Source organism: Streptomyces fildesensis (assembly GCF_016107395.1).
Classification (GTDB): Bacteria; Actinomycetota; Actinomycetes; order Streptomycetales; family Streptomycetaceae; genus Actinacidiphila; species Actinacidiphila fildesensis.
This window is the reverse complement of the sequence record NZ_JAAIKO010000001.1, coordinates 460,453-516,639: the sequence shown is the minus strand read 5'-3', so window position 1 is coordinate 516,639 and position 56,187 is coordinate 460,453. Positions and strand designations below refer to the sequence as shown.

Genomic DNA, 56,187 nt, shown 5'->3' with positions numbered 1-56,187 from the left:
TGGTGACGACCTGCCAGACCAGCGTCGGGGTGGCGGTGGTGGCGTCGACGACCAGCTTGGCCGTGCTGCCGTGCTTGACGCCCTTGAACTTCTTGGCCGCCGTGGCGATGGCCTGCTTGGCGGTGATCTTCGGCGTGACCGACAGGTTCAGCGGCGCCGCCAGGGTCAGCGAGGCGTCGCGCGCGGTTCCGTCCGGAGCCGAGTGGACGACGACGTCGCCGCCCAGGACCGGCAGGCCCTGGTAGGTGCGGTCGAGGTGTACGTGGCGCGAGCCGTCGGCGTCGACGGTCACGTCGCGTGACGTGAACACGTCGTGAGCGCCGGCCTTGACCAACTGCGGGTGGGCCGCGACGGCGGAGTTCGCGTCGCGCAGTGCCTGAGCTTCGCTCGCCTTCGGCGGGATGGGCCGGGGGTTCTTCGCGGCGCTGGCGGGGGTGCCCGCCCCGGCTATCAGGAGCCCGCTGACCGCGAGGGTGAGGGTGCTGGCGAGTACAGATCGTTTCATGGCCAGGGAGCATGGCGGCGCCTGGTGACCCGGGGCAACGAACTCCCAACTCTGTTTAATTGCGGGAGTTACAACAACTCGTTAAAGCCTGGCCCACAAGCTGTGCAACCTCTGTGAACGCTAAATCTTTGGGTAAGACTGTTCACAGCGTGATGCGCGTCACCGGCCGTTTCCCGGCCGGTCGCTAACATGTGCCTCCCCCACACCCGGCACGCAGGACGGATGACCACCCCCTGTGACCTATAGACCGCTGCCTCCAGAAATCGCCGATGCGCTCCGCACCGGCCCCTTCGAAGCCGCCCTCGACGCCGCCGTCCGGGCCAGCGGACTCAGCATGGAACGTATCCGGCACCGGCTCGACACCCGGGGCGTCCAGGTGAGCGTCACCACGCTCAGTTACTGGCGCCGCGGCCGCAGCCGGCCCGAACGCCCCCAGTCCCGGCAGGCCGTTCGCCTGCTGGAAGAGCTGCTCGCCCTCCCCTCCGACTCCCTGGTCTCCCTGCTCGGCCCGCAACGCCCGCGCGGCCGCTGGGTCAACCGCCCGCCCGCCAACCTCGACGCCGCCCGGCTCTGGCAGGAGTACGAGAGCCTGCCGGGACTGCTCGGCGAGATGGGCTCCGCCGACGACGGGCTCGCCCGGCTGGCGGTGCACGACCGCTACGAGATCGACGCGAACGGCTGTGAGGCGACCTGGACGACGACCCTGGTCCTGCGGGCCGAGCAGGAACGGGTGGACCGTTGCATGATCATCACCCGTGGCGACGACCCGGAACGGGAGCTACCCGTCCTCACCGGGGTGCGCAACGCCCGCCCCGGCCGGGTCCGCATCGACAGCTCGGTACCGCTGGTCGTCGCCGAACTGCTGCTGGACCGGGTGCTCGCCAAGGGCGAGACCGAGGTCGTCGAGTACACGTACCGCATGCCGACGGTGGGCGCCCGCACCACCGAGTGCGGGCGCGGCTTTCCGGTGCCCATCCGGCTCTACACGCTCGAAGTGCAGTTCCATCCGGACGCCGTGCCGTTCCGCAGCCACCGCTGCGTCGGCACCACGGCGGGCGGGCCGCTGCCCGCGGTCGAACCGGTCTGGATCAGCGCGTCGGGCCGGGCGCTGTTCTCCGTCGAGGACCCGCAGCCCGGTTTCCAGGCGCTGCGCTGGGAGTGGGAGTAACCGCCGGCGGGAACGGCTGAGGGCCCCGTCCGCCGTGGCGGAGAGGGCCCTCAGTTGCGGGACGTCCTAGAAGCGGCGCGTGATGAGCGCGCGCTTCACTTCCTGGATGGCCTTGGTGACCTCGATGCCGCGGGGGCATGCGTCGGTGCAGTTGAACGTCGTGCGGCAGCGCCAGACGCCGTCCTTGTCGTTCAGGATCTCCAGCCGCTGCTCACCGCCCTCGTCGCGCGAGTCGAAGATGAAGCGGTGCGCGTTGACGATCGCGGCCGGGCCGAAGTACTGGCCGTCGTTCCAGAACACCGGGCAGGACGACGTGCACGCGGCGCACAGGATGCACTTGGTGGTGTCGTCGAAGCGCTCGCGGTCCTCGGCGGACTGCAGGCGCTCGCGCGTCGGCTCGTTGCCCTTGGTGATCAGGAAGGGCATGACGTCGCGGTAGGCCTGGAAGAACGGGTCCATGTCGACGATCAGGTCCTTCAGGACCGTCAGGCCCTTGATGGGCTCGACCGTGATCGGCTTCTCCGGGTTGAGGTCCTTGATCAGCGTCTTGCACGCCAGCCGGTTGCGGCCGTTGATGCGCATGGCGTCGGAACCGCAGATGCCGTGGGCGCAGGAACGCCGGAACGTCAGCGTGCCGTCCAGCTCCCACTTGATCTTGTGGAGGGCGTCCAGGACGCGCTCCTTGGGATCGATCGGGAACTGGTAGTCGACCCATTCGACCGCGTCGGAGACCTCCGGGTTGAACCGGCGGATCCGCATCGTGACCGTGATCAGGTGACCTGCGGCGGCCTCGGCGGCGTCCAGGGCCTCCGAGTGTCCGGAGGACTTGTCGAGCGTCGGGGTGCTCATCAGTACTTACGCTCCATCGGCTGGTAGCGGGTCACCACGACCGGCTTGTAGTCGAGACGGATCGACTCGTTGCCGGCGGAGTCCGTCTCGCGGTACGCCATGGTGTGCCGCTGGAAGTTGACGTCGTCGCGGTTGGGGTAGTCCTCGCGGTAGTGACCGCCGCGGGACTCCTTGCGCGCCAGCGCGGACACGGCCATGACCTCGGCCAGGTCGAGCAGGTTGCCCAGCTCGATGGCTTCCAGCAGGTCGGTGTTGAAGCGCTTGCCCTTGTCCTGGACGGACACGTTCTTGTAGCGCTCGCGCAGGGCGCCGATCGTCTCGACGGCCGTCTTGATCGTCTGCTCCGTACGGAACACCATCACGTTGGTGTCCATGCACTCCTGCAGTTCCTTGCGGATGTCCGCGACCCGCTCGGTGCCGGTGTTGTTGCGCAGGCCCTCGACCTGGGCGACGACCCGGGAGGCCGGGTCCTCCGGCAGCTCGATGTGGTCCGTGGTCGCCGCGTACTCGGCGGCCGCGATGCCGGACCTGCGCCCGAAGACATTGATGTCGAGCAGCGAGTTGGTGCCGAGGCGGTTGGCGCCGTGCACCGAGACGCAGGCGACCTCGCCGGCGGCGTACAGGCCCGGGACGACGGTGGTGTTGTCGCTCAGCACCTCGCCCTGGACGTTGGTGGGGATGCCGCCCATGGCGTAGTGCGCGGTCGGCTGGATCGGGATCGGGTCCGTGTAGGGCTCGATGCCGAGGTACGTCCGCGCGAACTCGGTGATGTCGGGCAGCTTGGCGTCCAGCTGCTCCGGCGGGAGGTGCGTGAGGTCGAGGTAGACGTGGTCGCCCTCGGGACCGCAGCCGCGGCCCTCACGGATCTCGGTGTAGATGGAGCGCGAGACGACGTCGCGGGAGGCGAGGTCCTTCATGACGGGCGCGTACTTCTCCATGAAGCGCTCACCGTCCTTGTTGCGGAGGATGCCGCCCTCGCCGCGGGCGCCCTCGGTGAGGAGGATGCCCATCCGCCAGATGCCCGTCGGGTGGAACTGGAAGAACTCCATGTCCTCCAGCGGCAGCCCGCGCCGGTACGCGACGGCCTGGCCGTCACCGGTCAGGGTGTGCGCGTTGGAGGTCACCTTGAAGAACTTGCCGGTGCCGCCGGAGGCGAAGATGACGGCCTTCGCCTGGAAGATGTGGATCTCGCCGGTGGCCAGCTCGTACGCGACGACGCCGGCGGTCCGCTGGACCCCGTCGACCTCGGCGAGGAGCAGGTCCAGGACGTAGAACTCGTTGAAGAACTCCACACCCTCCTTGACGCAGTTCTGGTACAGCGTCTGGAGGATCATGTGGCCGGTGCGGTCCGACGCGTAGCAGGCGCGGCGCACGGCGGCCTCGCCGTGGCTGCGGGTGTGCCCGCCGAACCGGCGCTGGTCGATCTTGCCCTCGGGCGTCCGGTTGAAGGGCAGGCCCATCCTCTCGAGGTCGAGGACCGCGTCGATGGCCTCCTTCGCCAGGATCTCGGCGGCGTCCTGGTCGACCAGGTAGTCGCCACCCTTGACCGTGTCGAAGGTGTGCCACTCCCAGTTGTCCTCCTCGACGTTCGCGAGGGCGGCGGCCATGCCGCCCTGGGCGGCGCCGGTGTGGGAGCGGGTCGGGTAGAGCTTCGTCAGCACGGCGGTGCGGCTGCGCTTCGTCGACTCGATGGCCGCGCGCATTCCGGCGCCGCCGGCGCCGACGATGACGGTGTCGTACTTGTGGATCTGCATGGGGTTGTTTCCCTGTCCGTCCCTGGCCTAGCGGATGTTCGGGTCGAAGGTGAAGATCACCAGCGTGCCGAGCACGATCGTGAACGCCGTTGCGGTGAACAGCAGCGTCTTCAGCCAGAACCGGGTGTTCGCCTGCTCGGCGTAGTCGTTGATGACGGTGCGCAGACCGTTGCCGCCGTGCAGCATGGCCAGCCACAGCATGACCAGGTCCCAGCCCTGCCAGAACGGCGAGGCCCAGCGGCCGGCCACGAAGGCGAAGCCGACCTTGGTCACGCCGCCGTCGAGGACCAGCTGGATCAGCAGGTGGCCCAGCACCAGGACGACGAGCACGACACCGGACAGGCGCATGAACAGCCAGCCGTACAGCTCGAAGTTGGTGCGGGTGGCACGCGGAGTGCGCTTGGTACGGGCGCGCGGGGCCTCGATGAACGGCGCCGGGTTCTCCGGGCTGAACGAGGCACTGGAGGAGCTGAGCTCCACGGAGTCAGTAGACATTCTCAGCTCCCGAACAGAATGCGTGCGGCGTGCCCGAGAACCGGGTAGATGGCCCCGATCATCAGCACGATCCAGACGCCGAGGACGGACCACAGCATCTGCTTCTGGTACTTCGGGCCCTTGGACCAGAAGTCGACGGCGATGATGCGGAGCCCGTTGAGAGCGTGGAAGAGGATGGCCGCGACGAGGCCGTACTCCAGCAGGCTGACAGGCCAGGTCTTATAGGTCGCGACGACCTTGTCGTAGTCCTCGGGGGAGACCCGCACGAGTGCGGTGTCGAGGACATGGACGAACAGGAAGAAGAAAATGAGGACACCGGTGACTCGATGAGCCACCCATGACCACATGCCTTCCCGGCCGCGGTACAGCGTTCCTGCCGGCACGGAAAACCCTCCGGGAGCGGTTTGGGGCCAGCCGGCTTCGGTGTCGGACGGGCCCGGCCGGGTACGGTCCACCGGCCCTGGCCATCGTAGCGACGCGTTGTCGGCTCCGTATGCCCGGGTAGGCCAGGTGTGATTGATCCCGCACGACTGGGTGAACGTCTGGGGGAACCTACGAATGAACGGGCGACCGGATGTGCGGGCCAAAGGCCGGTGGGCGTACGGGCGGAGACACCTGCGGAGGTGTTGTTCCCCGGAGCTAGCGGTGCAGTTCCGCCGTGGTCTGCGCGTTCGATCGTTCCGAGACCAGCCGGGCGAGCCGCGCCCGGGTGATGCGGCGCAGCTCGTCGGCGGTGACGACCCGTTCCTCGTCCTCGTCGTTCGCGAGCCGGGCGCGGATTCCGGTCAGGACCTGGTTGAGGAGGCTGGCCGGGTCGTCGCCCTTGAGGGCGATGACGAAGACATTGCCGAACTTGTTCTCGTACGCGGCCTGCGCGGCGCTCAGCGCGGTGTGCGCGGCCAGGCCGCCGCGGTGCGGCAGCGGAGTGGCGGCCTCGCAGGCCAGCGCCTCGGAGAGGTCGCCGGGGGTGAGGTCGTACGCCGCCTCGTCGGCCGCCGCGAGTAGGGCGTCAAGATCCGGGTACGGGCGGTGCAGGGCCATCCGCCGGGCCCAGCGGTGGCTTCCGCAGCAGTCGCGCAGGGCGGCTTCCGCCGCGCCGAAGGGGGCCTCGTTGAGCCGGGAGAGCCCGGCGGCGGGGACGGGCCCCTGGGCCGGAGTGTCGGGGAACAGCGCTGAACTCCTGTCGGAAAAGCGGGGAAGCGGTACACGTTAGTGGGGCATGTTCGACTCCGTCCGACGGATGAGTGGATTTCACCCGTACGGGATCGAAATATGTCACGAAGTGGACGACGGAACGGGGATGGTCTGCCATAACGTCCGGTATGGGGAAAATCTGGACAGGGCTGGCGTTGTCGCTCGCCGTACTCACACCGGCCGTCGGCACACCCAACGAGGCACCGGCCACCCGGACACTGCCGGTCATCCCCTCCGTACGGGATTTCCGGCCGGCCGGATCCGGCGTCTTCCACCTCGGTCCGGGGACCCGGGTGCGCGCCGGGCGCGGCAGCGCCGTCGAGGACGAGGCGCGGCTGCTCGCCGGACAGCTGCAGGTCCCCTTCGGGTTCGACGACGACAGGAGCGACGGGGACGGGCCGGCCGGAACGGGAGACATCACGCTGCGGATCGACGGTCCCGGCGCCGGCACCACGAAGAACGCCGCGAACGTGAACGAGTCGTACGTCCTCACCGCACGGAACGGGCAGGTCACCATCGACGCGCCCACCGACGCGGGGGCGTTCTACGGCACCCGCACCCTCCTGCAGACGCTGCGCGCCGGCACCGGGTTGCCCGAAGGCGTCATCAAGGACGCCCCGGACCGGCCGCAGCGCGGCCTGCTCCTCGACATCGCGCGGAAGCCCTTCGCACGCGACTGGATCGAGGACCGGATCCGGCAGCTCGGCGACCTCAAGCTCAACCAGCTGCATCTGCACTTCAGCGATGACCAGGGCTTCCGCATCGAGAGCAGCAGCCACCCGGAGATCGTGTCGCGGGACCATCTCAGCAAGGCGGACCTCAGGGCGATCATCGACCTCGCCGCGCAGCGCCACGTCACCGTCATCCCGGAGATCGACAGCCCCGGGCACCTCGGCGCCGTCATCAGGGCCCACCCGGACCTTCAGCTGGTCAACGCCTCCGGCCGGGCGCTGCCCGGGGCGATCGACATCTCGAAGGCCGCCTCGGCCCGCATGGTCGACGATCTGACCCGTGAGTTCGCGCCACTCTTCCCCGGCCCCTACTGGCACCTGGGCGGCGACGAGTACCAGGCGCTGGTCGTCAGCGACCCGGAGAGCTCGTATCCGCAGCTCGTCCCGCCCGGCGGGACCGTCGCCGAGGCGACGACCCGCTGGCTCAACGACCGCGAGGCGGTGGCGAAGAAGTTCGGCAAGCGGACCAAGGCGTGGAACGACGGATTCCTCTCCACCCCGCGCGCCGTGCCCGACCGCGACCGCGAGGTCGAGTACTGGACGGGGAAGGAACTGGGCGCCCGCGAGCCGGAGGAATACCTCAAAGCCGGCCGCAAGGTCGTCAACCTCAACGACGAGTACCTGTACTACGTGCTCGGCGAGCCGAACGACTTCACCTATCCGACGGGCGAGCGCATCTACAAGGAGTGGACCCCCGCCGTCCTGCGCGGCGCCAGCCCGGTGGCCGCCTCGCTGGCGACGCCCGACCGGGTGCTCGGCGGCAGGTTCGCCGTCTGGTGCGACCAGGCGGACGCGCAGTCGCAGGACGAGGTGGCGCGGGGCATCCGGCTGCCGCTGAACGCGCTGGCGCAGAAGCTCTGGTACCCCGGGACGCCGCCCCTCTCCTGGCCGGCCTTCACAGCTCTGGCCGACAAGGTGGGCTGACGGACGGTCCGGCCACAGGTGGTGCGGTCGGTCCCAGTGTTGTGGTCAGTCCCACCAGAAGGACCACAGCCGCTCCCCGCGCAGCGCCTCGGCGTAGTCGGGGAACGGGAAGGTGCCGTCGTTGAGGTGGGAGGCGCCGGTGAGGACGTGTTCGAGGGCGACATGGGCGGCGTGCTCCGACGTCAGCGGCGGGGACGCGACGGAGAGGAAGACGGAGGAGCCCTCGAAGCCGATGACGCGGGCGCCGAACCGGGTCTCCCAGGTGCGCAGCAGCGCGGAGAACTCCAGGGCCGGCGCGTCGGACTCCCACCCGAGGAGGGCCGGGACATCGGCGCTGCGGCGGGTCGGGACCAGCGCGATGTGCGCGATGAAGCGGGTGGTGAAGTAGTGCAGCATCTGACCCACCGTCTGGCGGGCGACCGCGTCCGGCGGGGGCCCCTGGTGCGCGGGGGAGGTGCGGGCGAGGCCGGGCCAGCGGGTGAACGGCGGGCCCGGGTCGTCGAGGAGCAGGGCGACGTCCTCGGGCCAGACCTCGTCGATCGCGGGATGCGGCGGCCGCAATGAGCGCAAATCCTGGTACGACCCCCAGGAATCAGTCATCGTTGCTTCGACGTCCACGCCGTCGATGTCCTCGGTGCGGTGGCCGCGGCCCGTCGCGCACGGCCAGGCCATGAGGACCGGGCACCAGCCCGTCTCGTCCTGCTGCGCCTGGAAGCGGGCCCAGAGCCGGCCGGGAGCGACGACGGGTTCGTAGGAGAGCCACAACCCGGGGGAGTCACCGGGCAGGAACCGGCCGGGCGGAAGGCCGTCGGGGAGACGGGCCAGGGGCATCGGTGGGCTCCATCGGTGTGGGGGCACGAGCTGGGACGGCCGGGGGCCGCCTCCCCCCACAGGAGCGTCCCCGGCCGCCGTCTATTACAGCGTCGCGGGCGCCGGAAGTGTCACCGCGGCAATGGGGCAGGATGGTGCCGGTGTTCGAGGGGGTGGAGCGAGCGGTGGATCTGGGGACCGCGGTCAGTGCCGCGCAGGAGGGCGACGACGCCGCGTTCCGGGTGCTGTACCGGGCGGTGCAGCCACAACTGCTGCAGTACGTGAGGACCCTGGTCGGACCGGCGGAGGCCGAGGACGTGGCGTCGGAGGCGTGGCTGCAGATCGCCCGCGACCTGCCGGGCTTCACCGGTGACGGCGACGCGGTGCGCGGCTGGGCGGCCCGGATCGCCCGCAACCGGGCACTGGACCACCTGCGGGCGCGCAGCCGGCGGCCGGTCACCGCGGCCGGCGTCGACGCCCTGCTGCACATGCCGGCGCACACGGACACCGCGGGCGAGGCCCTGGACGCGGTGGCCACCGACCGCGCGCTCGCGGCCATCGCGACGCTGCCGCGCGAACAGGCCGAGGCGGTCCTGCTGAGGGTCGTCATGGGGCTGGACTCCAGCAGCGCGGCGCAGGTGCTGGGCAAGCGCGCGGGGTCCGTGCGGATGGCCACCCACCGGGGGCTGCGCCGGCTCGCCGAACTGCTGGACGACGAGAGCCGCACCGCGGGTGTGACGTTTTCGGCGGCGAAGACGCTTTGAGGATATGAGATGACGGAAAACCGGCGATGCGACGGACATCGTGACGACGACTGGCTCGACGAGGACGCCGCGGAGCGGCTCCTGCGCGGCGAGTCCGTCATGTCCGGCGGTGCCGGGGCGGCCCGGCTGGCCCGGCTGCTGGCGGCAGCCGCCGCGCCGGCGGCGGCCGATCCGGAGCGCGAGGAGGCGGCGGTCGCCGCCTTCCTGACGAGCTTCGACGCGGCTCCGAAGGCCGGCCCCCGGGACGGTTCCGGCGCCGGTCCCGAGCAGGGTTCCGGGGATGCCGATTTCCTGTCGGTGGTCCGGCTGGGCCGGCCGGTCACCGCACCGGGCACCGCACTGACGCCGAGAACGGGGCGGCTGGGGGCACCCCCGGCCGAAGGTCGGGGGAAGGTGGCGGGAGCGCCGAAGTCGCTGAAGGCGTCGGTCGGCGCGCTGGTGGTCGCCATGGCCCTGTGCGCCGCGGTGCTCGCCGCGAGCCCCGGCATCCTGCCGCTGCCGTTCGACGCCGACAACGTCGGTTCCGCGCCGGTGCGCAGCGGCGCCCCGAGCTCCGCCATGCCGGACGGCTCCGGCACCGCGGGCCCGGACGGCGGGTCCTCGCCGCTCACCGGCGGGACGGCCGACGCACCGCACGGAGCGTCATCGGATCCGGGGCACGGGGCGACGCCGTCCCCCGGCCGGCCGGCCTCGCCCGCGAACCCGTCCGCGACGCCGCCGCCGTCCGCCCACTCGCTCGCACCGCAGGGGACGCACGGGGAACGCGACCGGCAGAACGTGGAGTTGTGCCGCGCCTACATCAAGGCGGGCGGCCGGCTGGACGGCGCGTCGTCCGACCGGCTCGTGGCGGCGGCGGGCAGCAAACGGGACGTACCGAAATACTGCGCGCGGGTGCTGGCCGCCGCCTACGTGGCCGGATCCGGCGGTGCCGGAAACGCTGACGGCGGCAAGTCCGGTGGCACGAGCGGCGGTCACACCAAGGGCGACGGCCGGAACGACTAGGTTCTGCCGGTTCGCCGGCGACCGTATTCCCGGCTCTCCGGACCGTCTGACCTGCGGGCCCGGAAGCGTCCGGTGACACTTTCCAGCTGGTTGACGCTTTAAGTAATGGGTCGACTGGTCATCGGCCCGGCGGACCCCGGTGCTCCCCGTGCCGGGTGGGTCCGCGCCCAGGGCGCGGCCGGGTGCATTCCCCCTACCCGGCCGCGCCCGCCGGGTGTTCCATGGCGGTGGCCGGAAGTGGCTGGTGGCGGTCCGCGGCGGCCGGTGGCGGGTCCTGGCGGTCGGCCGATAACTCCCGGCCGAATGTCGGTGCCGTGGTGCAGACTCGGTTGGGAGAGCAAAACCGGGGGAGGTACGCCATGTTGGCAGGACTGTACGAGATCGACTGGGCGGCTATGGGGCATGCCTACGGATCGGCGGAGGAGGTCCCCGAACTTCTGCGGGGGCTGGCCTCGGCGGACGCGGGGGAGCGGGAGGCCGCCCTCGACGCGATGTACGGGGCCGTTCATCACCAGGGCGATGTGTACGACTCGACGCTCGCCTGCATCCCCTTTCTCTTCGAGCTGGTGGCGGATCCGGCGGTGCGGGACCGGGGCCGGATCGTCGTCCTGCTGACCAGCATCGGGGGCGGCGACGAGGTCGCGGAGGAGTACCTGGACGAGATCGTGATCGAGGCCGGGGGCCCGGTCGCGGGAGGTTCGTGGAGCGCGCTGGGGGACGGTTCCGGAAACGCTCCCGGCACCGGTTCCGGCGGGTCCGGCGATGCGACGGACGCCCTGGACGACGAGGACATCCTCGGACTGCTGGACGCCGAAGAGGCCGCGGCCTCCGAAGACGCGGAGGCGGCCGCCTGGCGGGCCAACTACGCGATGGCCGTCACCGCCGTACGGGCCCAGGCGGAAGTTTTCACCGAGCTCGTCGCGGACCCCGATCCCGATGTACGGCGCGCGGTCCCGGTGGCGCTCGGCGCGCTGCACGGGGAGACCGCGCGGATACTCGACGTCCTGCGCGACCGGCTGCCGGTGGAGCGGGACACGGAGACCCGGCTGGCCCTCGTCGAGGCCGTCGGCACCCTCGCGCTGCGCCCGGGCGGCCCGGCCGCCGAGGCCGCCGACTGGCTGGCCCGGCTCGCCGGCAACCGCGCCGACGGCCCCGCCGACCGCTCGTCCGACAGCCGGTCGCTCTCCGCGGACCCGGGCCTGCGGCTGGCCGCGCTCGCCCAACTCGCCCGCTGCGCGCCCGAACGGCTGCCGGCGGACATCGTGCCGACCGCCGTCGCCCTGCTCCGCGCGGTGCGCGGCGAGGAGGCGGGCAGCCGGTCTCCCCTGGAGGTGTCCGCCGAGCGCCAGGTGCCCGCCACCTTCGTCGGCCATCTGCGGGAGCTGCGCGAGCGGGCCGAGGCCGGCCGCTCCGCGCCCTGGGCCGCCGACCTGCTCCGTACGCTGCACACCGCGCTCGACGACCGGGTCGCCGACCGCATCGCGCTCGTCATCGACCAGTTGCGCAGCCCGGACTGGGGCCGGCGGATCGACGCCGTGTGGATGAGCGGCGGCCTGGTGCGCGGCTGGCGCGGACCGTACGAGGAGCTGGTCGTCCTGCTCGGGCAGCAGCTCGCCGACCCCGAGGAGCGGCTGCGCGACGGCGCCGCCTCGGTGCTGGAAAACCTGTACGAACTGTCCGCACCCGCAGCCGACGCCCTCGCCGAGGCGGTCGCGGCGGATCCCGGGAGCTGGGTCCAGGAGTGGTCGCAGGGGCGGCCGAGCCTCGGCGGCATGGTCAAGACCCTCGCCCGGCTGGGCGACCCACGGGCGCTGCCCGCGCTGGCCTCGGCCCTGGACCGGCCGGACATACCCCAGGACCTGGGGTTCGCCATCGAGCACCTGGGCGCGGCGGCGGTCCCGCTCGCACCCCTGCTGCGCCGCAGGCTCGCCGAGGTGACGCTGAACGACGAGGAGGCGTACGACCAGGCGGAGCCGCTGCTCAGGGGAGTGGCCGCGATCGCGGCCGCCGAGGCGTTCCCCGAGGTGCTGCGGATTCTGCGCGGGGCGCCGAAGGCCCGCCGGGACTGGCTGCTGTGTTCGGCGATCCGCGCGCTCGCCCGGTTCGGTGACGCCGCCCGCGACGCGCTGCCCGATCTGCGCGCGCTGGTGGCCGATCCCGGCTCCTGTATCGCCCTGGAGGCCGCGTCCGCGCTCTGGGCGATCGAGCGGAACACCGCGGTCCTGCCGGTGCTGCTCGCGCACCTGAACAGCGACAGCCCGCACACCCGGCGCTCGGCGGCCGAGGCGCTCGGCGAGCTAGGCCCCGCGGCGGCCGGTGCGGCGCCGCGGCTGCGGGAGCTGCTCGCGGACCCCGCGGTGTGGATGCGGGTGGACGCGGCGGTCGCGCTGTGGCGGGTCTCCGGCGACGCCGGTCCTGTGCTGCCCGTCCTGCGGTCCGCCTGGGCGGAGAACGTGCACACCCGCACGGTCATCGCCGGCTGCCTCGCCGGGATAGGTCCCGCCGCGGCCGGCGCCGCCCCGCTGCTGCGCGACGAACTGGCGGCCGTCCGTCGGCACAACAACGAGGGCGACCACTACGGCACCCTCGATGTGTGCGCCGACGAGAAACTGCTCCTGGCATGCCGACGGGCCCTGTCCCGGATATCCGGAACAGGGCCCGTCGTGGACAGCGGCCGTTAGGTCCTGTTCTCGGACCTCACGTCAGGCCGGCCCGGGGTCACCAGTAGACGACGACCTTGTCGCCGGCCTTGACCTGGTCGAAGAGGGAGGCGATGGCGGCCTTGTCGCGCACGTTCACACAGCCGTGGGAGGCGCCGGCGTAACCGCGGGCCGCGAAGTCGGACGAGTAGTGCACGGCCTGGCCGCCACTGAAGAACATCGCGTACGGCATGGACGTGTGATAGATCGTCGAGACGTGGTCACGGCTCTTGAAGTCCACCTTGAACTGGCCCTCGCGGGTCGGGGTGTACTGGGAGCCGAAGCGCACGTCCATCGTGGTCTGCACCTTGCCGTTGATCACCCAGGACAGTGACCGGCTGGTCTTGCTGATGCAGAGCACACGGCCGGTCATGCAGCGCGGGTCGAGCTTGGCGCTGGCCGGCTGGGTGGTGGGCGGGTACATCGCCGCGTGCGTCGGCTGCTTGGTCACGCCGCGCAGCTTGGTCCAGGTCTGCGCGGAGACGCTGCCGGTCATCGGCAGGCCGTAACGCTCCTGGAAGTCGTTCACGGCGTTCGCGGTGACCGAGCCGTAGGTGCCGGTGGGCGTACGGCTGAACAGGTTGAGCTGGCCCAGCCGGGCCTGCAGCTCACGGACCTGCGCGCCGGTGGAGCCCTGCTTCATGACGGCGGGCACGACCGGGGGCTTGGACGTGGTCGCGGAAGCGCTGGGGGTGGCGGAGGCCGTGGTCGAGCTCGACGCCGAGGGTGAGGGTGAGTCACTCGGGCTCGCGGAGTCGGTGGGACTCGCGGTGGTCGACGCGGCAGGCGTCGGCTTGGCGCCCGAGGTGGGCTTGTCCTGCGGGCCACAGCCCACCAGAGCCGCTGCCGCCAGAGCGGCCACCACGATCGCTATCGGAGTTCTCTTCGTACGCAAGACAGTCACCCTTTGCCCCCCAGAATCTGCAGTTACCCGGCTAGACACTCAACCCGCCCGTGCAGTTGCACGGATCCGGAGCAAGACTGTTTCGTGACATCGGAGAGACAAGACTGTGAGGAAGCTCCCAGCGCGGGCCCCTCCACGGCTCGCACGCCCGCAACTACAGTCCGTGCCGGAGACAGGATATTACCCACCAGTAACGCGACAGCGATGCGGAGGCGTGAACCATGGCGCGCGAGACGGACACCGCCCGGTCCACCGAGAGTGGACTGCCCATCGAGCCGGTCTACGGGCCTGAGGCACTCGACGGCTGGGATCCCGCGGAGAAGCTCGGCGAGCCGGGGGAGTACCCGTTCACCCGTGGCGTCTACCCGTCGATGTACACCGGCCGGCCCTGGACCATGCGGCAGTACGCCGGATTCGGCACGGCGGTCGAATCCAACGCCCGCTACCAGCAGCTGATCGCCAACGGCACGATGGGCCTGTCCGTCGCCTTCGACCTGCCAACGCAGATGGGCCACGACTCCGACGCCAAGATCTCCAGCGGCGAGGTGGGCAAGGTCGGCGTCGCCATCGACTCCGTCGACGACATGAAGGTGCTCTTCGGGAACATCCCGCTGGACAAGGTGTCCACGTCGATGACGATCAACGCACCCGCCGCGCTTCTGCTGCTGATGTACCAGCTCGTCGGCGAGGAGCAGGGCGTCCCGGCCGACCGGCTGACCGGCACCATCCAGAACGACGTGCTCAAGGAGTACATCGCGCGCGGCACGTACATCTTCCCGCCGAAGCCGTCGCTGCGGCTGATCGCCGACATCTTCAAGTACTGCCGCACCGAGATCCCGAAGTGGAACACGATCTCGATCTCCGGCTACCACATGGCCGAGGCCGGCGCCTCGCCCGCGCAGGAGATCGCCTTCACGCTCGCCGACGGCATCGAGTACGTCCGCACCGCCGTCGCCGCGGGCATGGACGTGGACGACTTCGCGCCCCGCCTGTCGTTCTTCTTCGTCTCGCGCACGACCATCCTCGAAGAGGTCGCGAAGTTCCGCGCCGCCCGCCGGATCTGGGCTCGGGTGATGCGGGACGAGTTCGGCGCGAAGAACCCCAAATCGCAGATGCTGCGCTTCCACACCCAGACCGCAGGCGTGCAGCTCACCGCGCAGCAGCCCGAGGTCAACCTCGTCCGCGTCGCCATCCAGGGCCTCGCCGCGGTGCTCGGCGGCACGCAGTCGCTGCACACCAACTCCTTCGACGAGGCCATCGCGCTGCCCACCGACAAGTCGGCCCGGCTGGCGCTGCGCACCCAGCAGGTGCTCGCCTACGAGACCGATGTGACCGCGACCGTCGACCCGTTCGCGGGCTCCTACGTGGTCGAGACGATGACCGACGAGGTCGAGGCCCTCGCGCTGGACCTGATGCGGAAGGTCGAGGACCTGGGCGGCGCCGTCAACGCGATCGAGCACGGCTTCCAGAAGGGCGAGATCGAGCGCAGCGCGTACCGCATCGCCCTGGAGCAGGACGCGGGCGAACGCGTGGTGGTCGGTATGAACCGCTTCCAGCTCGACGAGGAGGACCCGTACGACCCGCTGCGCGTCGACCCGGCCATCGAGGCCCAGCAGGCCGCGCGGCTGGCGACGCTGCGCGCCACCCGGGACCAGGGCGCCGTCGACACCGCGCTCGCGGCGCTGCAGAAGGCGGCCCAGGGCACGGACAACGTCCTGTACCCGATGAAGGACGCGCTGCGCGCGCGGGCCACGGTCGGGGAGGTCTGCAACGCGCTGCGCGAGGTGTGGGGGACGTACGTCCCGACCGACGCGTTCTGAGCAGGCGGGCCCTGGAGGTCGGAGGCCGCCGGTCAGAGCAGGTGGAGCTGCGTGATCAGCATCGCCACGACGATGCAGAGCGTCCAGCCGACGATGTGCTCGACGATCTTCCGGCCCTCCTGGGGCCCGCCGGTACCGGTACGCGCCGCTGCGATCTCCGCCATTGCCAGTCCTGTCGTCCGCCGATGAGAAGCCCCCCGCAGCTGCCCAGGATGCGGGGGCCTTTCGCCCGCTGTACAGGGGCAAACTCACCTTTATGGCGGATCGTGACCCATTTCACCGCAGGGTCAGCCGGTGAAGCGGGCAAGGTACCCGGCCACATCGGCCGGATCCTCCGTGGCCAGGCCGAGGTAACCGTCGGGGCGGACGACGAACAGCCCGTCGCCGTAGACCGCGTACGCGCTGTTCGCGCCGTGCTCCGGGGCGTCGTCGATCCGGTGCGCGTGCACCAGGCCCGGATCCGCCCCCGGGCCCGCCCACGCCCCCGGGTCCGGCGGCAGCTGGGCGGTCCCCAGGGCGAGCAGGGTGAAGTGCGGGCCGCGGAACAGGTCGAAGAGCCGGCCGCCGCCGGCCAGCGGCGCGTCCGGGGCCCGGTCGCCCGCGCGCGGCCCCGTGTCAGGCAGCGTTCCCCCGGGTAGCGCTGCGGGCCGGAGTTCCCGCGTGAGCGGCCCACCCCGGTAGTTCAGCTCCAGGCCGTGGGTGTCGGTGCCGCGCTGCCGGGCGGCGGTGTCGTCGCCGTCGCGGGTCGCACCGTGCAGCCGGGTGCTGATGCCCAGGACGTCGGCGGCGATCGGCAGCCGCTCCTCCTCGTAGCTGTCGAGGAGCTCGGGTCCCGCACCGTGCCGCAGTACCTGGCCGAGCTTCCAGCCCAGGTTGTACGCGTCCTGGACGCCGGTGTTCAGGCCCTGCCCGCCGGCCGGTGAGTGGATGTGCGCGGCGTCGCCGGCGAGGAACACCCGGCCGACGCGGAAGTGGTCGGCCATGGCCGCGCTGGGGTGGAAGGCGGAAGCCCAGAGCACCTCGTGGACCTGCTCGGCGCCGATCGGCGTCCGGGCCCCGATGAGCTCGCGGATCCCCTCGACGGTGCCGTCCGGCTCGCTGCCGGTGTCCGTGTACTGGGCGAGCAGCTGGAAGTGGTCGGTGCCGGCCAGCGGGCAGAGCATGACGGTGCCGCCCTCCGCCTTGGGCCAGACGTGCCAGTGGTCGCGGTCGATGCCGCCGAGGAGCAGATCGGCGATCAGGATCGGGTGCGGGTCGATGGTCTCGCCGGTCATCCCGACGCCGAGCGCCCGGCGGCCGGTGCCGCGTCCGCCGTCGGCGGCGACCAGGAAGCGGGCCCGGACGGTGCCGGCCGTGCCGTCGGGAAGGGACAGTGCCGCGTCGACCCCGTCGGCGTCCTGGGTGATGCCGGTGAGCGCGGTCCCGAACTCGACGCCGCCGCCGAGTTCCCGCAGTCGCTCGTGGAGGATCTCCTGGGTGCGCCACTGGGTGAGCATCCATACCTCGCCGTACGGGGCCTGCGGCGTCGGCGCGAAGCGCTCCAGCAGGTCCCACTCACCGAGCCGCCGGTCGTCCTGCCAGCCCATCATCAGCGGGTACGGGCCGCCGGACGCGAGGACGGCGTCGATCACGCCGAGGTCGTCGAGGACCTCCAGGGTGCGCGGCTGCAAGCCCTTGCCGCGCGAGCCCGGGAAGAGCCGGTCCGACTGTTCGACGAGGCGGGCGGATATCCCCCGGCGGGCCAGGTCGACCGCGAGCGCCAGACCGGTGGGGCCTGCTCCGGCGATGAGTACGCCCACGTCGTGGGCGCTGTTGGGTGCCATGCGGACAGAGCGTACCGACGGGTTCCAGAAGCCAAGACCCTTTGCTTCATGGGTAGTTGAGAAAACGGTCAAGGTTCGGTCAGCGGACGGGAGCTTTCGGGACCATCGTCAGAAAGCGCTTGAGCCGGGGCGCCAGCGGACGTTCCACGAACCGGTGCAACAGCCACGCCAGCACCAGCATCGACCCGGCGGTGAGCGGCAGCACGGCGTACGACGGCATGTGCAGGCGCTGGTGCAGCTGGAAGATGACGACCCAGCCCAGGTGTTCATGGACCAGATAGAAGGGATAGGTCAGGATTCCCGCCGTCGTCAGCCAGCGCCAGTCGACGCCCGCGACCCGGGGCAGCAGGGTGACCGCCGCCACCGCCGCGAAGCCGAGGGTCACGATGAGGATGATCACCGACTCGGAGCGGTGCTGGAAGACGTGCGCGGCATGCGCGTTCGGGATCAGCCCCTTGACCGCGTAGTGCTGGCCGAACAGCCAGCCGACCCCGACGACACCCCAGGACAGCGGGTCGTTGCCGAAGCGGTGGACCAGATAGATCCCGATGCCGCCGATGAAGAACGGCGCGTACTCCGGCATCAGCACGGTCTTGAGGAACGCCTCGCCCGACGCGTCCGCGAGCACCGCGCCCATCGTCCACAGCCCGCAGAACGCCAGCACCCGGCGGCGGGTGGCGCCCGGCCACACGACGGCCAGCGCGAAGAGCAGATAGAACCGCAGCTCCGCCCACAGGGTCCAGCACACACCGAGCACCCGGTCGGCCCCGACCGGCATCTGCAGCATCGTCATGTTGGTGAGCAGATCGCTCGGCGAGACGGTCTTCCAGACCACACCGGGCAGTGCGAAGACGGCGGTGACCAGCAGGACGGCCGCCCAGTAGGCCGGGTACAGCCGGGTCGCCCGGGAGACCGCGAAGCCCTTGAGGGTGCGCCCCCAGCCGCTCATGCAGATGACGAACCCGCTGATCACGAAGAAGATCTGGACGCCGAGCGGCCCGTAGACGGCCACCTTCGACAGCTCGGGGAAGACCAGCGCGGGCGTCTGCCCCCAGGCCTTCCAGGCATCGCCGCCGCGCCCCGCGTAGTGGTAGAGGCACACCATGAGCGCGGCCACGAGCCGCAGCCCGTCGAGCGCCCGCAGCCGGCCGGGCCGCGGTGCGGCGGCCACCACCGCGTCCGGTGCGGCATCCGGTGCCGGGTCCTGAGCGGTGACCTGCTGGAGCTGGAGACTCATCCGATGGCAGCCTTCTTCAAGGCGCGTGCGCGGCGGGCGACGCGACGGAGCAGGGGATTGCGGGGCAGGAACGCCAGCTGCGCAGGGACCACGCCCGGCAGGGCCAGCGAAGCGAGCCGGCGGCGCTTGAAGTACCGCCAGGTACGGGCGTTCAGCTCCTTCGACAGATAGGAGACGGTCTCCTCGCGCAACTCCGGGTACAGCTCGGCCCGCATGCAGAACCCGACGGCGCGCAGCAGCGGCGTGAGGTCCCCGGCGATCCGTTCGGGGGCCGGCGGGGACCAGGTGCGGACGGCTTCGGCGTCGTCGAGATCGGGCAGCAGGGAGTCGACGATGGTGACCGGGACGCGATTGCTGTTCTGGTACGGCGACAGCCGCTCCAGCAGCATCTCCGTACCGGTCCGCGCCACCGGGATCCCGTAGAACGCCGAGGCGGTGAGCAGCGCCGTCGAGTAGCAGCCGACCACCAGCGCCGGACGGGCCCGCTGGTACAGCACCTCGGCCAGCACGGGGGAGTCCAGCACCGTCAGCTCCACACCGAGCGCGGCCGCCTCCCGCTCCAGCGGCTCCGACCAGTGCGCGGGGGCGATGGGGTGCGGCTTGAAGACGATCCGCCGGTGCCCGAGGGCCGCCGCGCCGCGCAGCATCCGCAGGTGCAGCTCCTCCTCCTCGACGGCCGTGAGGATCCCCAGCGCGGACAGGTACTGGCCGAGCAGCAGCGCCGCGTCCTCGGGGACCGCGGACAGCTCGGCCTCGTCCGGCCCGTCGCTCGCGTCGGCGAGTTCCGCCAGCACCTTGGTGAACTCCGCGGCGGGCACGATCCGCGGTTCGATGCCGTGCTCGGTCAGCAGCAGCGGCCGCAGTCCGGTCACCAGGTCGAGATGGAGCAGCTGGTTGATGCGGGTGGTCACCAGCGGTTCGAGCTTGTCGCGGGTCGGGCCGTACGACATGAGGCCGTCCGCGTAGACCTCGATCGGCGCGGCCGGGAAGAGCCGGACCAGCGCGGCGGCGGGTTTGACCTGGATCGACTCGACGATCAGTTCCACATCGTCGTCACCGAGGTCCCACAGCATCCGCAGATACCGCTCCCACATGGGGACGTCCTCCGGACGCGGCGCCCAGTCGCTGGGGTGCATCGGCGCGATGGTCTCGTTCCACGACAGCACCCGGTAGAACCGGCCGCGCAGCGCCCCGAAGCCGGGGGCCTCGTCGACGGCGGGCGTGGTCTCCGGAACGGCGGAGTTGTTGCTGATCAGCAGCAGCCGCCGGTCCGCGGGGCCGAACAGCCCGGCGTCCAGGGCCGCCGCGATGGTGGCGGCGCCGTACAGCGTCGACGCCACATGGATCTGGGTGCGTGCGCGGGCCATCAGGCGGCCACCGTCCCGGTCGAGGAGGCGAGCCGCCTTCGCAGGCGGCGGAGCGGGACGCTGCGGTCGACACCCATCGAGTCCAGCGCCTCCATGAGGATGTCCTGCGGCATCCGCTTCAGGGCGGCGGCGCTCATCGTCTTCAACTGGCGTGCGACCTGCGGTTCGAAGCGTTCGATGGAGTTGAGGTGGTGGGCGATGATCGCGCAGTAGGTCCGTACCGCCTTCGGCAGGAAGCGGTCCGCGTCCCGGTCGGCGGCGGTCTCCGCGAGCACCTGGTCGAAGGAGCGGATGAAGTCCAGCTGCCGTACGTCGCCGATCTGGGTGAGCGAGGTGGCGATGCCGCGCCGGTAGAAGACCCCGAGCAGGCCCACCACCGCGAAGGACGCCGCCTCCCGGTGCAGCCGCCAGATCCACGGCCGGTCCTCGGCGGTCCGCAGCCCGTCGGGGAAGTGCAGCAGCCCCGCGTCGGCGAGCCGGCGGTGGTAGATCCCGGCCCAGGCGAAGGGATAGTCGACGGAGGTCGGCCGCGCGGTGGGCAGGATCGCCTCCCGCGGGTTCAGCACCACCCCGCGCCGGCCGTGCGGCACATGAGTGATGACGCGGACCCGGTCGGTGCACTGCACATGGTCGGTACGGACGAAGTCGGTACCGAGCTCCTCGATGGCCGCGAGCAGCTGCGACAGATAGCCGGGGGCCAGCCAGTCGTCGCCGTCGAGGAAGGTGAGGAACTCGCCGCGCGCCGCGTCGATTCCGGTGTTGCGGGCGGTGGCCAGGCCGCCATTGGTCTCGCGCGCCACGAGAACGGAGCCGGGAAGGGTGCGTGTCGCCCGCTCCAGGATTTTCGGGGTGTCATCCGTCGAACGGTCGTCGACCAGGATGAATTCGAAATCCGGGCGGGAGTTCGCACGAAGACTTTGGAGCATGTCGGGTGCGAATGCCTGCACGTTGTAAAACGGCACAATGACGGAGAGCTTGACCACCTGCTGAACGTTAGGGGCCGACCGGACTCGGCGGCCGACATTGCGCGGACCCTCAGGTGAACGGCACATGTCGGGACCATGAAGCAGCCGCCCCTTAAGCATGGTTGGGCAATTCGCGGCACGCTGTTTACCGTCCGTTGGCTCAACGTTGGAACGCTGCTCGGAACGGATTCCTAGCGTCTGCGTCGTGCCGAAAAGTTCTTCCGGTCCGTTGCGGATCACCGTTCTCGCCGATTCGGACACCCGTTGGAAATGGGGTGCGCTGACAGCGCGCCGTATTTCGTCCGATGTCCGGCTCGATGCCCGTCTGCTCCGTGGCCGGGCCACTCCGACGAGCCGCCAGCTCGCCGAGATCGGCATACCCGCGGAGTCGATGCGCGAGGTCACCGCCGCCGAGTTCCTGAGCGAGGCCGGCCACGGCCAGGACGCCGAGGGCGGCTGCGACGTGGTCGTACTCGCCTGTGTCGGCGGCACCGTCCAGGCCATGCTGCACGGTCTGGCCCGCGCCTGGGAGGGCAGCACCCGCCGCCCGGTGGTCGTCACCGGATACGTCGGCGTGGTCTACGAGAAGCTCGCCGACGGCCTGCTGCTGCGGGCCGGCGCCGATGTGGTGCTGGCCAACAGCGCGCACGACGCCCAGCGGTTCCGCGACACCTACGCGGGTGTCGGCGCTGACACCGCAGGCATCGTCGAGACCGCGCTGCCGTTCCTGGAGGGCGCGCCCTACCGGCCGTCGGACGAGCGGCCGTTCACCGTCACCTTCGCCGTGCAGCCGTCCGCGCCGGAAGGCCGTACGGACCGCACCTATCTGGCCCGCCGCGCGGTGGAGCACGCCCGGCGGCACCCGGAGCGCGAGGTGCTGGTCAAGCTGCGCAGCAAGCCCGGTGAGCACACCACGCACATCGAGGAGCACCCGTACCAGAAGCTCGTCGCCAAGCTCGGCCCGCCCGACAACCTGCGGCTGGTCTACGGGCACATGGGCGAGGTCCTGGACCGCACGGACCTCCTGGTGACCGTCAGCTCCACCGCGGCCCTGGAGTCCCTGCACCGCTCCGTCCCCACCGCCGTCCTCACCGACCTCGGCATCCGTGAGTCCCTCGGCAACCACCACTTCCTCGGCTCGGGCTGCTTCGCCTCCTGGGACCAGCTCGACGAGGGCCATGTCCCGCAGGCCGACCCCGGCTGGCTCGCCGCCCAGGGCGTGGCCTCGGAAGACCCGTTCGGGGCCCTGCGTGAGCGCGTCACCACCCTTGTCGCTGCCGGCGAACTGCCGCCGCCCGCGCCGTACTACACCCCGCTGACCGCCCCCGGCTATCTGCCGGGCGTGCTGGCCCGGCACGGCCTCGACGCCAAGGGCGAGCCGCTGCCCGGCGCGGTCGCCGAGCGCGAGCCCAGTGCCCTGCGCCGGGCGCTGCGGGACGCCGCGCGCAACTCCGCACGTACCGCCTACCGGCAGGGCGTGCAGCGCGTCGCGCCCGTCATCCGCCGCTGGGGCCAGCTGTGACGAACCGACCGACCGGAGCACCCGTGACCACCCCACTGTCCGCGCCCACTCCCGTTCCCGTTCCCGCGGGCGCCCGCGTCCTCGCCGTCATCCCCGCCCGGGGCGGCTCCAAGGGCGTCCCCGGCAAGAACCTCGCGCCCGTCGGCGGCGTCCCGCTGGTGACCCGGGCGGTGCGCGAATGCCTCGCGGCACGGCTGGTCACCGACGTGGCCGTGTCCACCGACGACCCCGCCATCGCCGAGGCGGCCCGCGCCGCCGGCGCCGAGGTCGTCCTGCGGCCCGCGGCCATCGCGGGCGACACGGCGAGCAGCGAGGCCGCCGTCCTGCACGCGATGGACGCCTACGAGGCGATGCGCGGCGGCGTTCTCGACGTCGTTCTGCTCGTGCAGTGCACCAGCCCCTTCCTCACCCGCGAGGAGGTCGACGGCGTCGCCGCCGCCGTCATCGAGGACGGCGCCGACACCGCGCACACCGTCGCCCCCTTCCACGGCTTCGTCTGGCGTGAGGGCGAGGACGGCGGTCAGGGGGTCAACCACGACAAGGCCACCCGCCCGCGCCGCCAGGACCGCCCCCAGGACCTGTTGGAGACCGGCGCCGCGTACGCCATGCGCGCCCCCGGTTTCCGAGCCGCCGGCCACCGGTTCTTCGGCCGCACCGCACTGGTCCGCACCGAACCGGCCCGCGTCCTGGAGATCGACGAGCCGGACGACCTCGTCCGGGCCCGCGCTCTCGCGCCGCTCCTCGACGCCGGCTCCACCCCCACCCTCGACGACATCGACGCGGTGGTACTCGACTTCGACGGCACCCAGACCGACGACACGGTGCTGGTCGACGCCCAGGGACGGGAGACCGTCGCGGTGCACCGCGGCGACGGGCTCGGCATCGCGGCACTGCGCCGCGCCGGACTCCCCGTACTGATCCTGTCCTCGGAGACCAACCCGGTCGTCGCGGCACGGGCCAGGAAGCTCCAGGTGCCCGTGCTCCACGGCATCGCCCGCAAGGACCTCGCCCTCAAGCAGTGGTGCGAGGAGCAGACGATCGCCCCCGAGCGGGTCCTGTACGTCGGCAACGACGTCAACGACCTGCCCTGCTTCGCGCTCGCCGGCTGGCCCGTCGCCGTGGCCAACGCCCACGACGTCGTACGGGCCTCGGCCCGCTCCATCACCTCCACCCCGGGCGGCCGCGGCGCGATCCGCGAGATCGCCGGGTGGATTCTCGGCCCGAATCTGGCCGCCCCTCCTACCGACCCTCCTTACGCACCCCTCACAGCAGTCCCCTCAGCACCTCTCTCCGCAAAGGATCTCTCCCAGTGACCAGCACCCCCCTGACCCCGAAGAACCTCCGTCCGGTCGGCACCCGCTACATCGGCACCGGACAGCCCGTCTACGTCACCGGCGAGATCGGCATCAACCACAACGGTGACCTGGAGAACGCCTTCGCGCTCATCGACGCCGCGGTCGCGGCCGGCTGCGACGCCGTGAAGTTCCAGAAGCGCACCCCCGAGGTCTGCACCCCGCGCGACCAGTGGGAGATCGAGCGCGACACCCCCTGGGGCCGCATGACGTACATCGACTACCGGCACCGCGTCGAGTTCGACGAGAACGACTACAACGCCATCTCCGACTACTGCCGCAAGCGCGGCATCGACTGGTTCGCGTCCCCGTGGGACGTCGAGTCCGTCGCGTTCCTGGAGAAGTTCGACCTCCCGGCCCACAAGGTCGCCTCCGCCTGCCTCACCGACGACGACCTGCTGCGCGCGCTGCGCGCCACCGGCCGGACGATCATCCTCTCCACCGGGATGTCCACCCCGAAGCAGATCCGGCACGCCGTCGAGGTGCTCGGCAGCGACAACATCGTGATGTGCCACGCCACGTCCACGTACCCGGCGAAGCACGAAGAGCTCAACCTGCGCATGATCAACACCCTGCAGGCCGAGTACCCGAACGTGCCCGTCGGCTACTCCGGCCACGAGGTCGGCCTCCAGACGACGCTGGCCGCCGTCGCCCTCGGCGCGGTCTTCATCGAGCGCCACATCACCCTCGACCGCGCCATGTGGGGCTCCGACCAGGCCGCCTCCGTCGAGTCCCAGGGACTGGAGCGCCTGGTCCGCGACATCCGCATCATCGAGACCTCGCTCGGCGACGGCGTCAAGAAGGTCTACGAGGGCGAGCTCGGCCCGATGAAGAAGCTCCGCCGCGTCCCCGGCGTCGTCGCCGAGGCCGAGGCGTCGGGCTCGGACCGCGCCACCGCCTCCGTCTGACGGACCGCGCCACCCCGGCCCGAGCGGCCGGGCCCCGCGCACGCCCCCATGACCCGAGGCACCGCGCACCACGCGAACCATGAGAACGAGGAGTACGGGATGACCGCGCCCGCAACCGGCCGGGGACCGCTCGCACTGGTCGAGTCCCCTGTCCAGCTCCTCAACGTCCTGGAGTGGTCGCACATACACCCCCCGACCGCGGTCGCCGCACCGCGTCCCGGGGCGGCTCCGGCCGCCCCGGGCGGCGGCCCGGTCACCGGCCCGCTCACCGTCGTGGTGCTCTCGCCCCGCGACCCGATGAGCCGCGGGCAGCTGCGCCGCATGGCGGAGCTCGCCCGGGACGACGGCGTCACCGTCCGCTGGTTCGAGGCCCGCAGCAACCGGCTCGGCCTGCTGCGTACCGCCATGACCCTGGCGCCGCTGCTGCTGCGCGTACGCCACCTCGTCATCGGTGATCCGTTCTCCCGGCTGGTGCAGGTGCTCCTGCCGCTGTGCCGGGCCCGGGAGATCACCGTGGTCGACGACGGCACCGCCACCATGGAGTTCACCGAGATCCTGAGCAGGGGCGGCCGTCTGGTGCGCTGGCACCGCGCGGGCCGCCGGTCGCCCGTCGACGCGGCCTTCGCGGTCTTCGCCTCGGCCGCCCGCCGCCGGCTGACCCCCGGCCGCCGCCGCACCGTCGAACTCTTCAGCGCGATGCCCGCGACACCGCCGGCCGGGATGGCGCTGCGCGCCAACCGGTTCGCGTGGACGCGGTCGCGCTTCGGGCCGCCGCGGATCACCGCCGGCACCGACATCATCGGCACGTCCCTCGTCGAGACCGGGGTCGTCGACCTCGACCGTTACCTCGCCGCGGTCGCCACCCTCGCCGAATCCCACGGCGCCACCCGCTACTTCGCGCACCGCCGCGAGGACACGGCCAAGCTGCACCGGCTCGCCGTCCAGACCGGGCTGGAGATCGTCCGCCCCGACCTGCCGCTGGAACTGGTCGCCCGCCGGGGGCCGATCGGTCACACCGTGCTCAGCTTCCCGTCCACGGTCGTCCACACGCTGCCGCTCGCGCTGGCCGGCACCGGGGTCAAGGTCGTCGTCCGCGACATCGACGACGGCTGGCTCACCCACACCGCCTCACCCCGCGCGCAGGGCTTCCTCTCCGGCATCACCGGCACCGCCAGGGACCTGCACGGCCTGACCTCCGTCACCGCGACCGCTTAGGGGGCTGTGTCCAGGCCCGGATCCCCCCGCGGATCCAGTGGGCCGCGATGCCCGGCCCCTACGCTCCGGGCCACCGGACCCCGGTGTGGCACGGGACACCCCCTGCGCCGGAGCCGTTGCCTCGCGATCGATGGATCGTTGAGCGAGGATGGGATGGGTGGTGAAGGCCCAAGAGGCCGTGATACCCCCCAGAGGGATTGGGTATGCGCCGATCGGGTGATTTCTTCTCCTTCAACAGGAATGAATTTCTCTCGATCAACGCTGGAGGATCTCCCATGGGGCCTACGCTGTCGGAGGTGAACGACTCACCCGCAGTGCCATCCGGCGCGCTGCCCGCGGGGCTGCGCGCCGAACTGATCGCGTTCCGCCGGGACTTGAGCCGCCGCCCAGCAACGGGCCGGCCGGACTCCCACGACGCCGAGGCCGCCGCCGCGGCCGTTCTGGCCCGGCTGGAGCAGGACGGTCTACGGCCGCGGGTACTGCCCGGCGGGACCGGAATCGTCTGTGACATCGGCGCCACCGACCCCGCCCGTCCGCGTCTGGCACTGCACAGCGACATCGACGCGGTGCTGCTCGGCGCCGCTCTGGCGCTCGCCGCCCTGGAACGCGAGGGCAGGCTGCCGCGCCCGGTGCGGCTGATCCTGCAGCCGACGGACGAGGCGACCCCGGGCGGAGCGCTCGGCGCCATCGAGGCGGAGGTGCTGGAGGGCGTCGGCCGGATCCTCGCCGTGCACGGCGACCTGGACACCGACGCCGGACGGATCGGTCTGCGGCAGGGCCCGATCACCGCGGCCGTCGGCCGTCTGGTCCTGAAGCTCGACGGCGCGGGCGGCCACAGCGCCCGCCCGCATCTGACGACCGACCTGGTGATGGCCACCGCCAAGATGGCCACCGAACTGCCGGCCGTGCTGGCCCGCCGGATGGACCCGCGCTCCGGCGTCCGGGTCGTGTGGGACCGCATCGAGGCCGGCCACGCCTGCAACGTGATCCCGCAGCACGCGGAGCTGGAGGGCACCGTCCGCTGCCTGGACCTGGCGGCCTGGAACGACGCGCCCGACCTGGTGCACGAGGTGATCGACCAGGTGGCCGGCATGTACCGGGCGAAGTGCGAGATCCGGTACCAGCGCGTCGTCCCGCCGGTCGTCAACGAGGTGGAGTCGACGGAGCTGCTGCGCGAGGCGATCACGCTGAGCCGCGGCGCGCACGCCGTCGAGGACACCGGTCAGAGCCTCGGCTGCGCGGATTTCGCCTGGTACCTGGAGCACGTGCCGGGAGCGCTCGCCAGGCTCGGTCTGCGACCCGCCGACGGGCCGGCGCGACACGGCGTCCATCCGGGTGAATCCCAGGACGCCGAGGACCCGGTCGTGATCGGCGCCGAGCTGCTCGCAGGGGCTGCGCTGCTGGTCTGACGGTGGGTGGCGTGGTGCTTACGGGTGGTTCACCTGGCCGAAATGCGTCGATCCGATAACAGGTCTTCATTCAGCCTTTACCTGACATCTACGCGCGTTAAGCTCCCGCTTAGCCAGCGCCGGACGGGGCGCTTTCGAATGAAGGGGACCCTCGTGCGCCGGGTTACCAAGATCGTTGCTGCGGGTGTCGCGTCCGCGGCCCTCGCCCTCACCGCCACCGCGTGTGGCAGCAGCAGCTCCGACGACAGCAAGGACAAGGGCGTCGGTATCGCCTACGACGTCGGCGGCCGAGGCGACCACTCCTTCAACGACTCCGCCGCCAAGGGACTGGACAAGGCCAAGGCCGAGTTCAACCTGGGCAGCAAGGAGCTCACCGCCAAGAACACCGACACCGAGGCGGACCGCGAGCAGAAGCTCAACGACCTCGCCGGTGCGGGCTACAACCCGGTCATCGGTGTCGGCTTCGCCTATGCCGACTCGGTGAAGGCCGTCTCGAAGAAGTTCCCGAAGACGACCTTCGCGATCGTCGACTCCGTGGTCGAGGGCGCGAACATCGACAGCATCAACTTCACCGAGGAGCAGAGCTCCTACCTCGCGGGTGTCGCCGCGGCGCTGAAGACCAAGACCAACAAGGTCGGCTTCATCGGCGGCGTGGACACCACGCTGATCAAGAAGTTCGCGGCCGGCTACCAGCAGGGCGTCAAGGACACCAAGCCCGACGTCTCGGTCGACATCGAGTACATCACCCAGGGCGGCGACTTCTCCGGCTTCGCGAAGCCGGCTGAGGGCAAGGCCAAGGCCAAGGGCATGCTCGACCGCGGCATCGACGTGATCTACGCGGCCGCGGGCAGCTCCGGCTCCGGCGCCATCGAGGCCGTCGCGGGCAAGAAGGGCACCTGGGCGATCGGCGTCGACGGCGACCAGTACCAGGACAAGGGCCTGGCGCAGTGGAAGACCGCGATCCTGACCTCCGCCGTCAAGAACGTCGACGGTTCGGTCTACGACGTCATCAAGAGCGTCAAGGACGGCAAGCCGCTGACCGGCACGCACGTCTACAACCTCAAGGCGGGTGGCGTCGGCCTGGCCACCTCCGGTGGCTACATCGATGACATCCAGGCCCAGCTCGACGCCGCGAAGAAGAAGATCACCGACGGCACGCTGACGGTCCGGACGACTCCGACCAGCTGATCACCGACGCGAGGCCCGGCAGGGAACGTCACGCTCCCTGCCGGGCCTCGTGCCTTGTGCGGCCACCGTGCCGTATGTATCCCGCGACAACTGTGGATCTGGCGCCGCTACGCGCGTAGAGTCCGATCCTCGCGATACGTTCACCCCCATCGCTCCGCTCTGCCCCGCGAGGAGAGTGCGTCATCAACGCGTCCAGCAGTCCCCCCGCCGTCGAACTCCGCGGCATCACCAAACGCTTCCCCGGCGTCGTCGCCAACCGCGACATCGACATCACCGTGCTCCGTGGCACCGTCCACGCCCTGGTCGGCGAGAACGGCGCGGGCAAGTCGACCCTCATGAAGATCCTTTACGGGATGCAGCGCCCCGACGAGGGGACCATCACCCTCGACGGCGAGAAGGCGGACCTGCACACCCCGGCCGACGCCATCCGGCTCGGCATCGGGATGGTGCACCAGCACTTCATGCTGGCCGACAACCTCACCGTGCTGGAGAACATCGTTCTCGGGGCCGAGCAGTTGCACGGCATCGGCGGCAAGGCCCGCGCCAAGATCAAGGAGCTCTCCGACGCCTACGGCCTCGGCGTCCGCCCCGACCTCCTCGTCGAGGACCTCGGGGTGGCCGACCGGCAGCGCGTGGAGATCCTCAAGGTCCTCTACCGCGGCGCCCGCACCCTGATCCTGGACGAGCCGACCGCGGTCCTCGTGCCGCAGGAGGTCGAGGCGCTCTTCGCCAACCTCCGCGAGCTCAAGTCCGAGGGCCTGACGATCATCTTCATCTCGCACAAGCTGGGCGAGGTGCTCTCGGTCGCCGACGCGATCACGGTCATCCGCCGCGGTACGACGGTCGGCGACGCCGACCCGAAGTCGGTCACCGTCAAGCAGCTCGCCGAGCTCATGGTCGGCAGTGAACTGCCGTCGCCGGAGACCCGCGAGTCCACGGTGACCAGCGAGGTCCTGCTGGACGTCAAGGGGCTGAAGCTGGCCGCCGTCGACGCCGAGGGCATCGAGCGCACCGTGCTCGGCGACGTCAGCCTGACGATCCACAAGGGCGAAGTGCTCGGCATCGCCGGGGTCGAGGGCAACGGCCAGGCCGAACTGGTCGAGGCCATCATGGGGATGCGGACCCCCGACGCCGGGGTGATCACCCTGGACGGCGCCGACATCTCCACCGCCCCCACCCGCAAGCGGCGCGAGGACGGCATCGGGTACATCCCCGAGGACCGCCACCGGCACGGCCTGCTCCTCGAAGGCACGCTGTGGGAGAACCGCATCCTCGGCCACGTCACCGAGAAGCCCAACAGCCGCGGCGCGCTGCTGGACCTGACCGCGGCCCGCCGCGACACCGAACGGATCGTCAAGGAGTACGACGTCCGTACGCCCGGCATCGAGGTCACCGCGGCCTCCCTCTCCGGCGGCAACCAGCAGAAGCTGATCGTCGGCCGCGAGATGAGCCACCTGCCCAAGCTGCTGATCGCCGCGCACCCGACCCGCGGTGTGGACGTCGGCGCGCAGGCGCAGATCTGGGACCAGATCCGGCAGGCCCGCCGCGAGGGCCTCGCCGTGCTGCTGATCTCCGCCGACCTGGACGAACTGATCGGCCTGTCCGACACCCTGCGGGTGATGTACCGCGGCCACCTGGTCGCGGACGCCGACCCCGCCACGATCACTCCTGAGGAGCTGGGTTCCGCCATGACCGGCGCCGCTTCCGGCCACCTCGAGCACACGGACGCCGAAGGAGAGGACCGATGAAGAAGTTCGACAAGGATCGGCTGATCCTCGGCCTGGCCGCTCCCGTACTGGCGATCGTCGCCGCCTTCGTCCTCACCGCGCTCGTGCTCCTGGCCACCGGCAAGGAACCGTTCCACGCGTTCAACGTGATGTTCGACAAGGGCCTGACAAGCGACAGCCAGGTCTTCATCCTCAACAAGGCGACGCCGTACTACCTCGCCGGCATCGCGGTGGCCATCGGCTTCCGGATGAACCTGTTCAACATCGGCGTCGACGGCCAGTACCGCCTCGCGGCCTTCTTCGCGGCCGTCGTCGGCGGCGCGGTGAACCTGCCCTCCGTCATCCAGATCCCGCTGATCATCCTCACCGCGATGCTCGTCGGCGCGATGTGGGCGGGCATCGCGGGTGTGCTCAAGGTGACCCGAGGCGTCAGCGAGGTCATCACCACGATCATGCTGAACGCCATCGCCACCGCGGTGATCGGCTACTTCATGATCCCCGGCCGGCTCGCCCAGCTGCACGCGGACACCAACTCGGTCTCCACCAAGGAAATCCCCTCCTCGGGGCACTTCTTCGGGTTCGACATGGGCACGGACGGCACGATCTGGGGCTTCATCGTCATCGCCGTCCTCGTCGGCGTCCTCTACTGGTTCGGCCTCTCCCGCACCCGCTTCGGCTTCGACCTGCGGACGGTCGGTCGCTCGGAGTCCGCGGCCGGCGCCAGCGGGGTCAACGTCAAGCGCATGATCATCACCAGCATGCTGCTCTCGGGCGCCATCGCCGGGCTGGTCGGCATGCCGGTGCTGCTCAACGACGCGCACCAGTTCAGCACCGAGTTCCCGGCCGGTATCGGCTTCACGGGCATCGCCGTGGCGCTGCTCGGCCGGAACCACCCGATCGGTATCGCGCTGGCCGCGCTGCTGTGGGGCTGGTTGGAAATCGCGTCCAGCAAGCTGGAGTTCGAGGACTACGACAAGGAAATCGTCGGCGTCATGCAGGGCATCATCGTGCTCTGCGTCGTCATCGCCTACGAGGTCGTCCGCCGCTACGGCATCAAACGCCAGCAACAGAAGGTCGGCGAAGAACTCGCCGCCCAGGCCCGCACCAAGCAGGAGGCGGCAGCGTGAGCGCCACGGCTACCCCCGGCAAGACCGCCAAGAGCCCCGCGGCGAAGATCCGCGCCAAGCTCACGTTCTCCCGTGTGCTGCTGATCATCGCGGGCGCGCTGATCCTCATCTCCGCCGTACGCGCCATCACCGGCGCCAACGACATGACGTCCTCCGGGCAGATCTCCGGCGCCCTGACCATGGCCGTGCCGATCGGCCTCGCCGGACTCGGCGGCCTGTGGTCGGAGCGGGCCGGCGTCGTCAACATCGGCCTCGAGGGCATGATGATGCTCGGCATGTTCTTCGGGGCGTGGGCGGGCTGGCAGACCAACCCGTGGCTCGCCGTCCTCGCCGGCATCCTCGGTGGCGCGCTCGGCGGTCTCATCCACGCCGTCGTGACGGTGACCTTCGGCGTCGACCACATCGTCTCCGGTGTGGCGATCAACATCCTGGCGCTGGGCACCACCCAGTACCTGGCCAAGATCTGGTTCAGCATGGGCAAGGCCGCGGCCGCGGGTGGCAGTCCCAAGCAGTCGCCGCCGATGGACGACATCAAGTCGTTCACCGTCCCCGGCCTCTCCGACTGGATGCACACCCTCGAAGGCCACCACTGGTTCCTGATCTCGGACATCGCCGGGATCATCGGCGGCCTCGTCACGGACCTGTCGTCGCTCACCCTCCTGGCCGCGGCGCTCTTCGTGGCCACGTTCTTCGTCCTGTGGCGGACCGCGTTCGGTCTGCGGCTGCGCTCCTGCGGTGAGAACCCGATCGCCGCCGAGTCGCTGGGCGTCAACGTCTACAAGTACAAGTACCTGGCGGTCATCGCCTCCGGCGGTCTCGCCGGCCTCGGCGGCGCGTTCCTCGCCATCGTCCCCTCGCACATCTACAACGAGGGCCAGACCGGCGGCCGCGGCTACATCGGCCTCGCCGCCATGATCTTCGGTAACTGGCGGCCCGGCGGGCTCGCCATGGGCGCGGGCCTGTTCGGCTACTCCGACAGCCTCCAGCTCCGCAACGGCGGCGAGACCGTGCACGCCCTGCTGCTCGCCCTCGCGGTCGGCCTGGCCGCGCTGGCCGCCTGGCGGCTCTACCAGAAGAAGTACCTGCCGGCCGTGGTGGGCGGCGCCGTCGCCGCGCTGCTGGTCGTCTGGTACTCCCTGACCGACACGGTCCCGGACCAGCTCGTCGGGGCCACGCCGTACATCGTCACCCTGCTGGTGCTCGCGCTCGCCTCGCAGCGACTGCGGATGCCGGCGGCCGACGGCCAGCCGTACCGGAAGGGCCAGGGCAAGTGACGCATCCTCCTGCCGAGGGCTTCGACGAGCCTGCGGGTGCCGGTGCCGGTGCCGGTGCGGGTGCCGAGGCCGGTGCTGGTGCCGAGGCCGGTGTTGGTGCTGGTGCCGAGGCCGGCTCCGGGGCCGTCGACTCCGTCGACTGGGAGGGCTTGCGGAAGCAGGCCCAGGACATCATGTCCCGGGCCTACGCCCCGTACTCGCACTTCCCGGTCGGCGCCGCCGCCCTCGTCGACGACGGCCGTGTCGTCGTCGGCTGCAACGTCGAGAACGCCTCCTACGGAGTCGCGCTCTGCGCCGAATGCGGACTCGTCTCCGCGCTGCACGCCTCCGGCGGCGGCCGGCTCACCGCCTTCACCTGCGTGGACCTGCGCGGCAACCTCCTCATGCCGTGCGGCCGGTGCCGCCAGCTGCTGTGGGAGAACGGCGGCCCCGGCCTCCTCGTCGACACGCCGCGCGGCGTCGTCCCGATGAGCGAAGTCCTGCCGGACGCCTTCGGCTCCGAAGACCTGAACCGCTAAGGAAACCCCTGTCATGGACGTCATTTCCGTCATCCGCACCAAGCGCGACCGCGGCCGCCTCAGCGACGAGCAGATCGACTGGGTCATCGACGCGTACACGCGCGGTGTCGTGGCCGACGAGCAGATGTCCGCGCTCGCCATGGCGATCCTCCTCAACGGCATGGACCGTGCCGAGATCGCCCGCTGGACCGCCGCGATGATCAACTCCGGTGAGCGGATGGACTTCTCCTCCCTCCCGCGCCCCACCTCCGACAAGCACTCCACCGGTGGCGTCGGCGACAAGATCACGCTGCCGCTGGCCCCGCTCGTGGCCGCCTGCGGCGCGGCCGTGCCGCAGCTGTCCGGCCGCGGCCTCGGCCACACCGGCGGCACCCTCGACAAGCTGGAGTCCATCCCGGGCTGGCGCGCGTCGCTGACCAACGCCGAGATGCTCGACGTGCTGCGCGGCACCGGCGCCGTCATCTGCGCCGCGGGCGACGGCCTCGCCCCCGCCGACAAGAAGCTCTACGCGCTGCGCGACGTCACCGGCACCGTCGAGGCGATCCCGCTCATCGCCTCCTCGATCATGTCGAAGAAGATCGCCGAGGGCACGGGGTCGCTCGTGCTCGACGTGAAGGTCGGCACCGGCGCCTTCATGAAGACGATCGAGGACGCGCGCGAGCTGGCGTCGACGATGGTCGGCCTCGGTACGGACCACGGCGTGCGCACGGTCGCGCTGCTGACGGACATGTCCACGCCGCTCGGCCTCACGGCCGGTAACGCGCTGGAGGTGCGGGAGTCTGTCGAGGTGTTGGCGGGCGGTGGGCCTTCCGACGTCGTCGAGCTCACGCTGGCGCTGGCGCGCGAGATGCTCGACGCGGCCGGTCTGCCCGACGCCGACCCGGCGAAGGCCCTCGCGGACGGCTCCGCGATGGACGTCTGGCGCCGCATGATCGCCGCCCAGGGCGGCGACCCCGACGCCACGTTGCCGGTGGCGCGGGAACAGCACGTCGTGCACGCCTCGACGAGCGGCGTCCTCGAAGTCCTCGACGCGTACGCCGTCGGCATCGCGGCGTGGCGCCTCGGCGCCGGGCGCGCGCGCAAGGAGGACGTGGTCCAGCTCGGCGCGGGCGTCGAGCTCCACGCCAAGCCGGGCGACTCCGTCGTGGCGGGCCAGCCCCTCATGACGCTGCACACGGACACGCCGGAGAAGTTCGCGTACGCGCTGGACGCGCTGGACGGTGGGGTGCTGGTGGGGGCGCCGGGCGCGGCGTTCGAGCCCAAGCCGATTGTGCTGGACCGGATCGCGTAACGCTGCGGGTGCGCGGGCGGGCCGGGGGCCGGTGACTCCGGGGGTGGGGTTCGAAATCGACTATTTACGGGCCTGGCGGCCCACAAATAGCTCGGCAGCATTTCGAACCCCACCCCCTCCGCCCCCGTCCCCCTCCGTCCGTACTCAGGCGTCGGGGAACTCGCCGTACCCGACTGCGGCCGCGAATGACCGCCATGCGTCGGCGGTGAAGACCAGGGCGGGCCCGTGCGGGTCCTTGGAGTCGCGGACGGCCATCGAGCCGTCTGCCAGGCGGGCGCCCTCGACGCATGCGCCGCCCTGGTTGTCGCTGTAGCTGGATGTGAACCAGGCAGCGTTGTTGAGGGCGCGGGCGCTGGTGGGCATCGGCATCTCTGCTCCTTAAGCTGCGGGGAACTCGCCGTTTTGGGTCGCGGACGCGAACGACTGCCATGCGTCGGCGGTGAAGATCAGGGCGGGGCCGTGCGGGTCCTTGGAGTCGCGGACGGCCATCGATCCGTCGGCGAGGCGGGCGCCCTCGACGCATGCGCCGCCGTGATCGTTGCTGTAGCTCGACTTGAACCAGTTGGTGTGCTTGAGGACGTCAGCCGTGGTGGTCATCGGTATCAGTGCTCCTTGATCGCTTCTTTGATCATGTTCAAGGACTCCTGCGGTCCCGGAGCGAGGGCCCGGAGTTCGGAGATCGAGTCCCCGTAGCGCTCCACGGCACTATCGCCTCTCTTGACCCAGGCGTCCGTCAGGTTCTCCAGGTAGACCATCGGCTTGAGCGCGAGCTTTTCCGGAAACTGGATGACGAAGAACGATCCGTTCATCCCCGAGTGGGCGCCGACGCGGAAGGGCACAACCTGCACGTTCACATTGTGCCGGGATTCAACTACGTTGATGACGTGGTTGAGTTGATCGCGCATGACGGTCGGGCTGCCGACTTTCCGTAGCAGCACCGCCTCGTCGATGATCGCGGTGAACTTCAGGGGCGAGTCTCCGCGACTGAGGATCGCCTGTCGGGTGGTGCGGACCGACACCACGCGGTCGATGTCCTCGGCTGGGCGTTCCCGGTGGGCGCGTTGGTGGATGGCGCGCACGTACGCCTCGGTCTGCAGCAGGCCGGGGACGAATTGGGACTCGTAGTTCTGGAGCGAGGTTGCAGTGGCCTCAAGGTCCAGGAATGCCTTGATCCCAGGGCCGATGACCGGGCGGTACTCAGGCATCAGCCACCAGTCGCGTTTGGTCTTGGTGACAGCCGCGTATCCCTGCAACCGAGCCCGGGTCTCCGTATCCGCTCCGTAGATCTCGCACAGAGCCATGACATCAGGGGTCTCGACGGACGAATTCTCCCCGGTTTCCAGCCGGGTGAGCTTCGACGGGCTCCAGATCAGCTTCTTGACCACTTGGGCACCCTTGAGGCCGGCGGCCAGCCGCAGTTGGCGCAGTTCGCTGCCTAACTGGAGGCGGCAGAGAGCGGGCGTTGCCGCCTCCACGTCTGTGATCATCTGCTTCTCCTCCGCGCAGTGTTCCAGTGTGTGGGGGAAGGTTCCGCGCGTGCAAGGAACCTTCTGCGCCACAGCGGGAGATGTCGTCGTGGGGTGTGAAATCCCTGGTGGGACAAGGAAGTTCACGCGAAAAGTTGACGGCAGAATTCCGCTGGAGCGCTATCACCGTAGCGCCGGGAGTGCCACGCTTGCATGCGGTTGCTCACATAGAGCACGCACGACTTCGCCGAGAGTAACGGCCCCGGGACGACGGAGGCACGACGATGCAACAGGTACCGCCCAGGGGCGGAGTTCGCGATGGGGCCTCCGTGGTGACAACGCGGTGGCCGTCCTCACCCCGCTCGGTCGGCCAGGCCCGGCACCTGCTGGAGGAGACGCTCAACGACTGGGGATTGGCAGGCCTCGTCGAACCGGCTGTGCTCGTCATCTCCGAGCTGATGACGAATGCGGTGGTGCACGGACGGGTGCCGGGGCGACGGGTCGAGACGCGGGTCATTCGGCTGGCCGGCGGCGTGCGCATCGAGGTGCATGACGCGAACGGGAAGCGGCCGGAGATGCGGCAGCCGTCCGAGGACGACGAATGGGGGCGCGGCCTCGCGCTGGTGCAGGAGCTCACCCGCGGATGCTGGGGCGTGAACACCCGCCAGGGCGTCGGCAAACTCGTCTGGGCCCAGGTGGCAGCCGACCCCAGCCGCCGCTGATGAGGCCCTGGCCTGCGGTTTCCTCGTTTGGGTGAACGGGATCGGTGGACGTCCACCGATCCCGTTCGGCATGCTGGGATCGGTGACGTACCGAACGAGGAGCACACCATGAGCGCACTCAACGTCGAGCCGGAGTCGCACAGCGGCTACGGCTGGGACGACCTCGTCCGTATCTGGGAAGAGACGGACGTACCCGAGGGCTGCACGGTGGAGATCATCGAGGGAACGTCACCGTGGCACCACCGCACGCCAATGACCACAACAGCATTGCCCATCGGATCCAACGCCACCTGTACAAGGTGATCCCTGAGGAGTGGGGGATCTTCCAGACGCTGGGGGTCGCGATCCCCCTCCGCAAGGGTCTCTACATCCCCGACCTGGTGGTCGCACCCGAAGCGGCACTGGCAACACCGGGGAATTTCATCTCTGCGAGCGAAGCCCACCTGGTCGTCGAGATCACCTCTCCGGGCAACGCCGGGCAGGACCGGATCAGCAAACCCGCCGCCTACGCGTGCGCCGGGGTGCGGCTGTATCTGCTGATCGACTCCTGGGCACCTGGCGGTCCGACCGTCACCCTGTTCAGCGAGCCGGAGGGTGATGTCTACCGGTCTCACCACGCCGTGAAGTTCGGCGATCCGATCGAGCTGCCCGCGCCGTTCGCGATCACGCTGGACACGGGATCGTTCCCGGTCGGCTAAGTGCCGGGCTCAGCCGGCGCCGGGGCTTGGACGTGAGGGGGGCGGGGCTGGAGGTGCAGGGGTCCGAAATGCTGCCGAGCTATTTGTGGGCGGCCACGCCCGTAAATAGTCGATTTCGGACCCCTGCACCGGAAGGCCCGGCCCCCGACCCACCACCGGCCCGAGCAGTAAGCACAGCGCGCCGCGTGGCGTAGAGGGTGATCCCCGCCACCCCAACCAGCGCCGAAAGGCTGAGGGCCACCGTCCCCTCCCACCCCGCCGCGTTGAAAGCGGAAGCGCCCACGGTGCCGCCCACGCTGTTCCCTATGTAGTACGCCGTCAGGTACAGCGCCGACGCCTGCGCCCGACCCGTCGTCGCCGTCCGGCTCACGGAAGACGACGCCACGGCGTGGCCGGTGAAGAAGCCACCGGTGATCAGTACGAGGCCGGCCAGCACCAGAACCAGCGACGTCGACAGAGTCAGCAGCAGGCCGGCCGCCGCCAGACTCACCGCGACGTAGAGCGACCCCCGGCGGCCGACCCGGCCAAGAAGCGCACCGGATCCCGCCGAGGCCGCCGTTCCCACCAGGTACACGAGGAAGATCAGGCCGACCGCGGTCTGCGAGAGCCCGAACGGCTCAGCCATCAGCCGATACCCGAGCACCGTGTAGACCGCGCCGAACACGGCCATGAAGAGCAGGCCGATCGCGTAGAGCCTGCGCAGCAGCGCGTTGCCGAGGTGGCCGGTGACGGTGCGGAGGAGGGCCGCCGGGTTGACCGGGCCGGGCTGGAAGTTGCGGGCCGGCGGGACCAGGAGGCGGAACGCGAGGGCGCAGGCGAGCGCGACGAGGCCGACGACGAAGAGGGCGGTGCGCCAGCCGAGTGCCTGGGAGACCGCTCCGGAGAACACCCGCGAGCTCATGCCGCCGATGCTGTTGCCCGCCACGTACAGGCCGATCGCGGAGGCCACCGCCTTGGGGTGGATCTCCTCGGCGAGGTACGCCATGGCGGTCGCGGGGAGCCCGGCCAGTGCCACGCCCTGCACGGCACGCAGCACGACGAGCGTGGTGAGGTCCGGGGCGAACGGGATCACGAGGGCCAGGAGAGCCGCGCTGAAGACGGAGGCGGTCATGACCGCCGTACGGCCGTACTTCTCGCTGAGCGCGCTCACCGGCAGCAGCGCGATGGCGAGGGCGGCGGTGGTGGCGGTGACCGTGAGGCTCGCCTGTGCGGGGGTCAGCGCGAGGTCGGCGGAGATCGCGGGGAGCAGTGCCTGCGTGGAGTACAGGAGCGCGAACGTGGCGAGACCGGCGGCGAAGAGCGCGAAGTTGGCGCGGCGGTAGCCGGGGCTGCCGGGGCTGAGCTTGGCGGTGGTGTCGGGGGACGGCGGAGCAGAGGCGCCCGCGCGCAGTGCGGCGGACGCCTCCGTATCGGCGGGAGGCATGCCATGAATCTAGGACCGCCGGTTTTATGCGTCCAATGCACAAACAGTGCAGTATTGATGCTGTGACGCATGAGAAGAGGTCAGCGGGGTCGATGTCATCGCCCCGCAACGGAAAAGACACTTCCGTAACAGGCCGGCCGCCGGTCGCGGCGCCGACCGTCGCGGACCTGGACGGCGAGTCCTGGGCGGCGGTGCTGGCGCCGCGCCTCGCCCAGTTCGCCGCCGTGGCGCGGCACGAGCACGTGACGCGCGCCGCGCAGCAACTCGGGATGCCGCAGTCGACGTTGAGCCGTGCGATGGTCCGGCTGGAGCAGGATCTGGGGGTCGCGCTGTTCGCCCGCCGGGGCCGCAACGTCCAGCTGACCCGCGCGGGTCACACCTTCCTGGCGTCGGCGGAGCGGGCGCTCGGCGAGGTGGAGCGGTCCGCCGAGGCGGTACGGGTGGACGCCGATCCGCACACGGGCAAGGTGGCGTTCGGCTTTCTGCACACGCTCGGGTCCGAGACCGTCCCGTCGCTGTTGCGCGGCTTCCGCGCGGACTATCCGCGCGTGCAGTTCCAGCTGGTGCAGAACTACGCCGAGGCGATGCTGGAGCGGCTGCGCGCCGGCGAGCTGGACCTGTGCCTGACGTCGCCGCCGCCGGACGCGCCGGACCTGGTGGTCCGGCGGCTCGACGAGCAGCGGCTGCGGCTGGTGGTCCCGGCCGACCACCGGCTGGCGAACCGTAAGCGGGTCCGGCTGGACGAGGCCGCGGGTGATCTGTTCGTCGCCCTCGAACCGGGCTACGGGCTGCGGCGGATCACCGACGACCTCTGCGCCGAGGCGGGCTTCGTACCGCGGCTCGCGTTCGAGGGCGAGGAGGCGGAGACGTTGCGCGGGTTGGTGGCGGCGGGGCTGGGCGTGGCTCTGTTGCCGCCGCCGGCGGTGCCGCGGCCGGGGGTGGTCGAGCTGACGGTGTCGGCGCCGCGCGCGGTGCGGTACATCGGGGTGGCGTGGCTGGACGGGCATCCGGACACGGCGCCGGTGGCGGCGTTCAAGAAGTTCCTGCTGTCGCGCCGGGGACAGCTGCTGCCGCGGTAGGGCGCGGCCCAGGGCCAGGCCCTAGTGGTGGAGGGACTGGCCGAAGCCGGAGGCGAGTGGCATTCGCAGGCCCAGCGGTGGTGGTGCCGCCAGTGCGTCCGCGATGGGGCGGGCGAAGGGGCGGTCGAGGAGGGCGCCCAGGGTGAAGTCGGTGGTGAGGGCGAAGATCTCGGCGCGGTGTTGGTGGAGGGTGTGGCCGTCGGTGTGGACCTCGAAGCGGCACACGTCGCGGTTGACCTTCTTGGCGCGTTCCGCGAGGAGGTAGGAGAGTTCGGGATCGGTGGCGAAGTCGTCGGTGCCGTGGGCTATGAGGACCTGGCGGCCGATGAGCTGTTTCACCGGATCGGGTTCCTCGCCGGGCGGCAGCCAAGGGGACAGCGCCACAACGGAGTTGACGGCGGGGTGGCCCGCGGCGTGCAGCGCCGCGCGGGCGCCCATGTCCATGCCGACGAGGCAGACCGGGACGTCGCCGTAGCGGCGGACGATCTCGCCGACGGCCCATGCGGCGTCCTCCGCCGGATGGGCGTTGCCGCCGTTCCAGCCGCGGTAGCGGTAGTGGACGACATGGGCGGCGAGGCCGTCGGCCCGGCCTTCGCGCACCAGATGGCGGGCGAGCGGCCACATGAGGGCGGCGGCCAGCGGGGAGCGGCGGCGGGTGCTGGTGGCGTCACCGCCGGGGAGGACAAGGACGACGGCGCGGACCGTCTCTCCGGTCTCGCGCCGCGGGGCGGGAACGAGTCCCGGCGCGACCGGCCGGCCGAGCCGGGCATCCCGCGCCGTTAATGCTTGCGAAGCCATGGCCCAACGATGGCAGACGGAGGGGTGTGCGCTACATGTCCGTGCGGAAAATAATCCGCCCCGGGAGGTGATCTACGCGCGTAGGCGGTATCGTTCGTGAATGCAGAGCCAGAAAACGAGCACCCCGACCCCGGACCAGATCCGTCGCGCGCCCAAGGTGCTCCTCCATGACCACCTCGACGGCGGGCTGCGTCCCGGCACGATCGTCGATCTCGCCCGCGAATCCGGCTACGCCGGTCTCCCCGAGTCCGATCCGGACAAGCTCGGCACCTGGTTCCGCGAGGCCGCCGACTCCGGCTCCCTGGAGCGGTACCTGGAGACGTTCGCCCACACCTGCGCGGTCATGCAGACCCGCGAGGCGCTGGTGCGGGTCGCCGCCGAGTGTGCCGAGGACCTCGCGGCCGACGGTGTCGTGTACGCGGAGATCCGCTACGCCCCCGAGCAGCACCTCGAAGCCGGACTGACCCTCGAAGAGGTCGTCGAAGCGGTCAACGAGGGCTTCCGTGAGGGCGAGCGCCGGGCCCGTGAGGACGGCAACCGCATCCGCGTCGGCGCGCTGCTGACCGCGATGCGGCACGCGGCCCGCTCGCTGGAGATCGCCGAACTCGCCAACCGCTACCGGGACCACGGCGTCGTCGGCTTCGACATCGCGGGCGCCGAGGCGGGCTTCCCGCCCACCCGGCACCTGGACGCCTTCGAGTACCTCAAGCGGGAGAACAACCACTTCACGATCCACGCCGGTGAGGCCTTCGGGCTGCCGTCGATCTGGCAGGCGCTGCAGTGGTGCGGCGCCGACCGGCTCGGCCACGGGGTGCGCATCATCGACGACATCCAGGTCGCCGAGGACGGTGCGGTCAAGCTGGGCCCGCTCGCCAGCTACGTCCGCGACAAGCGGATCCCGCTGGAGATGTGCCCGTCGTCCAACCTGCAGACGGCGGCGGCCGCCTCGTACGCCGAGCACCCCATCGGGCTGCTGCGCCGGCTGCACTTCCGGGTCACGGTGAACACCGACAACCGGCTGATGAGCGGTACGAGCATGAGCCGTGAGTTCGAGCACCTGGTCGAGGCTTTCGCGTACTCCCTCGATGACCTGCAGTGGTTTACGGTCAATGCGATGAAATCAGCATTCATCCCTTTCGATGAACGTCTCGCGATGATCAATGACGTAATCAAGCCCGGATACGCCGAGCTGAAGGCGGAGTGGCTGTTCCAGCAGGCCGCCGCCACACCGGCGCTGGCCAGCGGTTCTGCCACACCGCAGGGCTGATCGGAAAACCTTCGGGCGTGGCCGTGACCCCCGGGTTACGGCCACGCCCGTACATATTTTCCCCGCTTGCACCCTTCGTGATGTCATGACTACGTTCCGGAGCCATGACGACCCGAACCATGAAGACCCTTGGTGCCGCCGCTCTCGGCGTCGCCTTCGCCGCCGCTGCCGCCGGCTCCGCCTCGGCCGCCGCCCTCCCCGCCGTCGACGCCCTGGGCACGGTCGGCCAGCTCGCCGGCCAGCTGCCGACCGGCCAGGTCACCGACACCCTGCCCGGCCTCAGCACGGCCACCGAGTCCACCAAGACGGTGCTCACCGGAAGCGGCTCCACGCTGCCGGAGGCCCAGAAGGACCCGGTCGGCGGCCTCCTCGGCGGTCTGCCGGTGGCCAAGGGCGTGACGACCAACAGCCTGCCGACCGGCCCGGTGGCCACCAACGCGCTGCCCGGCGGCCTGCTCGGCGGCTGACCCTCCCGCACCACAGCACCGACCCCGCGGTGCCCAGCCGCGGACCGACCAGCGACCGCTACGCGCATCGTGACGCGGCGACGGGCCGTACCCTGCCTTCCCGGCGGGGTACGGCCCGTCGCTCTTGCTACGCTCCGCGCGTGCACATTCCCCAGAGGATCGCCGGGTTCGCGCTGCTCGCGCCCCTGTTGCTGGTCACGGCCTGCAGCGGATCGTCCGGCGGCGACACGGCCGGGGCCTCCACCGGGCCGGGCGCCACCACGCCGGCCGTGCTGCCCGCGCGCACGGCGCTGGAGCGGACGGCGCTCGTGCCGGGGGACGTGCCGGGCTTCACGGTGACGGCGGGCTATGCCGCCGGTGCGGCCGCCGACGCCACGGCGGCCGACAAGCGCGCGTGCCAGCCGCTCGCCGATCTGCTCTCCGGGCGTCCGCCGGCCGGTGCCAAGGAGACCGTCCCGAGGGCGCTCGCCCCGGCCGGCCAGAAGATGCCCGGCGCGGGCGTCACCGTCACGCTCTCCGCCTATGGCAGCGGGGGAGCGCAGAAGGCGGTCGCGGCCCTGCGGACCGCGGTTCACGCGTGCGCGGCCGGCTTCAAGCCGGTCATCGGGGGCGTCACCGGAGTGCCGGTGGCGGTCGCCCCGCGGCCCGCGCTCGAACTGGGCGACGACGATCTGCGGTTCGCGCTCGGCTTCGCGGCGGGCGGCAGCGGCGCACGGCAGGACTTCGTCGTGATCCGTACCGGCTCGACCGTCAGCATCTTCCGCGGCGCGGACGTCACCCTGGCGAAGAGCTACGACGTGCCGCCGGCGGTGGTCACCGCGCAGCTGAAGAAGCTGGGCGCGCCGGTCACCAAGCGGCGGTAGCGGACTTCTCCGCCGGGAGCATCACCCACAGGGCGATGTAGAGCAGGAACTGCGGGCCGGGAAGCAGGCACGACAGCAGGAAGATCACCCGCATCGTCGTGGCGGAGGTGCCGAACCGGTTGGCCAGCGCGGCGCAGACACCGCCGATCATGCGGCCGTTGGTGGGGCGGGCGAGGGCGCTCATCTCGTACTCCTGTCGGAAGGTCGGATGCCGGAGGTTTCCGGTGTTCCGATGTCTCCAACGCTACGAGTACATACCCTGTCGAATCATCGCTCTACGGGGCGATCCCGACCCTGGGAGTCGTCGGGGACGACCCCTGAGACCGGGCCCGGGGTCCGGGCCCGGTGAGGGCACCGAACCCGCGGCGGCGCAGCAGCCGCCGGGCCGCGGGGACGACCGCCAGATACGCCAGGGCGACGCCCGCCGTGTTCAGCAGCAGCGCGTCGATGTCGAAGATCTGGCCCGGCACCACCGTCTGCAGGAACTCCACGGACAGCGACACCATCAGTCCGGCGAAGACCGTGCGGGCGAAGGAGCCGACCCCGGGGGTGCGGATCCGGCCGCCCGTCATCGGCAGCAGGACACCGAGCGGGGCGAGCAGCAGCAGTCCCGCGAGCAGCCGCCGGGCCGCCTCGAACGGGCTCATGGCCAGGTCGGCGTGGATGGTGTCGAGCGGCCGCAGATTGGGCGCCGCCACCCAGGGAACGTAGTGCGGCCGGAGCATCAGCCATCCGACGAAGGACAGATGCACGGCGGTGAGCACCAGGCCCATCGCGCGTGCCTTCAGGATCGGGGCTTCAGGCTGCACGAGGGGAATGACGCCATTCACTTGACGACGGTTCCCGCCGTGTCCGCCGCGTCCGGCCTGGTGCGCAGTGCGGACGTGCAGAGGTAGCGCTTGACGGGGTCCGCGGCATCCGGACCGCCGAGCGGTACGGAGCGGTCCGCGAGGCCGACACCGGGCGCGGCCGTGAAGGTGCACACCAGCTGGGCCAGTGCGAAGGACGGCAGTTCGTCCAGCGACAGGTTCAGCCGCAGCGAGTCCTTCGGATCACCCGGCCTGGGGCCGGTGAGGTTCAGGTTGCCGGGCACCTCGGTGGCGAACCCGGCCTCCGCCTCCCCGGCCGACGGCCGGCGCTTCAGCTGGTCGAGCAGCTCATGGGCGGCGATCAGCCGGCTCGCCGGAGCGGGGCGCGCCCCGGTGACGTCGGAGCTGGTGACGGTCCGGGTGACCTGCGCGGCCAGCGCGCTGCACACCAGGTACACCTTCACGACGGTGGCGCCGGGCGTCTCCGGCGGGACGGTCGCCTGGGGCACGGCGCACGACACCCGGGTGGGCGCGGGTCCCGCGTCCACCGGCACGGTGGTCGTCCGGATGCCGCAGCCGCAGGTGGCGGCGGTGACGAGGGCCGCGAGCAGCGCGGCGGTGCGGAGTGTTCCGGCCCGCGAGGAGCGCAGGCCGTTCTGCAGGAGGGACGTCATGGTCGTCACGGTCGGCCGTCCTCGTCGCCCTCGGGCAGTGCCTCGGCGGGCCGCACCGGCAGGTACAGGGTGAAGACGGCGCCGCCGCCCGGCGCGTTCGCGGCGGTGATGTCGCCGTCGTGGATGTGTGCGTTCTCCATCGCGATCGACAGGCCGAGCCCGCTGCCCTCCGAACGGGCGCGGGACGCGTCCGCCTTGTAGAAACGGTCGAAGACGTGCGGCAGCACGTCCTCGGGGATGCCGGGACCGTTGTCCGCGACGCTGATGACCAGCTGGTCCTCGGCGGTCCGCACCGACACCCGGACCGGGGAGCCGCCGTGCTTGAGCGCGTTCCCGATCAGATTCGCCATGATCACATCGAGCCGGCGCGGGTCCAGGCGGACGAAGATGCCGCGCGGCGCGTCCAGCTCGACGGAGTCCAGCCAGGCCCGCGCGTCCATGCACGCCGTCACCATGTCGGCCACGTCGACCTCGTCGAGCAGCAGCCGGGCGGTGCCCGCGTCGAAGCGGGTGACCTCCATCAGGTTCTCCACCAGCTCGTTGAGCCGGCGGGTCTCACTGACCACCAGGCGCACGGCGGGCGCGATCATCGGGTCGAGGGAGTCGGCCTCGTCCTCCAGCACCTCGGTCACGGCGGTGATCGCGGTGAGCGGGGTGCGCAGCTCATGCGACATGTCGGCGACGAAGCGGCGGCTGGCGGCCTCCCGCGCGCTCAGCTCCTCCACCCGCGTCTCCAGGGCCTCCGCCGCCTTGTTGAACGTCCTGGACAGTTCCGCCAGCTCGTCCGTGCCCGACACCTTCAGCCGGGTGCCGAGCCGGCCCTCGCCGAGCTGCTGCGCCGCGACACCGAGCCGCTGGACGGGCCGCAGCACCGTCGAGGCGGCGGCCTGGGCCAGCAGGGCGGAGCCGATCAGCGCGAGCATCGTGGCGATCCCCAGCGACCAGGCCAGGGAGTTGAGGTCCTTGCGCTCCGCGTCCAGCGACTTGAGCATGTAGCCGGTCGGGCCGTCGTCCATGATCTTCGCGCCGGCCACCAGGTACGGCGTGCCGTGCAGCGAGATCCGCAGCCAGTGCAGGTGGTACTTGTTGTCCTGTTGCTTGTGCCGGGTGTTCACCGCGTCCTGGAGTGCCTTCGGCACATCGTCCAGGGTGAAGACGTCGCGGCTGGACGGCGCCGCGCACGGCCCGTTGTCCGGGGTCCTGTCGATGAGCAGCACCGCGTAGCTGCCGGGGCCGCCCATCTCGTCGGCGGCGTCCTTCAGCCCCTCGCACGGCGGGTTGACCGGCAGCGAGGCCGCGTTGCGCTGCAGCGAGTCGCGGAAGTCGTTGAGCGCGGAGTTCTGCGCACGGGTCAGCACCGCGTCACGGTTCAGCCAGTACGCGATCCCGGAGGCGGACACGGCGGCCGTCAGCGCCACCGCGGCGAACACCGCGACCAGCCGCAGCCGCAGGCTGGTCCAGCGCAGCATGCCGGTGGCCCAGCCGAAGAACCGGTCCGTCACTGCGGCGTGTCCAGGCGGTACCCGACACCGCGGACCGTACGAATGAGGGTCGGTGACGACGGAACGTCCTCGATCTTCGCGCGCAGCCGCTGCACACAGGCGTCGACCAGCCGCGAGTCACCGAGGTAGTCGTGCTCCCACACCAGCCGCAGCAACTGCTGCCGGGACAGGGCCTGGCCGGGCCGGCGGCTCAGCTCCAGCAGCAGCCGCAGCTCGGTCGGCGTCAGCTGCAGATCCTCGCCGTCCTTCGTCACCGTCATCGCCGAACGGTCGATCACGATGGAGCCGAAGGCCGCGGAATCCGTGCTGTCGCGCTCACCGCGGCGCAGCACGGCGCGGATGCGGGCGTCGAGCACCCGGGGCTGGACGGGCTTGATGACATAGTCGTCGGCCCCCGACTCCAGCCCCACGACGACATCGATGTCGTCGCTGCGGGCGGTCAGCAGGATGATCGGCAACTGGTCGGTGCGCCGGATCCGGCGGCACACCTCGAAGCCGTCGATGCCCGGCAGCATCACATCCAGCACGATCAGGTCGGGGCGCTGCTCCTTGAGCAGCTTCAGGCCGTCCTCGCCCGTCGCCGCGGCAACCACACGGTGGCCCTGGCGGGACAGGCCGAGTTCGAGGCCGGTACGGATGGCGTCGTCATCCTCGATAAGCAACAGGAAAGGCACGCCGGTCATTGTGACCTACCGGATGCCCATGTATCGAGCACTGGGGGATCTCACCTCAAGGATCGGCCTCCGGCTCACTCTGCGTGTACCGGAAGTCTCTGTGACGGGCCTGTGACACTCGGCGGACAGCGCCATGAAACTGGCCCGGCAGTCTTATGGACCTAAGGCAGCGGCATCCACACGGAGACCGACGCCGAATATCACCAAGACGGTTCCACCGACGGGGGCGCGACATGAACGCACTGCACAGCACCACCACCACCGCAGTCCTTCAGCCGCGCCAGCACACCGCCGGCCGGAACGACGGGAAGTCCGGTGCCGCGAACGGACGGGGGTGCGCTCGCGGCACCGGACGACAGACGGCACAGAGCACCGGCCAGGTGACCCGCAACCGGCCGCCGTACATGACGGCGATCGAGGGCGGCGCCGGTGCACCGGCCGCCACGGCCACCGCAACGGCCACCATTCCGGTACCGCGGCACGACAGCCTGGCGGAGGCGGAGTTCACCGCCTACGTCAAGGACCGCCGCGCCTCCCTCTACGCCACCGCTTACCACCTGACCGGTGACCGTTACGAGGCCGAGGACCTGCTGCAGAGCGCGCTGTTCTCCACCTACCGCGCCTGGGACCGGATCAGCGACAAGGCGGCCGTCGGCGGCTACCTGCGCCGCACCATGACCAACCTGCACATCAGCGCCTGGCGCCGCCGCAAGCTCAACGAGTACCCGACCGAGGAACTGCCGGAGACGGTGGGCGAGTCGGACGCGATGGGCGGCACCGAACTGCGCGCCGTGCTGTGGCAGGCGCTGGCCAAGGTTCCCGAGACCCAGCGCACCATGCTGGTGCTCCGCTACTACGAAGGCCGCACCGACCCGGAGATCGCCGACATCCTCGGCATCAGCGTCGGCACGGTCAAGAGCAGCATCTGGCGCTCGCTGCGCCGGATGCGCGAGGACGAGGCGCTGAGCTTCGGCCGCGACGAGGAGGAGTCGTTCGGCGAGCTGGTGGCCTGACGATTCGGACCGTCCACAGAACGCCGGTCGGGGGACCGGCGGGGGGGAACGGGGAAGCGGGGGGAACGGGGGATACGGGGGAACGGGGAGCGGGGGAAAAACCGGGGGGTACGGGGGAAAGCCGCGGTCGGGGGAGCGCGGTGGGTGCGGGACCGGGCAGTCCGGGGGGACTGCTTGGTCCCGCACCTGTTTGTGCGTGCGGGGCGGGGGCCGGGGCCGTCGTTCGGGGCGGTTACGCGTCCACGGGTATGTCGGTCGGCTGGTCCGCCGCCGCGCGCGGTGCGGGCAGCGGCAGCGCGGTGATGCGGCGCAGTGCTTCGTCCTGGCCGCACGGGTAGGCGCCCAGTGCGGTCTGCCGGGCCACGATCGCCCGCTCGCCGCGCATCAGCCGCCAGCCCCTGCGCAGCAGGACCGTCACGGACTTGCGGCCCTCGGCCAGATCGCGGCGGAACCGCCGCCAGGCCGTGACGGCCGGACTGCCGCGCAGGCACAGGGTGTCCGCCAGCAGTCCCAGTTCGCGGCAGCGGTCGGTGATGTCGGCCGCGAAGATGCCCTCGGCGACGAAGACGGGGGAGCCCGTCAGTTCGACATGGATCTCGCCGGTGATGGAGCTCGACGCGATGTCGTACTCGGGCACCGAGGCGGTGCCGGTCGCGCACAGCGTGCTGATCGCCGCCACCGCCGCGTCCGCGTCCCAGGAGAGCGCCGAGTCCCAGTCCGTGCCGGCGCCGTGCGCCAGTTGGGGGAGGGTCGGGTCGTCGCCCTCCTTGTAGAAGTCGTCGAGGTGCAGCACCGGCAGCCCGGTACGGGCGGCCAGGGACGACTTGCCGGACCCGGAAGGGCCGGCCAGCAGGATCACGCGCGCGGTGGACGGAGAGGAACTCACGAGAGAACAGTGTGCGGCATTGCGCCGACCGGGTGACCCCCCGGGCGCAGGTTTGGACGCTGTGCACTCGTCCAACTACCTTGTGTAGCCGAATGGCGATCCTCCGCGGTGCCGCGCCGTGAGTGTCGCCGGGACGCGTCCCCGTGCCGTGTTCCACCAGATCACCGCACTTCTATGCCAAGCAGGTGGCCATGCCGAACCACGCCCGTCCGAAGCTGAACTCCCTGCTGCGCACCGCGGCCACCGTCACCGTCGCCGCGGCGGCCGCCGCCCTCGCGGCGAGCGGCTCGGCGTCGGCCGGCACGGCGCCGGCCCTCACCGACTCGGCCCTCGGCTCCGATTCGGCCGTCGGCTCGACGCTGGGTTCCGATTCCGCCCTGGGTTACGCGCTGGGCCCGGTCAAGCACCTGACGATCAACCCGCTGGCGCAGACCGGGGTGGACCCGCTGGACAACGTGGTAACCCCGCAGGTGGCGGACTTCAAGCCGGTGTCGACGGGCGCCGTGACCGGGCCGCTCTCCCAGGGGGACTCGGTGTCAGAGCTGCCGCTCGTGGGCCAGCTGTCCACCCTCCTGCCCGGCTGAGGAACCCTCCTCCACGTACGCCGCCCCCTGCCGGCCGGGTGCGGTGCCCGCTTCCGCTCCGCTCCTGGCCTTCGGCACGGCCGCGGCCGGGGTCGCGATGCCGATCGAGGCCGTCGCGACGGCCACTTCCGCGCGCCGGCCGTCGGCGTCGTCCGGGCACAGGCAGCTGGTGTCGGCGGCCTCCGCGACGTACAGCAGGGCGTAGCGGACCTCCTGCGGGTCGCCGGAGCGGACGGCGCGCAGCAGGGTGCGGACGACGCGGGTGGCGTCCACGGCGCGGTGCACGACGCGCGCGGCGGCCCCCAGAGCGGTGAGCGCCGCCACGATGATCCAGACGGTGGCGTCGCTGTCGTGGGTCCACAGGTCGCGCAGGAGCACCAGGGCCAGTCCGAGGAGCGTCAGGCCGCCGAACGAGACGCCGTCGCGGACGGCCAGCTTCCGCAGTACGGAAACCCGCCACCAGGGCGAGTCGTGGAAGTCCGGCGGCAGATGGAGACGGCGGGCCAGCAGCCGGTCGAGGGGCCGGGCCAGCGACAGCACCGGGTCGGTGGACGGCCGCTCGGGCTGCTCGGGTGTCGTGACGGTGGCGGGGACGGCTTCCGAGGGCCGCCAGTGGCGGCTCCAGCGCAGCTGCGAGAGCCCGAAGCCCAGCGCGCTCACCAGCAGTTCGGCCGCGCAGAGCACGCCGAGGATCGGCAGGCTGTCGGTGTCGAAGGCGTTGCCGCGCAGCGGCCGGGGCAGGGCGATGACGTCGATGGTGTCGCCGCGCCGGTAGTGCCCGTCGTCCGCCCGGATGCAGTCGACCTCGGCGTCCCTGCGGGAGCCGTCCCAGGGGTCGGCCCAGCCGACACCGCAGTAGTCGTCCCCGGTGTTCGACGTGACATGGGCGGTGACCTGCTTGCCGAACACGGCGATCGAGGCCACCGGTACGGCGCCGAGCAGCGCCAGGACGGCCAGGACGGCGCACCAGACCGGCAGCCGGGCCGGCAGGGCGCGTGGGGCCGGCCGTCCGGTGGGAGGCGCCTGGAGGGCGGCCCGCAGGGCACGGCTGTCGCCGCGGGCGGTCTCGACGCGGAGGCTGCCGCCCGACGGCGTGCGGTGGACGAGCGCGGTCCGCACGATCCGGCGGCCCGAGCCGGGCGCGGAGCCGGCGCGGGCGTACAGGGTGCGCTCGAAGGTGCCGCCGGGCGGCAGTTCCAGCACCGGTACCGGGCCGTCCGACGACAGGAAGTACAGCGGCCCGCCGGGCAGCGCCACCAGTTCACCGCGCTCGGAGGTACTGGACGGGCCGGTGTCAGGGGATGCGGACGGCGGCTCGTCGACGCGCAGCCGGCTGCGGATCCGTATCGGCCGGCCGGCGGCGATCGCGCGGGCCTTGCGGCGCCCGAGCCACACCGGGACGGACGGCACCAGGAAGCACAGGAACGCGCTGAAGGCGACGTAGGGAAGAACCCCGGTGAAGCCGTCCCACACAGGGATCCTCCGACGGTGGCGCACTGACGCGGGGAGACACGGCGGCGCGGTGAACAGGTACCTGAAAACGCAACGCCCCCCGCGGGTCAAGCCTGCCCCGCGAGGGGTGCCGGTGGACGGAGACCTTGCTCACACGCCCTGGTGCGTGCGTGAGCCTGGATCTCCGCCTGAGGTCGATCGCAGGCCGGTCAGACGCCGATCGGGTGCCAGACGGTCTTCGTCTCCAGGAACGCCTTGAGGCGGTCCAGGCCCGGGTCGGCGGACCAGTCGCCGTCCTTCGCGCCGCGGGGGCGCAGGACGCGCTTCATGTTGTCGGCCGCGGCGATCTGCAGATCCTTCGCCAGGCCGGCGTCCGCGCCCGTCAGGTCGATCGCGTTGACGTCCTGGTGCGAGGCGAGCGACGGAGAGATCTCCGCCGTCCGCCCGGACAGGATGTTGACGACGCCACCGGGCAGGTCCGAGGTGGCGAGCACCTCGCCCAGCGCCAGCGCGGGCAGCGGCGAGTTCTCGCTCGCCACGACGATCACCGTGTTGCCGGTGGCGATCGCCGGGGCGATCACCGAGACCAGGCCGAGGAACGACGACGCCTGGGGGGCGAGGACGACCACCACGCCGGTCGGCTCCGGGGTGGAGAGGTTGAAGAACGGTCCGGCGACGGGGTTCGCCGAGCCGACGATCTGGCCGATCTTGTCGGTCCAGCCCGCGTACCAGATCCAGCGGTCGACGGCCGCGTCCACCTGCGCCGCGGCCTTGGCCTTCGAGATGCCCTCGGCCGCCGCGACCTCGGCGGCGAACTGCTCACGCCGACCGTCCAGCATCTCGGCGACGCGGTAGAGCACCTGGCCGCGGTTGTACGCGGTGGCGCCCGACCAGCCGCCGAACGCCTTGCGGGCGGCCACCACCGCGTCCCGCGCGTCCTTGCGGGACGACAGCGGCGCGTTGGCGAGCCAGTTGCCCTTGGAGTCGGTCACCTCGTACACCCGCCCGCTCTCGCTGCGGGGGAACTTGCCCCCGACGTAAAGCTTGTACGTCTTGAAAACGCTGAGCCGCTCGGACTTTTCAGACTTCTCAGACATCGAGGTACGCCTCCAGGCCGTGACGGCCGCCTTCGCGGCCGAAGCCCGATTCCTTGTAGCCGCCGAAGGGCGAGGTCGGGTCGAACTTGTTGAACGTGTTGGCCCAGACGACGCCCGCGCGGAGCTGGTTCGCCATCCACAGGATGCGCGAGCCCTTCTCCGTCCAGATGCCGGCCGACAGGCCGTACTGCGTGTTGTTCGCCTTCTCGACGGCTTCAGCCGGGGTGCGGAACGTCAGCACGGACAGCACCGGGCCGAAGATCTCCTCGCGGGCGATCCGGTGCGCCTGGGTGACGTTCGTGAAGAGCGTCGGGCGGAACCAGTAGCCGGCGGACGGCAGGTCGCAGGCCGGGGCCCAGCGATCGGCGCCCTCGGCCTCGCCGGCCTCGGTGAGCTCGGTGATGCGGGCCAGCTGCTCGGCGGAGTTGATGGCGCCGATGTCGGTGTTCTTGTCCAGCGGGTCGCCGACGCGCAGCGTCTGCATACGGCGCTTGAGCGCGTCCAGCACCTCCTCGGCCACCGACTCCTGGACCAGGAGGCGGGAGCCGGCGCAGCAGACGTGCCCCTGGTTGAAGAAGATGCCGTTGACGATGCCCTCGACGGCCTGGTCGACCGGCGCGTCGTCGAAGACGATGTTGGCGGCCTTGCCACCCAGCTCCAGCGTGATTTTCTTGTCCGTGCCGGCGATGGAGCGGGCGATGGCCTTGCCGACCTCGGTGGAGCCGGTGAAGGCGACCTTGTTGATGTCGGGGTGCTCCACGAGCGCCGCGCCGGTGGCGCCGTCGCCCGTGATGATGTTGACGACGCCCTTGGGCAGCCCGGCCTGGCGGCAGATGTCCGCGAAGAACAGGGCGCTGAGCGGGGTCGTCTCGGCGGGCTTGAGCACCACCGTGTTGCCCGCGGCGAGCGCCGGGGCGATCTTCCACGCCAGCATCAGCAGCGGGAAGTTCCACGGGATGACCTGGCCGGCCACGCCCAGCGGGCGCGGGTCGGCGCCGTAGCCGGCGTGGCCGAGCTTGTCGGCCCAGCCCGCGTAGTAGAAGAAGTGCGCGGCGACCAGCGGCAGGTCGGTGTCGCGGGTCTCGCGGATCGGCTTGCCGTTGTCCAGCGACTCCAGCACGGCCAGCTCGCGGGAGCGCTCCTGCACGATGCGGGCGATCCGGAACAGGTACTTGGCGCGCTCGGCGCCGGGCAGCGCGGACCACTTCTCGAACGCCTTGCGGGCGGCCTTCACCGCCCGGTCGACGTCCTCGGCCCCGGCCTGGGCGACCTCGGAGAGGACCTCCTCCGAGGAGGGCGAAACGGTCTTGAAGACCTTGCCGTCGGCGGCCTCGGAGAACTGGCCGTCGATGAAGAGCCCGTACGACGGCGCGATGTCGACGACCGCGCGGGACTCGGGTGCGGGTGCGTATTCAAATGCCATGTCGGTCAGTCCACCGTCACGTAGTCGGGACCGGAGTATCGCCCGGTGCTGAGCTTCTGGCGCTGCATCAACAGATCGTTGAGCAGGCTGGATGCACCGAATCGGAACCAGTGCGGGGACAGCCACTCCTCGCCGAGCGTCTCGTTGACCATCACCAGGTACTTGATGGCGTCCTTCGTGGTGCGGATGCCGCCGGCCGGCTTCACTCCCACTTGTACACCCACCGCGTCGCGGAAGTCGCGGACGGCCTCCAGCATCAGCAGCGTGTTCGGCGGGGTCGCGTTGACCGCGACCTTGCCCGTCGAGGTCTTGATGAAGTCGGCGCCGGCGAGCATCGCGAGCCAGGAGCAGCGGCGGATGTTGTCGTACGTCGCCAGCTCGCCGTTCTCGAAGATCACCTTGAGGTGGGCGGCGCTGCCGTCCGGCCTTTGGCAGGCCGTCTTGACGGCCCTGATCTCCTCGAAGACCTGCAGGTAGCGGCCGGTGAGGAACGCACCACGGTCGATGACCATGTCGATCTCGTCCGCGCCCGCGGCCACCGCGTCGGCGGTGTCGGCGAGCTTCACCGGCAGCGCGGTGCGGCCGGCCGGGAAGGCGGTGGCGACGGAGGCGACGTTGATGCCGGATCCGCGCAGCGCCTCCTTCGCGGTCTTCACCATGTCGGGGTAGACACAGATCGCGGCGACCTTGGGGGCCGTGCGGTCGGTGGGATCCGGATGGATGCCCTTGGCGCACAGCGCCCGGACCTTGCCGGGGGTGTCCGCGCCTTCGAGCGTGGTCAGATCGATCATGGAGATCGCCAGGTCGATGGCGTAGGACTTCGCCGTCGTCTTGATCGAACGGGTGCCGAGCGTGGCGGCGCGGGCTTCGAGGCCGACGGCATCGACACCGGGCAGTCCGTGGAGGAAGCGGCGGAGTGCGGTGTCCGAGGCGGTCACGTCCGCCATCGTCGCCAGCCGGGCCGCGGCTTCTGGGCCGAAAGCGGGAACAGTGGGCATGGTCACCACATGAGCATATCTACGCGCGTAGCGACCTGTCACCACCACCCCCCTGATTCGTTCGCCACACCCGGGCGTGTTCGCGGCGGGGCGGGCGGGTGCCTCCGGGGCTGTGTGCGCTGCGGTGTCGGCTGCCGTGGCGGCCGTGGGGCCGGGTGGGCGCACAGGGCCCGCGCCGCAAGGCCACAGGGGGGATGGCCGGCCCCTTTTCCTACCACCGCTTCCTGCTACCGCGCTGTTTTCTCGATCCATGCCGACGCCGTACCGATCTGTCCCGATGCCGTACCGCAACCTGTGCGCGACCGGCCGCGCGGCACCCGTCAGGCAGAATCGGGCCTTATGACGAGTTCCGACGACCCCACGCCGACCCCGCAGCCCGACCGGCCGAAGTACGACGACCGCGCCTACCGGTCGGTGGCCGGCATCGTCACCGGCACGCTGCTGATCGCGCTCTCCCTGTGGCTCGGCGCCGACGCGGTGCTCCGCGGCTCGGGACGCACCCCGTGGCTGACCCTCGCCGGGCTCCTGGCGGCCCTGCCCCTGCTGGCGGCCTTCACGATCCGGCCCGCCGTCTTCGCGGGCGAGGAACGGCTCCGCATCCGCAATCCCTTCCGGACGATCACCGTGCCGTGGTCGGCCGTGGAACACCTGCGGGCCGGCTACTCCACCGAGGTCGTCGCCGGCGGCCAGCGCTTCCAGCTCTGGGCGATCCCGGTCTCGCTGCGCGCCCGCAAGCGCGTCGCCCGCCAGACCGCCCGCGCCGCCACCGCGACGGCCCGCCAGTCCTCCGCCCTCAACGCCCCGGAGATCCCGCCCCGCGCCTGGTCCGACCAGGCCGTCGACGAACTCCGCGAGCTCGCCGAGACCAACGCCGCCAAGCCCGGCGCCCAGGGCGAGGTCAGCGTCCGCTGGGCCTACGAGGTCATCGCCCCGATCATCACCGGCGCCATCGTCCTGGCCGTCCTCCTCGTCATCGGCTGACCCCCGGCCGCTCCGACGGCCGGCGTCAGATCACGGGCATCACGGGCAGGCGGTATTCGAGTTCGTACAGGTGGCCTGCCTTCACCATCACGGAAGCCTCGATAGGGCGGCCACCATCGGAGTGGACCACCCGGAAGGTGCGCAGCACGCACACCTCGGCGGGCAGCTCCAGCACGGTGAATTCCTCGGACGTCGGCGGACGCGCGGAGACCCGGTCGACGAACTCCCGGGGCGGATGGCCCAGCTCGGCGAGGAGCGTCGGTGATCCACCGCGGATGCGTCGGCGGTCGGTGAGACGAGTGCCCCGGGCCAGTTCGACCGGGTAGTAGGAGCGCACGAGCTCCGCCGGCTCGTCGTCGAGCAGCATGAGCCGGGACCGGAGTACGGCGGTCCCGCCGTCCGCCAGTCCGAGCGCCTCCGCGACATCATGCGGGGCCGTAACCTCCGCGACATCGAGGATCCGGGTCGCTCCGGTCCGCGAACGGGCTGCCGCCTGCTCCATCCAGCGATCCGGCGCGCCGCTCTCCGGCGGCGGGATGTACGAGGCCGGAACAATGGTGTGGTTCGGCTGCTCGCGGATGAAGACCCCTTTTCCGGGATGCCCGACGGCGAAGCCCTCGCCCTTCAGGATCTGGAGCGCCTTCTGGACGGTGGTGCCGACCACGCCGAACTCGTTCATGAGCTGTTGTGTGGAAGGCAGCTTGCTGCCCGGCTCCAATCGGCGCGCCATGATCCGGTCACGCAGTTCCGCAGCGATCTGCTGATGGGC

At 71.0% G+C, this 56,187-nt stretch carries 56 protein-coding genes (2 of these 56 cut by a window edge); 27 read left to right on the top strand and 29 right to left on the bottom strand.

What is annotated here, in order from left to right; all coding sequences use genetic code 11:
- Positions 1–505, bottom strand: the start of a protein-coding gene (locus tag C6N31_RS02260; protein ID WP_198357061.1) for a M4 family metallopeptidase. The gene continues 1,640 nt to the left of window position 1, outside the view; 505 of the gene's 2,145 nt are visible here — the first part of the coding sequence; its start codon is at positions 503–505; the stop codon falls past the left edge of the window.
- Between the two features lie 235 nt (positions 506–740).
- Here C6N31_RS02260 and C6N31_RS02255 point away from each other — a divergent pair, with 235 nt between their 5' ends.
- On the top strand, positions 741–1,673 hold the full coding sequence (locus C6N31_RS02255; RefSeq protein WP_138352246.1) for a hypothetical protein: 933 nt from the start codon (positions 741–743) through the stop codon (positions 1,671–1,673).
- Positions 1,674–1,739: 66 nt separating this feature from the next.
- Here C6N31_RS02255 and C6N31_RS02250 read toward each other — a convergent pair whose 3' ends face one another.
- The 5 genes from C6N31_RS02250 to C6N31_RS02230 all read right to left on the bottom strand — a co-directional run bounded on the left by C6N31_RS02250 (position 1,740) and on the right by C6N31_RS02230 (position 5,941).
- Complete coding sequence (locus tag C6N31_RS02250) at positions 1,740–2,522, bottom strand: succinate dehydrogenase iron-sulfur subunit (protein ID WP_138352245.1); 783 nt, start codon at positions 2,520–2,522, stop codon at positions 1,740–1,742.
- Positions 2,522–4,276, bottom strand: a complete 1,755-nt coding sequence (gene sdhA / locus C6N31_RS02245; protein ID WP_164294952.1) for a succinate dehydrogenase flavoprotein subunit — start codon at positions 4,274–4,276, stop codon at positions 2,522–2,524. Before sdhA ends, C6N31_RS02250 begins: the two co-directional genes overlap by 1 nt.
- Before the next feature lie 27 nt (positions 4,277–4,303).
- Positions 4,304–4,771, bottom strand: a complete 468-nt coding sequence (locus C6N31_RS02240; RefSeq protein WP_138352243.1) for a succinate dehydrogenase hydrophobic membrane anchor subunit — start codon at positions 4,769–4,771, stop codon at positions 4,304–4,306.
- A gap of 2 nt (positions 4,772–4,773) precedes the next feature.
- Complete coding sequence (sdhC, locus tag C6N31_RS02235) at positions 4,774–5,154, bottom strand: succinate dehydrogenase, cytochrome b556 subunit (protein ID WP_138352242.1); 381 nt, start codon at positions 5,152–5,154, stop codon at positions 4,774–4,776.
- A gap of 256 nt (positions 5,155–5,410) precedes the next feature.
- Positions 5,411–5,941: a 2-oxo-4-hydroxy-4-carboxy-5-ureidoimidazoline decarboxylase gene (locus C6N31_RS02230; RefSeq protein ID WP_138352241.1), complete on the bottom strand. Its 531-nt coding sequence runs from the start codon at positions 5,939–5,941 to the stop codon at positions 5,411–5,413.
- A 152-nt stretch (positions 5,942–6,093) separates the two neighbouring features.
- On the opposite strand from C6N31_RS02230, the gene C6N31_RS02225 reads away from it, so the two are divergent.
- On the top strand, positions 6,094–7,620 hold the full coding sequence (locus C6N31_RS02225) for a beta-N-acetylhexosaminidase (protein ID WP_138352240.1): 1,527 nt from the start codon (positions 6,094–6,096) through the stop codon (positions 7,618–7,620).
- Positions 7,621–7,665: 45 nt separating this feature from the next.
- Here C6N31_RS02225 and C6N31_RS02220 read toward each other — a convergent pair whose 3' ends face one another.
- Positions 7,666–8,451, bottom strand: coding sequence for a DUF4253 domain-containing protein (locus C6N31_RS02220; RefSeq protein WP_138352239.1), 786 nt, complete (start codon positions 8,449–8,451; stop codon positions 7,666–7,668).
- 164 nt (positions 8,452–8,615) lie between these two features.
- On the opposite strand from C6N31_RS02220, the gene C6N31_RS02215 reads away from it, so the two are divergent.
- The 3 genes from C6N31_RS02215 to C6N31_RS02205 all read left to right on the top strand — a co-directional run bounded on the left by C6N31_RS02215 (position 8,616) and on the right by C6N31_RS02205 (position 12,877).
- Complete coding sequence (locus C6N31_RS02215; RefSeq protein WP_307811166.1) at positions 8,616–9,194, top strand: RNA polymerase sigma factor; 579 nt, start codon at positions 8,616–8,618, stop codon at positions 9,192–9,194.
- A 9-nt stretch (positions 9,195–9,203) separates the two neighbouring features.
- Entirely contained in the window at positions 9,204–10,196 is a 993-nt protein-coding gene (locus C6N31_RS02210; RefSeq protein ID WP_138352237.1) for a hypothetical protein, read from the top strand.
- A 359-nt stretch (positions 10,197–10,555) separates the two neighbouring features.
- Positions 10,556–12,877: a HEAT repeat domain-containing protein gene (locus tag C6N31_RS02205; protein ID WP_138352236.1), complete on the top strand. Its 2,322-nt coding sequence runs from the start codon at positions 10,556–10,558 to the stop codon at positions 12,875–12,877.
- 37 nt (positions 12,878–12,914) lie between these two features.
- Here the strand turns inward: C6N31_RS02205 and C6N31_RS02200 are convergent, their stop codons facing one another.
- Positions 12,915–13,799: a L,D-transpeptidase family protein gene (locus tag C6N31_RS02200; protein WP_138352235.1), complete on the bottom strand. Its 885-nt coding sequence runs from the start codon at positions 13,797–13,799 to the stop codon at positions 12,915–12,917.
- A 221-nt stretch (positions 13,800–14,020) separates the two neighbouring features.
- Here C6N31_RS02200 and C6N31_RS02195 point away from each other — a divergent pair, with 221 nt between their 5' ends.
- Positions 14,021–15,619: an acyl-CoA mutase large subunit family protein gene (locus tag C6N31_RS02195; protein WP_138352234.1), complete on the top strand. Its 1,599-nt coding sequence runs from the start codon at positions 14,021–14,023 to the stop codon at positions 15,617–15,619.
- A gap of 32 nt (positions 15,620–15,651) precedes the next feature.
- Here the strand turns inward: C6N31_RS02195 and C6N31_RS02190 are convergent, their stop codons facing one another.
- The 5 genes from C6N31_RS02190 to C6N31_RS02170 form a co-directional block, all read right to left on the bottom strand.
- On the bottom strand, positions 15,652–15,783 hold the full coding sequence (locus tag C6N31_RS02190; protein WP_138352233.1) for an SCO1431 family membrane protein: 132 nt from the start codon (positions 15,781–15,783) through the stop codon (positions 15,652–15,654).
- Positions 15,784–15,906: 123 nt separating this feature from the next.
- Positions 15,907–17,442 carry an FAD-dependent monooxygenase gene (locus C6N31_RS02185; RefSeq protein WP_198357060.1) on the bottom strand — a complete coding sequence of 512 codons (1,536 nt, stop codon included), beginning with the start codon at positions 17,440–17,442 and terminating at the stop codon, positions 15,907–15,909.
- A gap of 79 nt (positions 17,443–17,521) precedes the next feature.
- Positions 17,522–18,679, bottom strand: a complete 1,158-nt coding sequence (locus tag C6N31_RS02180) for an acyltransferase family protein (RefSeq protein ID WP_138352231.1) — start codon at positions 18,677–18,679, stop codon at positions 17,522–17,524.
- Positions 18,676–20,046, bottom strand: a complete 1,371-nt coding sequence (locus C6N31_RS02175) for a polysialyltransferase family glycosyltransferase (RefSeq protein ID WP_198357059.1) — start codon at positions 20,044–20,046, stop codon at positions 18,676–18,678. The genes C6N31_RS02180 and C6N31_RS02175 overlap by 4 nt, the downstream gene beginning before the upstream one ends.
- The gene (locus C6N31_RS02170; protein ID WP_138352229.1) at positions 20,046–21,029 is read right to left on the bottom strand and encodes a glycosyltransferase family 2 protein; all 984 of its coding nucleotides are present in this window, start codon (positions 21,027–21,029) and stop codon (positions 20,046–20,048) included. Before C6N31_RS02170 ends, C6N31_RS02175 begins: the two co-directional genes overlap by 1 nt.
- Positions 21,030–21,216: 187 nt before the next feature.
- Here C6N31_RS02170 and C6N31_RS02165 point away from each other — a divergent pair, with 187 nt between their 5' ends.
- From C6N31_RS02165 to C6N31_RS02115, 11 genes are all read left to right on the top strand, one after another.
- On the top strand, positions 21,217–22,533 hold the full coding sequence (locus tag C6N31_RS02165; RefSeq protein ID WP_138352228.1) for a DUF6716 putative glycosyltransferase: 1,317 nt from the start codon (positions 21,217–21,219) through the stop codon (positions 22,531–22,533).
- A gap of 23 nt (positions 22,534–22,556) precedes the next feature.
- Positions 22,557–23,846: an acylneuraminate cytidylyltransferase gene (locus tag C6N31_RS02160; protein WP_244809362.1), complete on the top strand. Its 1,290-nt coding sequence runs from the start codon at positions 22,557–22,559 to the stop codon at positions 23,844–23,846.
- A complete protein-coding gene (locus C6N31_RS02155) occupies positions 23,843–24,793 on the top strand; it encodes an N-acetylneuraminate synthase family protein (protein ID WP_381585549.1) in 951 nt (316 codons plus the stop codon). The genes C6N31_RS02160 and C6N31_RS02155 overlap by 4 nt, the downstream gene beginning before the upstream one ends.
- Before the next feature lie 99 nt (positions 24,794–24,892).
- A complete protein-coding gene (locus C6N31_RS02150) occupies positions 24,893–26,008 on the top strand; it encodes a hypothetical protein (RefSeq protein WP_164294940.1) in 1,116 nt (371 codons plus the stop codon).
- Positions 26,009–26,283: 275 nt separating this feature from the next.
- Complete coding sequence (locus C6N31_RS02145) at positions 26,284–27,417, top strand: amidohydrolase (protein WP_198357058.1); 1,134 nt, start codon at positions 26,284–26,286, stop codon at positions 27,415–27,417.
- A 153-nt stretch (positions 27,418–27,570) separates the two neighbouring features.
- On the top strand, positions 27,571–28,605 hold the full coding sequence (locus C6N31_RS02140; RefSeq protein ID WP_138352225.1) for a BMP family lipoprotein: 1,035 nt from the start codon (positions 27,571–27,573) through the stop codon (positions 28,603–28,605).
- A gap of 182 nt (positions 28,606–28,787) precedes the next feature.
- Positions 28,788–30,353, top strand: coding sequence for an ABC transporter ATP-binding protein (locus tag C6N31_RS02135; protein ID WP_244809846.1), 1,566 nt, complete (start codon positions 28,788–28,790; stop codon positions 30,351–30,353).
- Complete coding sequence (locus C6N31_RS02130; RefSeq protein WP_138352223.1) at positions 30,350–31,459, top strand: ABC transporter permease; 1,110 nt, start codon at positions 30,350–30,352, stop codon at positions 31,457–31,459. Before C6N31_RS02135 ends, C6N31_RS02130 begins: the two co-directional genes overlap by 4 nt.
- On the top strand, positions 31,456–32,733 hold the full coding sequence (locus C6N31_RS02125) for an ABC transporter permease (RefSeq protein ID WP_198357057.1): 1,278 nt from the start codon (positions 31,456–31,458) through the stop codon (positions 32,731–32,733). Before C6N31_RS02130 ends, C6N31_RS02125 begins: the two co-directional genes overlap by 4 nt.
- On the top strand, positions 32,730–33,251 hold the full coding sequence (locus C6N31_RS02120; protein ID WP_198357056.1) for a cytidine deaminase: 522 nt from the start codon (positions 32,730–32,732) through the stop codon (positions 33,249–33,251). Before C6N31_RS02125 ends, C6N31_RS02120 begins: the two co-directional genes overlap by 4 nt.
- Positions 33,252–33,264: 13 nt before the next feature.
- Positions 33,265–34,542 carry a thymidine phosphorylase gene (locus C6N31_RS02115; RefSeq protein WP_138352221.1) on the top strand — a complete coding sequence of 426 codons (1,278 nt, stop codon included), beginning with the start codon at positions 33,265–33,267 and terminating at the stop codon, positions 34,540–34,542.
- Positions 34,543–34,686: 144 nt separating this feature from the next.
- Here C6N31_RS02115 and C6N31_RS02110 read toward each other — a convergent pair whose 3' ends face one another.
- The 3 genes from C6N31_RS02110 to C6N31_RS02100 are packed head-to-tail and all read right to left on the bottom strand — an operon-like array spanning position 34,687 to position 36,029.
- On the bottom strand, positions 34,687–34,911 hold the full coding sequence (locus tag C6N31_RS02110; protein WP_381585557.1) for a DUF397 domain-containing protein: 225 nt from the start codon (positions 34,909–34,911) through the stop codon (positions 34,687–34,689).
- Positions 34,912–34,920: 9 nt separating this feature from the next.
- Complete coding sequence (locus C6N31_RS02105; protein WP_198357055.1) at positions 34,921–35,139, bottom strand: DUF397 domain-containing protein; 219 nt, start codon at positions 35,137–35,139, stop codon at positions 34,921–34,923.
- Positions 35,140–35,144: 5 nt separating this feature from the next.
- The gene (locus C6N31_RS02100) at positions 35,145–36,029 is read right to left on the bottom strand and encodes a helix-turn-helix domain-containing protein (protein WP_198357054.1); all 885 of its coding nucleotides are present in this window, start codon (positions 36,027–36,029) and stop codon (positions 35,145–35,147) included.
- Positions 36,030–36,337: 308 nt separating this feature from the next.
- On the opposite strand from C6N31_RS02100, the gene C6N31_RS02095 reads away from it, so the two are divergent.
- The 3 genes from C6N31_RS02095 (at position 36,338) to C6N31_RS02090 (ending at position 37,428) form a co-directional block, all read left to right on the top strand.
- The gene (locus C6N31_RS02095; RefSeq protein WP_307811163.1) at positions 36,338–36,730 is read left to right on the top strand and encodes an ATP-binding protein; all 393 of its coding nucleotides are present in this window, start codon (positions 36,338–36,340) and stop codon (positions 36,728–36,730) included.
- A gap of 108 nt (positions 36,731–36,838) precedes the next feature.
- Positions 36,839–37,033 carry a hypothetical protein gene (locus C6N31_RS45865; RefSeq protein WP_307811161.1) on the top strand — a complete coding sequence of 65 codons (195 nt, stop codon included), beginning with the start codon at positions 36,839–36,841 and terminating at the stop codon, positions 37,031–37,033.
- Positions 36,964–37,428 (top strand): Uma2 family endonuclease, encoded by a 465-nt coding sequence (locus tag C6N31_RS02090; protein ID WP_307811159.1) that lies wholly within the window; start codon positions 36,964–36,966, stop codon positions 37,426–37,428. Before C6N31_RS45865 ends, C6N31_RS02090 begins: the two co-directional genes overlap by 70 nt.
- Before the next feature lie 79 nt (positions 37,429–37,507).
- Here C6N31_RS02090 and C6N31_RS02085 read toward each other — a convergent pair whose 3' ends face one another.
- Positions 37,508–38,851: an MFS transporter gene (locus tag C6N31_RS02085; protein WP_198357052.1), complete on the bottom strand. Its 1,344-nt coding sequence runs from the start codon at positions 38,849–38,851 to the stop codon at positions 37,508–37,510.
- 92 nt (positions 38,852–38,943) lie between these two features.
- Here C6N31_RS02085 and C6N31_RS02080 point away from each other — a divergent pair, with 92 nt between their 5' ends.
- The gene (locus C6N31_RS02080; protein ID WP_138352215.1) at positions 38,944–39,930 is read left to right on the top strand and encodes a LysR family transcriptional regulator; all 987 of its coding nucleotides are present in this window, start codon (positions 38,944–38,946) and stop codon (positions 39,928–39,930) included.
- Positions 39,931–39,951: 21 nt separating this feature from the next.
- On the opposite strand, the gene C6N31_RS02075 is transcribed toward C6N31_RS02080, so the two are convergent.
- Entirely contained in the window at positions 39,952–40,728 is a 777-nt protein-coding gene (locus C6N31_RS02075; RefSeq protein ID WP_138352214.1) for an alpha/beta fold hydrolase, read from the bottom strand.
- 100 nt (positions 40,729–40,828) lie between these two features.
- On the opposite strand from C6N31_RS02075, the gene C6N31_RS02070 reads away from it, so the two are divergent.
- From C6N31_RS02070 to C6N31_RS02060, 3 genes are all read left to right on the top strand, one after another.
- Complete coding sequence (locus C6N31_RS02070) at positions 40,829–41,995, top strand: adenosine deaminase (RefSeq protein WP_138352213.1); 1,167 nt, start codon at positions 40,829–40,831, stop codon at positions 41,993–41,995.
- Positions 41,996–42,099: 104 nt separating this feature from the next.
- A complete protein-coding gene (locus C6N31_RS02065) occupies positions 42,100–42,462 on the top strand; it encodes an ATP-binding protein (RefSeq protein ID WP_138352212.1) in 363 nt (120 codons plus the stop codon).
- 140 nt (positions 42,463–42,602) lie between these two features.
- Positions 42,603–43,325: a hypothetical protein gene (locus C6N31_RS02060; protein ID WP_198357051.1), complete on the top strand. Its 723-nt coding sequence runs from the start codon at positions 42,603–42,605 to the stop codon at positions 43,323–43,325.
- Here C6N31_RS02060 and C6N31_RS02055 read toward each other — a convergent pair.
- The 5 genes from C6N31_RS02055 to C6N31_RS02035 form a co-directional block, all read right to left on the bottom strand.
- Entirely contained in the window at positions 43,309–43,509 is a 201-nt protein-coding gene (locus C6N31_RS02055) for a PspC domain-containing protein (protein WP_138352210.1), read from the bottom strand. The genes C6N31_RS02060 and C6N31_RS02055 overlap by 17 nt on opposite strands.
- A gap of 91 nt (positions 43,510–43,600) precedes the next feature.
- On the bottom strand, positions 43,601–44,134 hold the full coding sequence (locus C6N31_RS02050) for a VanZ family protein (protein WP_307811157.1): 534 nt from the start codon (positions 44,132–44,134) through the stop codon (positions 43,601–43,603).
- A 17-nt stretch (positions 44,135–44,151) separates the two neighbouring features.
- Positions 44,152–44,808 (bottom strand): hypothetical protein, encoded by a 657-nt coding sequence (locus tag C6N31_RS02045; RefSeq protein WP_232484668.1) that lies wholly within the window; start codon positions 44,806–44,808, stop codon positions 44,152–44,154.
- Positions 44,809–44,813: 5 nt separating this feature from the next.
- The gene (locus C6N31_RS02040) at positions 44,814–46,277 is read right to left on the bottom strand and encodes a sensor histidine kinase (protein ID WP_198357111.1); all 1,464 of its coding nucleotides are present in this window, start codon (positions 46,275–46,277) and stop codon (positions 44,814–44,816) included.
- Between the two features lie 29 nt (positions 46,278–46,306).
- Complete coding sequence (locus C6N31_RS02035) at positions 46,307–46,984, bottom strand: response regulator (RefSeq protein WP_187144990.1); 678 nt, start codon at positions 46,982–46,984, stop codon at positions 46,307–46,309.
- Positions 46,985–47,217: 233 nt separating this feature from the next.
- On the opposite strand from C6N31_RS02035, the gene C6N31_RS02030 reads away from it, so the two are divergent.
- Positions 47,218–47,997 (top strand): SigE family RNA polymerase sigma factor, encoded by a 780-nt coding sequence (locus C6N31_RS02030; protein WP_138352208.1) that lies wholly within the window; start codon positions 47,218–47,220, stop codon positions 47,995–47,997.
- Between the two features lie 232 nt (positions 47,998–48,229).
- Here the strand turns inward: C6N31_RS02030 and C6N31_RS02025 are convergent, their stop codons facing one another.
- Complete coding sequence (locus C6N31_RS02025; protein WP_244809366.1) at positions 48,230–48,883, bottom strand: uridine kinase family protein; 654 nt, start codon at positions 48,881–48,883, stop codon at positions 48,230–48,232.
- A 191-nt stretch (positions 48,884–49,074) separates the two neighbouring features.
- Between C6N31_RS02025 and C6N31_RS02020 the strand changes: the two genes are divergently transcribed.
- A complete protein-coding gene (locus C6N31_RS02020; protein ID WP_198357050.1) occupies positions 49,075–49,467 on the top strand; it encodes a hypothetical protein in 393 nt (130 codons plus the stop codon).
- Here the strand turns inward: C6N31_RS02020 and C6N31_RS02015 are convergent.
- The 4 genes from C6N31_RS02015 to deoC form a co-directional block, all read right to left on the bottom strand.
- Positions 49,420–50,940, bottom strand: a complete 1,521-nt coding sequence (locus C6N31_RS02015) for a hypothetical protein (protein WP_198357049.1) — start codon at positions 50,938–50,940, stop codon at positions 49,420–49,422. The two genes, C6N31_RS02020 and C6N31_RS02015, sit on opposite strands and share 48 nt — an antisense overlap.
- A gap of 188 nt (positions 50,941–51,128) precedes the next feature.
- Positions 51,129–52,016, bottom strand: coding sequence for an aldehyde dehydrogenase family protein (locus C6N31_RS02010; RefSeq protein WP_198357048.1), 888 nt, complete (start codon positions 52,014–52,016; stop codon positions 51,129–51,131).
- On the bottom strand, positions 52,009–53,439 hold the full coding sequence (locus C6N31_RS02005) for an aldehyde dehydrogenase family protein (protein WP_138352204.1): 1,431 nt from the start codon (positions 53,437–53,439) through the stop codon (positions 52,009–52,011). The genes C6N31_RS02010 and C6N31_RS02005 overlap by 8 nt, the downstream gene beginning before the upstream one ends.
- 5 nt (positions 53,440–53,444) lie before the next feature.
- Positions 53,445–54,437, bottom strand: coding sequence for a deoxyribose-phosphate aldolase (deoC, locus tag C6N31_RS02000; protein ID WP_187145318.1), 993 nt, complete (start codon positions 54,435–54,437; stop codon positions 53,445–53,447).
- 339 nt (positions 54,438–54,776) lie between these two features.
- Between deoC and C6N31_RS01995 the strand changes: the two genes are divergently transcribed.
- Positions 54,777–55,418 (top strand): PH domain-containing protein, encoded by a 642-nt coding sequence (locus C6N31_RS01995; RefSeq protein ID WP_198357047.1) that lies wholly within the window; start codon positions 54,777–54,779, stop codon positions 55,416–55,418.
- Positions 55,419–55,443: 25 nt separating this feature from the next.
- Here C6N31_RS01995 and C6N31_RS01990 read toward each other — a convergent pair whose 3' ends face one another.
- Positions 55,444–56,187, bottom strand: partial view of a GntR family transcriptional regulator gene (locus C6N31_RS01990; protein ID WP_138352202.1) — the 3' portion only. 27 nt of this gene lie beyond the right edge of the window; the window shows 744 of its 771 coding nt (coding positions 28–771); the start codon falls outside the window, past its right edge — the gene reads right to left on this strand; its stop codon occupies positions 55,444–55,446.

Excerpts from the sequence above, each read along its gene's own strand:
- C6N31_RS01995 (WP_198357047.1), top strand. The coding sequence starts at position 54,777 with ATGACGAGTTCCGACGACCCCACGCCGACCCCGCAGCCCGACCGGCCG.
- C6N31_RS02080 (WP_138352215.1), top strand. The coding sequence starts at position 38,944 with ATGTCATCGCCCCGCAACGGAAAAGACACTTCCGTAACAGGCCGGCCG.
- C6N31_RS02115 (WP_138352221.1), top strand. The coding sequence starts at position 33,265 with ATGGACGTCATTTCCGTCATCCGCACCAAGCGCGACCGCGGCCGCCTC.
- C6N31_RS02220 (WP_138352239.1), bottom strand. The coding sequence starts at position 8,451 with ATGCCCCTGGCCCGTCTCCCCGACGGCCTTCCGCCCGGCCGGTTCCTG.
- C6N31_RS02005 (WP_138352204.1), bottom strand. The coding sequence starts at position 53,439 with ATGGCATTTGAATACGCACCCGCACCCGAGTCCCGCGCGGTCGTCGAC.
- deoC (WP_187145318.1), bottom strand. The coding sequence starts at position 54,437 with ATGCCCACTGTTCCCGCTTTCGGCCCAGAAGCCGCGGCCCGGCTGGCG.
- C6N31_RS02110 (WP_381585557.1), bottom strand. The coding sequence starts at position 34,911 with ATGCCGATGCCCACCAGCGCCCGCGCCCTCAACAACGCTGCCTGGTTC.
- C6N31_RS02105 (WP_198357055.1), bottom strand. The coding sequence starts at position 35,139 with ATGACCACCACGGCTGACGTCCTCAAGCACACCAACTGGTTCAAGTCG.
- C6N31_RS02045 (WP_232484668.1), bottom strand. The coding sequence starts at position 44,808 with ATGACGTCCCTCCTGCAGAACGGCCTGCGCTCCTCGCGGGCCGGAACA.
- C6N31_RS02075 (WP_138352214.1), bottom strand. The coding sequence starts at position 40,728 with ATGGCTTCGCAAGCATTAACGGCGCGGGATGCCCGGCTCGGCCGGCCG.
- C6N31_RS02070 (WP_138352213.1), top strand. The coding sequence starts at position 40,829 with ATGCAGAGCCAGAAAACGAGCACCCCGACCCCGGACCAGATCCGTCGC.
- C6N31_RS45865 (WP_307811161.1), top strand. The coding sequence starts at position 36,839 with ATGAGCGCACTCAACGTCGAGCCGGAGTCGCACAGCGGCTACGGCTGG.
- C6N31_RS02065 (WP_138352212.1), top strand. The coding sequence starts at position 42,100 with ATGACGACCCGAACCATGAAGACCCTTGGTGCCGCCGCTCTCGGCGTC.
- C6N31_RS02010 (WP_198357048.1), bottom strand. The coding sequence starts at position 52,016 with ATGTCTGAGAAGTCTGAAAAGTCCGAGCGGCTCAGCGTTTTCAAGACG.
- C6N31_RS02040 (WP_198357111.1), bottom strand. The coding sequence starts at position 46,277 with ATGCTGCGCTGGACCAGCCTGCGGCTGCGGCTGGTCGCGGTGTTCGCC.
- C6N31_RS02030 (WP_138352208.1), top strand. The coding sequence starts at position 47,218 with ATGAACGCACTGCACAGCACCACCACCACCGCAGTCCTTCAGCCGCGC.
- C6N31_RS02055 (WP_138352210.1), bottom strand. The coding sequence starts at position 43,509 with ATGAGCGCCCTCGCCCGCCCCACCAACGGCCGCATGATCGGCGGTGTC.
- C6N31_RS02020 (WP_198357050.1), top strand. The coding sequence starts at position 49,075 with ATGCCGAACCACGCCCGTCCGAAGCTGAACTCCCTGCTGCGCACCGCG.
- C6N31_RS02250 (WP_138352245.1), bottom strand. The coding sequence starts at position 2,522 with ATGAGCACCCCGACGCTCGACAAGTCCTCCGGACACTCGGAGGCCCTG.
- C6N31_RS02195 (WP_138352234.1), top strand. The coding sequence starts at position 14,021 with ATGGCGCGCGAGACGGACACCGCCCGGTCCACCGAGAGTGGACTGCCC.
- C6N31_RS02205 (WP_138352236.1), top strand. The coding sequence starts at position 10,556 with ATGTTGGCAGGACTGTACGAGATCGACTGGGCGGCTATGGGGCATGCC.
- C6N31_RS02180 (WP_138352231.1), bottom strand. The coding sequence starts at position 18,679 with ATGAGTCTCCAGCTCCAGCAGGTCACCGCTCAGGACCCGGCACCGGAT.
- C6N31_RS02185 (WP_198357060.1), bottom strand. The coding sequence starts at position 17,442 with ATGGCACCCAACAGCGCCCACGACGTGGGCGTACTCATCGCCGGAGCA.
- C6N31_RS02240 (WP_138352243.1), bottom strand. The coding sequence starts at position 4,771 with ATGTCTACTGACTCCGTGGAGCTCAGCTCCTCCAGTGCCTCGTTCAGC.
- C6N31_RS02130 (WP_138352223.1), top strand. The coding sequence starts at position 30,350 with ATGAAGAAGTTCGACAAGGATCGGCTGATCCTCGGCCTGGCCGCTCCC.
- C6N31_RS02210 (WP_138352237.1), top strand. The coding sequence starts at position 9,204 with ATGACGGAAAACCGGCGATGCGACGGACATCGTGACGACGACTGGCTC.
- C6N31_RS02190 (WP_138352233.1), bottom strand. The coding sequence starts at position 15,783 with ATGGCGGAGATCGCAGCGGCGCGTACCGGTACCGGCGGGCCCCAGGAG.
- C6N31_RS02145 (WP_198357058.1), top strand. The coding sequence starts at position 26,284 with ATGGGGCCTACGCTGTCGGAGGTGAACGACTCACCCGCAGTGCCATCC.
- C6N31_RS02175 (WP_198357059.1), bottom strand. The coding sequence starts at position 20,046 with ATGGCCCGCGCACGCACCCAGATCCATGTGGCGTCGACGCTGTACGGC.
- sdhA (WP_164294952.1), bottom strand. The coding sequence starts at position 4,276 with ATGCAGATCCACAAGTACGACACCGTCATCGTCGGCGCCGGCGGCGCC.
- C6N31_RS02150 (WP_164294940.1), top strand. The coding sequence starts at position 24,893 with ATGACCGCGCCCGCAACCGGCCGGGGACCGCTCGCACTGGTCGAGTCC.
- C6N31_RS02225 (WP_138352240.1), top strand. The coding sequence starts at position 6,094 with ATGGGGAAAATCTGGACAGGGCTGGCGTTGTCGCTCGCCGTACTCACA.
- C6N31_RS02100 (WP_198357054.1), bottom strand. The coding sequence starts at position 36,029 with ATGATCACAGACGTGGAGGCGGCAACGCCCGCTCTCTGCCGCCTCCAG.
- C6N31_RS02085 (WP_198357052.1), bottom strand. The coding sequence starts at position 38,851 with ATGCCTCCCGCCGATACGGAGGCGTCCGCCGCACTGCGCGCGGGCGCC.